Origin of the sequence: Priestia megaterium, from assembly GCF_046599315.1 — a bacterium.
In the GTDB taxonomy this organism is placed as follows: Bacteria; Bacillota; Bacilli; order Bacillales; family Bacillaceae_H; genus Priestia; species Priestia megaterium_F.
Map to the genome: position 1 here is coordinate 20,001 of NZ_JBKIKC010000016.1, position 50,000 is coordinate 70,000.

Consider the following 50,000-nt stretch of genomic DNA (forward strand, 5'->3'; position numbering starts at 1 on the left):
GGTGAAATTATAGTACCTGTGAAGATGCAGGTTACCCGCGACAGGACGGAAAGACCCCGTGGAGCTTTACTGTAGCCTGATATTGAATTTTGGTACAGCTTGTACAGGATAGGTAGGAGCCTGAGAAGCCGGAGCGCTAGCTTCGGTGGAGGCGTCGGTGGGATACTACCCTGGCTGTATTGAAATTCTAACCCGCGGCCCTAATCGGGCCGGGAGACAGTGTCAGGTGGGCAGTTTGACTGGGGCGGTCGCCTCCTAAAATGTAACGGAGGCGCCCAAAGGTTCCCTCAGAATGGTTGGAAATCATTCGTAGAGTGTAAAGGCACAAGGGAGCTTGACTGCGAGACCTACAAGTCGAGCAGGGACGAAAGTCGGGCTTAGTGATCCGGTGGTTCCGCATGGAAGGGCCATCGCTCAACGGATAAAAGCTACCCCGGGGATAACAGGCTTATCTCCCCCAAGAGTCCACATCGACGGGGAGGTTTGGCACCTCGATGTCGGCTCATCGCATCCTGGGGCTGTAGTCGGTCCCAAGGGTTGGGCTGTTCGCCCATTAAAGCGGTACGCGAGCTGGGTTCAGAACGTCGTGAGACAGTTCGGTCCCTATCCGTCGTGGGCGTAGGAAATTTGAGAGGAGCTGTCCTTAGTACGAGAGGACCGGGATGGACACACCGCTGGTGTACCAGTTGTCTTGCCAAAGGCATCGCTGGGTAGCTATGTGTGGACGGGATAAGTGCTGAAAGCATCTAAGCATGAAGCCCCCCTCAAGATGAGATTTCCCATAGCGTAAGCTAGTAAGATTCCTGAAAGATGATCAGGTTGATAGGTCAGAGGTGGAAGCGTGGCGACACGTGTAGCTGACTGATACTAATCGATCGAGGACTTAACCAAACTTTAAAAGCGTAAGCTTTACTCAGCAACTGTTACCTAGTTTTGAGAGAACAAAACTTTTTTTAAAAAAAGTCTTGCTTTCTTTTGGGAATCATGTATAATATAATATGTCTGGTGGCGATAGCGAAGAGGTCACACCCGTTCCCATACCGAACACGGAAGTTAAGCTCTTTAGCGCCAATGGTAGTTGGGACTTTGTCTAGGACGTTGCCAGGCTGTTATTATTCCACAGTAGCTCAGTGGTAGAGCTATCGGCTGTTAACCGATCGGTCGTAGGTTGTCCTACCTGTGGAGCCAACTGGCCCGTTGGTCAAGCGGTTAAGACACCGCCCTTTCACGGCGGTAACACGGGTTCGAATCCCGTACGGGTCACCATTTATTTTTTATCTACATAATAGTGGAGGATTAGCTCAGCTGGGAGAGCACCTGCCTTACAAGCAGGGGGTCGGCGGTTCGATCCCGTCATCCTCCACCACCGTGCCGGTGTAGCTCAACTGGTAGAGCAACTGACTTGTAATCAGTAGGTTGGGGGTTCAAGTCCTCTTGCCGGCACCATTTATATCGGAGGGGTAGCGAAGTGGCTAAACGCGGCGGACTGTAAATCCGCTCCTTCGGGTTCGGCAGTTCGAATCTGCCCCCCTCCACCATGTTTATTGGGCTATCGCCAAGCGGTAAGGCAACGGATTTTGATTCCGTCATGCGTTGGTTCGAATCCAGCTAGCCCAGCCATAGAGAGCCATTAGCTCAGTTGGTAGAGCATCTGACTTTTAATCAGAGGGTCGAAGGTTCGAGTCCTTCATGGCTCATTTTAATAAGCGGAAGTAGTTCAGTGGTAGAACACCACCTTGCCAAGGTGGGGGTCGCGAGTTCGAACCTCGTCTTCCGCTCCATTTTTATATAAAAGAACATTTTGGGGCCTTAGCTCAGCTGGGAGAGCGCCTGCCTTGCACGCAGGAGGTCAGCGGTTCGATCCCGCTAGGCTCCACCATACATATAAACGTAAAACCTTTAAGCAATTTGCTTAAAGGTTTTTTTGTGCTTTTTCCACAAAATTAGAATTGTATATATATTCAAAAAAGTGTCGAGTTGAGCCATCGCTCAGTTAGCCGTTAAAATAAGAGAGTAGCAACATTTGTGATGGGGGGACATATTATGAATAAGCTTTCAATTATTGGAGTACCAATGGATTTAGGTCAAACTCGCCGAGGGGTCGATATGGGGCCAAGTGCGATCCGATATGCAGGTGTTATTGAACGCATCGAGAAGATTGGATATAGTGTAGAAGATGAAGGGAATATTGAAATTGCCTTAGCTGAACGTGTACATAGTGATGAAAATACAAATTTAAAGAATCTAAAAGCTGTATCGGATGCTAGCGAGAGGCTCGCTCAAAAAGTAAGTGATGTTATTACAAATAAAAGATTTCCTTTGGTGCTAGGAGGAGACCACAGTATCGCTATAGGAACACTAGCAGGAGTAAGTCGTCATTATAAAAATTTGGGCGTAATTTGGTATGATGCACACGGAGATTTAAATACAGCAGATACGTCTCCTTCAGGAAATATTCACGGTATGCCATTGGCAGCAAGCATAGGTATAGGAGACGAAGCGTTGACTCGAATTGGTGGTTATAGCCCTAAAGTCAAGCCTGAAAATATTGTGATTATCGGGGCCCGTTCTTTAGATGAAGGAGAAAAAGAGCTAATAAAGGAGAAAGGGATTAAAGTATATACGATGCATGAGATAGATCGAATGGGTATGGCAAAAGTAATGGAAGAAACAGTTGTATATTTGCGTGATAAAACAGACGGCGTTCATCTGTCACTCGATTTAGATGGGCTTGATCCACATGATGCCCCTGGGGTAGGAACGCCAGTTATAGGTGGAATAAGTTACAGAGAAAGCCATTTGGCTATGGAGATGTTAGAAGAATCTCAGCTAATCACTTCTGCTGAGTTTGTGGAAGTGAATCCTATTTTGGATGAACGGAACAAAACGGCTACCGTAGCTGTTGCATTAATGGGCTCACTTTTAGGAGAAAAATTAGTATAAAACATTAGTAGTTACAAAAAGATATATGCAACATATGTAAAGAAAAAAAGAAGCTCTTAGTTTGAATTCGAGAGCTTCTTTATAAAGAGAAAAACTTTTCATATTCATTTAATAAACCATCTAGTTCTGAGCTCACTCTCACCACTGGTAGTGACGATAAAGGATTTTCTGCTGCAAGAGTGACCATGTTATTTCTACATTCTTCAATTTGATTCAAAAGGTTTTCTTTTGTATGAGTCAAGCTTTCCACTCCTCTTCTTTTCATCTATACTAATTACATAACCTACGTACAATCTTTTTAAACGTATTTGACAAATTTTTGTTAAAATAATTAAGCATAAATGAAACTTTATGATAAAGTACACGTATATATACTATCCCGCAATGGGCGGAGGTAACCGTTACATGGATTTATTATTAAAAAGGAAAATAAAAAAAGTAAAAAAAGGTGACCAAGATGCGTTTGCTGACATAGTAGAATATCACAAGGATAAACTTTTTCATCTATGTTATCGAATGCTGGGAAACCGGGAAGAAGCCCAAGACGCTTCACAAGAAGCGTTTATTCGAGCCTATGTAAATATTCATAGTTATGACACAAGCAAAAAGTTTTCTACCTGGTTATATCGAATTGCGACAAATCTTTGTATTGATCGAATTCGTAAAAAAAAGCCAGACTATTATTTAGATGCAGAAGTAGCCGGGACCGACGGGTTAAATATGTACTCTCAAATAGCTGCCGATCAGGCCTTACCTGAGGAAGAGCTAGAGCAAGTAGAATTGCAAGAATTCATTCAGTCGGAAATATTAAAGCTACCTGAGAAGTATCGAACTGTCATTGTCCTAAAATATATAGATGAGCTGTCGTTAAAAGAAATCAGCGATATTTTAGACCTGCCGCTTGGCACGGTAAAGACTAGAATTCACAGAGGACGTGAAGCTTTAAGAAATCGACTTCGCCACTTGTAAGGAGTGAACTAAGAATGAAATGTCCAAAAATGTATGTAAATCTCATTCATGAACATCTAGATGGAGATATTACAAAAGAAGATGAACAGTTATTAAAAGAGCATTTGCATCAATGCAAAGGTTGTCAACAGCATATGCATCAGTTAAAAAGAACCATTGCATTTGTGCAAAGCACTTCTCATATAGAATTACCTATGAACTTTACAGCAGGTGTTATGGCCGGATTACCGCGTGAAAAGAATCGAATTCGAATGAATAGATGGTTTACGAACCATCCGATCCTTAGTGCAGCTGCTGTATTTGTATTGTTAATGTCCGGCACAGTGTTTTCAGCTTGGGAAACGGATGAAGACTTTTCTGTTTCAAAGCAGTCGAACCTAGTCATTCACGATAAAACAGTGGTTGTACCAAAAGGGGAGACCGTCAAAGGTGATATTACGGTGAGAAATGGCGATATTAAAATTGAAGGAAAAGTAGATGGAAACGTTACTGTTATACATGGTGATAAATACCTAGCTTCTGCAGGAGAAGTGACAGGCAATATTGAAGAGTTAGACAAGATTTTTGATTGGGTATGGTATAATGTCAAAACTCATGCCAAACAAGCTGTTGACTTTTAATAGTTGAAACATAAATCCGTCCGCTTATCTTGTCAGAGAGGAACAGTGGACGGTTTTATTTATATAAAAAGAAGGCTACATTGTATGTAGGAACAAGGATTTAAAAATAAGATGTAATTTACAGTGTAATTTTGTTTTATGGTATAATAAAACGGTTATGTTATCTTTATTACATATATAGAGGAAGTGAGAAGATGCCTATTGGAGACCTGCCAATCCTCTCATATTTAGGAAAAATTGTTGATGTTCTCCTGGTGTGGTTCGTCATATATAAATTAATTATGGTCATAAGAGGTACGAAAGCGGTACAGCTTTTAAAAGGAATCACGGTGATTTTAGTTGTTCGCTTTATAAGTAACTTCCTTGGACTAAATACGTTGCAATGGTTAATGGATCAGGCGTTAACGTATGGATTTTTAGCTATCATTATTATCTTTCAGCCAGAGCTGCGCCGAGCGCTTGAACAGCTTGGAAGAGGACGTTTGTTTTCACGCAGTAATTTGCCTGAAGAAGATGAGCGTACCGTTACGATTGAAGCTATTATAAAAGCAACGCATTATATGGCTAAAAGACGCATAGGTGCATTGATTTCAATCGAAAGAGAGACGGGTATGAGTGATTATATTGAAACAGGTATACCGCTCAACTCTAATATTTCTTCTGAATTATTAATCAACTTATTTATACCAAATACACCCCTTCATGATGGAGCGGTTATTTTACAGCGGGATCAAGTAGCCGCTGCAGCATGTTACTTACCTTTATCTGAAAGTCCTTTTATTTCAAAAGAATTAGGTACTCGCCATCGTGCTGCTGTAGGAATAAGTGAAGTAACAGATAGTGTGACTGTCATTGTATCTGAAGAAACTGGAGGCATTTCTGTTACCAAAAACGGTGAATTGTATCGTGAATTGACAATTGATACATTGAGAGAAATGCTAGAAAAAGAATTAGTCACCACTTCTAAAGCAACTTCTTCCACTCGTTGGCAATGGAGGTTGAAGAAGAATGGATAAACTGATGAATCGATCGTGGGTTATGAAAATTATCGCGTTGTTGTTAGCCTTCATGTTATATTTATCTGTTAATTTAGATGATGGCGCCAGTTCATCAAATAAGATTCTGAACCGAAGCAGTTCTGCTAATACTGGAGTAGAAACACTAACGGATGTTCCGGTCCAAGTATCCTACAACGAGAAGAACAGAATTGTAAGAGGTGTTCCGGATACGGTCATTATGACACTAGAGGGTCCTAAAAATATTTTGGCTCAAACAAAGCTCCAAAAGAATTATCAAGCTTACATTGATCTTGATAATTTAAGTTTAGGCCAGCACAGAGTCAAGGTTCAGTATCGAAATATCTCTGATAATTTAAATGTAGTGGTGAAGCCTGACATTGTAAACATAACAATTGAAGAACGCGATTCAAAACAGTTTTCAGTAGAGGCAAGTTATGATAAAAACAAAGTTAAGAATGGATATGAAGCAGGGGAAGCAACCGTTAGTCCAAGAGCTGTTACGGTAACGGGCTCATCAAGTCAATTAGATCAAGTTGCTTATGTGAAAGCCATTATTGATCTAGATAACGCTTCAAAAACAGTGACCAAACAAGCAACTGTTGTTGCACTAGATAAGAATTTAAATAAATTAAATGTGACGGTTCAACCAGAAACGGTCAATGTAACTATCCCTGTGGAAAATATCAGTAAAAAAGTGCCGATCGATGTGATTCAAGAAGGCACACCAGGCGATGGTGTCAACATTACGAAGCTAGAGCCTAAAACAGATAAAGTGGAAATTATCGGTCCATCTGACTCATTAGAGAAAATCGATAAAATTGATAACATTCCAGTCGATGTCACTGGTATTACGAAATCTAAAGATATTAAAGTCAATGTTCCTGTCCCAGACGGAATAGACAGTGTAAGTCCTAAACAAATTACCGTTCATGTGGAAGTAGATAAACAAGGTGATGAGGAAGACGCGGAAGAAACGGAAGAAACGGATGCAAGTGTAGTTGAGACTAAGTTATTTAAGAATTTACCGGTTTCTTTAACTGGCCAATCCTCTAAGTACACGTATGAACTGCTTTCTCCTACTTCAGTAGATGCGGATGTGAAAGGACCGAAATCTGATTTAGATAAGTTGACGAAAAGCGGCATTAGCTTATCAGCAAATGTAGGAAATTTATCTGCCGGGGAGCATACGGTGCCTATTATAATAAATAGCCCCGACTCTGTTACATCAACACTATCGATTAAACAGGCTAAAGTCCGTGTAACAGCGAAAAAACAATCAGGAACAAATGATAAGCAACCGGATAAAGAAACAAGTGGAAGTACGAGTGATAAAGAAACAAAGCCAAATACGGGAACTGGATCAGGAACAAATCCTGGGACGGAAAATTCAGGTGATTCAACTGATAAACCAAGCGAAGAGACTGACACACCTGAAAACAATACAGATACACCAACAGATAGCACAGAAACTGGTGATGACGGTAGTAATCAAAGTGATGAAAATTCTACACCCGTAGATGGACAGACAGATAATACATCAGGAAACTAAATGTTTTGACATGAAGGAGAGAAAATTAATGGGTAAGTATTTTGGAACAGATGGAGTACGAGGAGTTGCTAATAGTGAATTAACTCCTGAGCTTGCTTTTAAAATTGGACGCTTAGGTGGTTACGTTCTAACAAAAGATGCAGAGCGACCAAAAGTATTAATCGGACGCGATACACGCGTTTCTGGTCATATGTTAGAAGGAGCGCTTGTTGCTGGTTTACTTTCAATTGGTGCAGAAGTTATGCGATTAGGCGTTATTTCAACTCCAGGGGTAGCGTATTTAACAAAAGCACTTGGCGCACAAGCAGGAGTCATGATCTCTGCTTCACATAACCCAGTTCAGGATAATGGAATTAAATTCTTTGGTCCAGATGGATTTAAACTGTCAGATGCACAAGAGAATGAAATTGAAGCGTTAATGGATAGTGAAACAGATCAATTACCAAGACCTGTTGGAGGAGATTTAGGTCAGGTAAATGACTACTTCGAAGGTGGACAAAAATATCTTCAATACCTAAAACAAACGGTTGATGAAGATTTCTCCGGTATTCATGTTGCATTAGACTGTGCGCACGGGGCAACGTCATCTTTAGCAGCACATTTATTTGCAGATTTAGATGCGGATATCTCTACGATGGGGGCATCACCAAATGGGTTAAACATCAATGATGGTGTAGGATCTACACATCCGGAAGCCTTAAGTGCTTTCTTAAAAGAAAAAGGAGCGGATGTCGGTTTAGCATTTGATGGAGACGGAGACCGTTTAATCGCAATCGATGAAAAAGGTGAGATCGTAGATGGTGATCAAATCATGTTCATTTGTGCAAAATACTTGTATGAACAAGGACGTTTAAAGAAAAATACGCTTGTTTCTACTGTTATGAGTAACTTAGGCTTCTATAAAGCACTAGAAGCTAGCGGAATTGAAAGTGCACAAACTGGTGTAGGTGACCGCTATGTAGTAGAAGAAATGAAAGCTAATCAATATAACCTAGGTGGAGAACAGTCAGGTCATATTATTTTCTTAGATTACAACACAACAGGTGACGGTATGCTTTCAGCTATTCAGCTTGTAAACATTATGCAAGCAACGAAAAAGCCTTTATCTGAATTAGCAGGTGAAATGAAGAAATATCCTCAGCTTCTTGTAAATGTAAAAGTAACAGATAAGCATCATGTTACGGATAACGAGAAGGTAAAAGTGGTTATTGAAGAAGTTGAAAAAGAAATGAACGGTAATGGCCGAGTACTTGTACGTCCTTCAGGAACAGAGCCGTTAGTACGTGTGATGGTTGAAGCACAAACACAAGAAGAATGCGAGACTTATGTAACGCGTATCGTAGAAGTAGTAAAAGAAGAAATGGGCTTAGAGTAATTCATTAATTATATGCATAAGCGGTGACGTTTCAAGCTGCTTATGCATATTTTTATATTGTTGAGAAAAATTTTTGGAAATTATCTGATGCCAAAGGCTGTTTTTACAGATAGTAAAGAAGATAATTGACGTTTTCTCACTTCTTATTGTAATATTAAATCTGTTCGTCTCTTAATTTATGTAAAGGAGTGAACAATCTATTTTAAAAGTGAATACAAAGCGCCTGAACTAAGTAAAGGGACGGAAACGACTTAGTTGACGAGGAGGAGGTTTATCGAAGTATCGGCGGATGCCTCCCGGTTGTTGATTATCACGGCCGAAAACTTGATGTGAAAAACAATGAGGTGACTTGTTGGACAAAAGCATTGAGATGATAATCATTGATGATGAAAAGAGAATCTCTTTTCATACATGAAGGAGGATTTTATCTATGTGCGGAATTGTAGGATATATTGGAACAGAAGATTCAAAAGAAATTTTATTACGTGGTCTTGAAAAATTAGAATATCGTGGCTATGACTCAGCAGGTATTGCAGTTGTTAATAATGAAGGCGTACACGTATTTAAAGAAAAAGGTCGTATTGCAGAATTACGTCAGGCAGTAGATAACAGTGTTGTAGCACCAGCAGGTATCGGGCATACGCGTTGGGCAACTCATGGTGTACCAAGCCAAGAAAATGCTCACCCGCATCAAAGTACATCTGGGCGCTTCACACTTGTGCATAACGGTGTAATTGAAAACTACGCTATTTTAAAACGTGAATACTTACAAGATGTAACGTTCAAAAGCGAAACGGATACAGAAGTAATCGTTCAGTTAATTGAGAAAATCGCAGCAGAAGGCTTAGATGTAGAAGAAGCGTTCCGTAAGACAGTAAGCTTGCTTCACGGTTCTTATGCACTAGCTCTTGTTGATAACGAAGATAAAAATACAATCTACGTAGCTAAAAATAAAAGCCCGCTTCTTGTAGGTGTTGGCGAAGGGTTTAACGTTGTAGCAAGTGATGCTATGGCAATGCTTCAAGTAACAGATCAATACGTAGAATTAATGGATAAAGAAACAGTAATTGTTACAAAAGAAGGCGTAACAATTAAAACGCTTGATGGTGAAGTGGTAGAAAGAGCACCTTATACAGCAGAGCTTGATGCAAGTGATATTGAAAAAGGGACGTACCCTCACTATATGTTAAAAGAAATTGATGAACAGCCTTTAGTTGTTCGTAAAATCATTCAAGAATATCAAAATGGGAACAATGAACTGCACATTGATGCAGACATTTTAGAAGCAATGGATGAAGCAGACCGCATCTATATCGTAGCATGTGGAACAAGCTATCATGCAGGCTTAGTAGGTAAACAATTCATTGAAACGTGGGCGAAGGTTCCAGTAGAAGTGCACGTAGCAAGTGAATTTTCTTATAACATGCCGCTTTTATCTGAAAAGCCATTGTTTATCTTTATCTCTCAAAGTGGAGAAACAGCTGACAGCCGTGCAGTGTTAGTTCAAGTCAAAGAACTAGGTTACAAAGCGTTAACAATCACAAACGTTCCGGGATCAACATTATCTCGTGAATCTGATTATACGTTATTACTTCATGCAGGTCCGGAAATTGCTGTAGCATCAACAAAAGCTTATACAGCTCAATTAGCAGTATTATCAATTCTAGCGGCTGTAACAGCAAAGGCACGCGGAATTGAATTAGAATTTGATTTAGTTCAAGAGTTAGCAATCGTAGCAAACACAATGGAAGTACTTTGCGACGATAAAGAAGAAATGGAAAGCATTGCTCTTCAATTCTTAGCAACAACTCGTAACGCATTCTTTATTGGACGTTCTGTAGATTATTATGTAGGTTTAGAAGGTGCGTTAAAACTAAAAGAAATCTCTTATATCCAAGCAGAAGGATTTGCTGGAGGAGAGCTTAAGCACGGAACAATTGCTTTAATTGAAAACAATACGCCAATTATTGCATTAGCAACACAAGAGCATGTAAACTTAAGCATCCGTGGTAACGTAAAAGAAGTAGTAGCACGTGGAGCTAATCCTTGTATCATCTCAATGAAAGGATTAGAAACAGAAGAAGATCGTTACGTGATTCCGAAAGTTCACGAAACACTTTCGCCACTAGCAGCGGTTATTCCTTTACAATTAATCTCTTACTACGCTGCATTGCACCGCGATTGCGATGTAGATAAACCACGTAACTTAGCAAAATCAGTTACTGTAGAATAATAAGGTTCTAGACACCCTTCTCTTACAGAAGGGTGTTTTTGTATTACGGAGAAAGAGAACAAACACTGTTTTTGTACATACGTTTAATTGGACTAAAAATGTGTTTGCTTGCTCGATTTATTTTATATAATAGAAGAATAAATGAACGAACTTCAGCTATTAAAAAGGATGTGAAAAGCATTAATGTAGTGGCTCAAAGTATAAAGTACGTGTTGCGAGGCATCTTTTTTGTCTTGTATTTTCCCTTTTATTTTGTATTTCAAGTTTTGTGTAAAATATGGATATATTTAATCGCTAAGCCTCTCATATGGATAGGGAAAAGAATCATTCAACCTGTCATTTATTTCATTTGGATATACATTATACGTTTTCTGTTCGTTTATCCTATTTCTTGGCTATGGACTGCCATAATATATCCATTTATTCTCTTCGTTTGGAAGCGATGTTTTTTGCCTATAACTAGATTTATATGGAGATATGGTGCGCCCGTAATGGGTGATAAGAGAACATGGTGATTGCAAACCATTAGGTCTTCCCTAGATGACCTAGCATCACTTGACTAACCTTGGATGGAAACTGAAAGGGGACAATAGCATGTCAAGAAAGCCGAGAGTTGACTAAGCATCAAGTCAAGACTGAACGGCAAGATGTAAAGTATGGATAAGGATGAAAGCTAAACTGCTTTAACGATAGCACAAGGAAGGCTACCGTAACTCATTTCGGAAAGATGCTTATAAACGAAATGTGGTAAATGATATAGCGATAGTGGTGTCGTCGTTATATATAGGGACATTTATCATCCTCCATTATAGATGGAAACGTGTGAAAGTCGCATCCGAAACCATACGAGCAAGTCTCTTATTTCCTAAACGGGGATTACCTAAGTTAGGGTGCCGAAAGGCTATTGAGGATGACTTCAAGGCTTTGCCAAGAAGTGTGGCTCATGAATACCTAATAGGGTAACGGAGCCTTCGTAGTAGTCTGAGCTAGGGAAAGCCTAGTACATGGCGAAGGAAGGCAGTCTGTCAGCTTAAAAATGAACTTGGGGAGGTGCGAAAGGCATCATGCAAAGTCCAATAGTAGTATTAAGCAACCTGCAAAAACAGAGCCAAAAGCCAAATTACAAATTTAGAAGACTTTACAGAAATCTATACAATCCAGAATTTTATCTCACAGCGTATGACAATCTAAGCAAAAATGATGGTGCTCTTACAATGGGCGTTGATAAACGTTCTATTGATGGTTTTTCAATAGAAAAGATCGAAAAACTTATACCCACTCTTAAGGATAGAAGCTATCAACCATTTCCTTCAAAAAGAGTGTATATCCCTAAGAAAAACGGCAAAAAGAGACCTTTAGGTCTACCAAGCTTCACAGATAAATTAGTGCAGGAAGTAGTAAGAATGATATTGGAATCCATATATGAACCAACATTTTCAAAATCATCTCATGCTTATCAAAAGAACAAGAGCTGTCACACTGCACTTCAGGAAGTCAAACGAACATTTACTGGAAGTAAGTGGTTTGTCGAGGGAGACATTAAGGGTTTTTTCGATAATATCAACCATCATACACTCATTGGGATCTTAAGAAAACGCATTGATGATGAGGCATTTATTGAGCTAATATGGAAATTTCTTCGAGCTGGATATATGGAGGAGTGGAAGTTTCACAATACATTCAGTGGGGCACCACAAGGAGGTATTATTAGTCCACTACTTTCAAACATTTACCTGAATGAGTTAGACCAACATATGAAAGGGTTCATGGAACAATTCAGGCAAGGTAAAAGAAGAAAAGATAATCCAGAATATTTACGTAAGCATACTCGAATGAGAACCGCATTTCGGAACTATAAAGCAGCATTAGAAAATGAACAACTTGATAAAGCGCAACAGTACTTGAAGAAGGCAAAAGAAATAAAGAAAGAATTGCGGACTATTTCTTACAATAATCCAATGGATTCCACTTATAAACGTCTTACTTATGTACGATATGCCGACGATTTTCTTATCGGTGTAATTGGTTCAAAAGAAGATGCTAGAAGTGTTAAAGAAGCACTAACAAATTACTTAATGAAGACACTTCAACTGGAACTCTCTCAAGAGAAGACATTAATTACACATGCGTCCGAAAAACATGCGAGTTTTCTTGGTTACAAGATTCGTATTTTTTCAGATAGTCAGCCTCGAAGAGATGCCATTGGAAGAGTATGCCGATACCTAAATGGAAAAGTTCAATTAAAAATGCCTCATGAAGCTTGGGTTAACAAATTAAAGCAATACCAAGCAATTAGTATGAGTACCGATGGTACTTGGATGCCAAGAGAAAGAGTATACTTCATACACAATGAAGACTTAGAGATTGTTTCGCAATACAATAGCGAGATAAGAGGGTTGTACAATTACTATCGGCTAGCAGAAAACGTGAGTAATCATATGCATCGTTTTGCTTACTTTATGTACTATTCTCTGTTAAGAACCTTTGCGTGTAAATACAGAGTAGCAACAAAGAAGATTCGTAAACGTTATGAGAGAAATAAGCGATTTACCATTACTTATAAGACACCCAAAGGGGAAAGAAAATTATCCTTTATAGAAAGAAGTTTTCCCCGACAAAAGAGTCTTAAAGAAGCAGGCTCAGATCTTCTTCCAAATAACAGGTATGTGCAAAGTACAACTAAACTCTCTGATCGAATCAAAGCAGAACAATGTGAATTATGTGGAGAAACGAACACAACCATTCACATGCATCATATTAAAAAATTAAAGGATATAAAGAATAAGCCGAATAAGTCTTCTTTAGAAAAACGGATGGTCGCGAGAAATCGCAAGACTATTGCGTTATGTAAAGCTTGCCATATTAAAAGGCATAAAGGAGAAGTTTAGCAGGTGACAGATGGAGAGCCGGATACATTGAGAGATGTAAGTCCGGTTCGGGGAGGAGCATTCGAAAACCTACTACAGAAATGTAGAAAGGCGTTGGGTGCTTACTCTACTCGTATACCCTATATTGTATCTAATTTGTTACCCTTGTTATCTTTTTTGGAAATACCTTGTGCTGCCTTTTTACAATGAAATTATTTTTCCCGTGGTTTCATTCTGTCAGCGTATCTTTCTCTGTTTCTGGAAAGGAGTTAAGTGGGTCGGAATTCATATGATCTATTATCCTTTACGCTGGTTTTGGATGACATGTATATATAAACCGCTTAAAAAAGTGTATACAAAAATAATTCAGCCTGTTATCAAATGGTTTTCTCATTTATTTAGTTAATGAAATATACCAAAAGATTGCTTTTCTTTTTTAGGTATTAAACTCGAAAGATAAGAGGGAATTGATGTATAATAAAAACGGATATATCATTGCCTATTTATTTTATTAGATTCAACTTTGAAAGAGAGTGAAACAATATGGGCCGTAAGTGGAACAATATTAAGGAAAAGAAAGCGTCAAAAGATGCTAATACAAGTCGTATATATGCCAAGTTTGGCCGTGAGATTTATGTGGCTGCGAAACAAGGCGAGCCAGACCCAGAATCAAACCAAGCGTTAAAAGTTGTATTAGAACGCGCGAAAACATACAATGTGCCAAAAGCAATTATTGATCGTGCGATTGAAAAAGCCAAAGGCGGATCAGAAGAAAATTACGATAATCTTCGTTATGAAGGTTTTGGACCAAACGGATCAATGGTTATTGTAGATGCTCTTACGAATAACGTAAACAGAACGGCTTCAGACGTGCGTGCTGCATTTGGTAAAAACGGTGGTAACATGGGAGTAAGTGGATCAGTAGCGTACATGTTTGATCCAACAGCTGTTATTGGTGTAGAAGGTAAAAATGAAGAAGAAGCACTTGAATTGTTAATGGAAGCAGATGTAGATGTGCGTGACATTATAGAAGAAGAAGATTCTGTTATTGTTTATGCTGATCCGGATCAATTCCATGCGGTACAAAAAGCGTTCAACGATGCTGGTATCAAGGAATTTACAGTAGCTGAGCAAACGATGCTTGCTCAAAACGATGTAACTCTTCCTGAAGGTGCACAAGCTCAGTTTGAAAAAATGATTGATGCATTAGAGGACTTAGAAGACGTGCAGCAAGTATATCATAACGTTGATTTAGGATAATAGTGAATGAGGCAGACCTATCAAAGAGGTCTGTCTTTTTTTATAGGACCTGTGAAAAGCATCTATTGACCCTTTCCCTTCGATTGAAATATGGTAAGATAATGAATTAAGTATAGAAAATAGTAGAATTTTATAAGAAATAAATGGAGGGAAAGTAGTTGAAAAAATTAATGGTGGGAATGACGTTAACAGCTACGCTTGCAATGACTATAACGCCTGGCTTTAGCTCAATTGGGGGAAATCAAGGAAAGGCATATGCAGCCACAGTTACATATAAAGTAACGGCAACTAAGCTCAATGTGAGAAGCGGAGCGGGAACAACTTACGGGATTATCGGCAGCGTAGTGAAAGATCAAATGCTGTCTGTGGTGAGCAAAAGCGGGAGCTGGTACAAAATTAACTACAACGGCCGCACAGGCTATGTGAGCAGCGATTATGTACAAGTATCAGGAACAACAACCCCACCAGCAGAAAGCACAACGTACACAGTAACGGCAAGCACGCTGAATGTAAGAAGCGGAGCGGGCACTAGTTATGCAGCCATAGGAAGTGTGACAAAAGGCCAGAAGCTGTCTGTGGTGAGCAAAAGCGGGAGTTGGTACAAAATTAACTACAACGGCCGCACAGGCTATGTGAGCAGCGATTATGTACAAGTATCAGGAACAACAACCCCACCAGCAGAAAGCACAACGTACACAGTAACGGCAAGCACGCTGAATGTAAGAAGCGGAGCGGGCACTAGTTATGCAGCCATAGGAAGTGTGACAAAAGGCCAGAAGCTGTCTGTGGTAAGCAAAAGCGGAAGCTGGTACAAAATTAACTACAACGGTCGCACAGGCTATGTAAGCAGTGACTACGTACAGGCTTCAGCTACAGCATCGCCAAAGCTCGTAGTTGATTCTTTTAAAACGTTAGGTAACGCTCAGCAAGTCATTTTGGTTACAGCAGATAACTACGATACGAAGTCTGCTAGAATTCAAACGTTTGAAAAAGCTGATGGTAAGTGGAAGCAAGTTTTAACAGCGAACGGTGTACTTGGGCAAAAAGGATTCGCTTTATCGAAAAAAGAAGGAGATATGGAGTCTCCGACAGGTAAATACACAATTGGCACAGCATTTGGACGCTATGAAAATCCTGGAACTAAGCTTTTATATCGAAAGATTACAGCAAATGATGTGTGGGTAGATGATTCAAAAAGTCCTCTATATAATACGTGGCAGCAAAAGCCAGCGAATGGACGCTGGACAAGCGCTGAGAACATGGACATCCCTGCTTACGATTATGGGTTTGTCATTAATTATAATGAATCTAGGACGCCAGGGAAGGGAAGTGCAATCTTCTTCCATGTAGGAACAAATTACACAGCAGGATGTACGGCTACTTCCAAAGAACAAGTCGTCTCTATTTTAAAATGGTTAAATCCAGAGAAAAATCCGGTTATTATTCAATCTCCTGTAAGTGAACTTGATAAATATTAAGTTAGAAGCAGCTGAATTCATACAATTCAGCTGCTTTTCTATGTAATTAAAAGCTTTGTCTGTCTACGGTACGACAAAGTTAGTTTTCCTATTCATTGAATGAAAGCGTTTAATCTCTTACGATTAAAGTATCATCACGTAGAGAAAGGAAGAGAGCAAATGGCTCAATCTAATATAAAAGTAGCTGTACAAAAGTTTGGGAACTTTCTAAGTTCAATGGTTATGCCAAATATCGGTGCATTTATTGCATGGGGACTTATTACTGCTTTATTTATTCCAACAGGCTTTTTCCCAAATGAAAGCCTTGCCAAATTAGTGGATCCAATGGTCAAGTATTTGCTGCCGCTGCTAATCGGCTATACAGGAGGAAAGCTTGTACATGATCAACGGGGGGGCGTTGTAGGTGCTATCGCAACCATGGGAGTCATCGTTGGATCTGATATTCCAATGTTTCTTGGCGCCATGATTATGGGACCGCTTGGCGGTTACATCATCAAGAAGTTTGATCAGTTTATTGAAGGTAAAGTCAAAACAGGATTTGAGATGTTAATTAATAATTTCTCAGCAGGTATTCTTGGAGGAACTTTAGCAATTCTAGCCTTTTTAGGGGTTAGTCCAGCTGTGGATGGTTTTACAGGCGCACTTGTAGTGGGTGTAGATTGGATGGTTGCACATGGTCTTTTGCCTCTTACAAGTATTCTAATTGAACCGGCTAAAATTTTATTTTTAAACAATGCTATTAATCACGGTATCTTATCTCCGATTGGAGCAGAACAAATTCGAACAAACGGACAATCCATTCTATTGTTATTAGAAACAAATCCTGGTCCAGGATTAGGAATTCTGTTAGCTTATTGTTTCTTTGGGAAAGGAACAGCAAAACAGTCAGCGCCGGGAGCGGCCATCATTCACTTTATCGGTGGAATTCACGAAATTTACTTCCCTTATGTTTTAATGCGTCCGCTGCTAATCGTTGCGGCTATTCTAGGAGGAATGAGCGGCGTATTTACATTTGTTCTTTTAGGTGGAGGCTTACAAGCGGTTGCTTCACCAGGAAGTATTTTAGCTATTTTAGCTGCTACACCGGGCAATGCAGGCAGCTATGTTGCAAATATCTCAGGTGTTCTCGTTGCAGCCGTTGTCTCGTTTATTGTAGGGACACTAATTTTAAAAACAGGCAAGCAGTCGGAAGATTTAGATGAAGCCGCTCGCAAAATGCAAGAGATGAAAGGCAAGAAGAGTTCTGTAGCAGGAAGCTTTGCAAAACAGCAAGGTGAAGTGCCAGTAAACGTTCAAAAAATTGTTTTTGCCTGTGACGCAGGTATGGGATCGAGTGCAATGGGCGCTTCTCTTCTTCGTAAGAAAGTTAAGCAAGCGGATTTAAATATTTCGGTCACAAATACAGCGATCAGTAATATTCCAGATGACGCTCAAATCGTCATTACACAGGAAGAGCTAACGCCAAGAGCCCAAAATAAAGTTCCAGGTGCTTATCATATCTCTGTTGATAATTTTCTATCTAGTCCGGAATATGACAAATTAATCAATCAGCTGAAAAATGATCATACTACTTCTAACGTGGAAGAAGAAAAGGAAGTATCTGCAGAAAGCAATACAGATAGTAATGATGGTTTGCTGCTAGAAGAAAATGTTTTCTTGAATCAGCATTTTTCTTCTAAGGAAGAAGCAATTCGATTTGCAGGGAGTGTGTTAGTAAAAGGCGGCTATGTAGAAGAAAACTACGTTGAAGCGATGATTGAGCGCGACAATATGACTTCTACTTATATGGGCAACGACGTAGCAATTCCGCACGGTACGGAAGAAGCGAAAAAGAACGTTTTAAAATCAGGTTTTACAGTGATTCAAGTTCCCGAAGGCGTTGACTTTGATGGTGAGAAAGTTCGTTTGATCTTTGGAATTGCTGGAAAAGACGGCACCCATTTAGAAATTTTATCTGGTATCGCGATTACGTGTTCCGATATGGACAATATTGAACAGATGGTTCATGCTAAATCAGCTAAAGAATTAATGGCTATTATTCAAAGTAACTAACGGGATAAAAAGGCATGAAGATGCCTTTTTATCCTTTGTTTATAAATAAGAAAAGAGTTGATGTTCTTGTTTATTACTTCAAGAGAAAAATCAATCATTGAATTAATTATTAAAACAGCAGGAAAGCATACAGCACTTTCGATTGCTACCTTTTTGAACGTAAGTGTAAGAACTGTTCATCGAGATTTGAAGGCAATTGAATCAATACTTGAAAAGTTTAATTTGAGGCTGATTCGTACACAAGATGAAGGACTAATGATTGAAGGCAAGAATGAACAAATTTTTCGTCTTATCCAAGAGCTGATGAAGATCAAAACGACGGATCAGTCTCCACAGGAAAGAAAATTAATTCTTTTAATTCTTCTTCTAGAAGAAGGAGATTCCTTCAAATTGCAAACACTGGCTAAAGATTTAGGAGTAAGTATTACTACGCTAACTGCTTACTTAGATGAGTTCACCGAGTGGTTAAAAACATTTGATGTTTTCCTTCATCGAAAGAGAGGGGTAGGAGTAGAGGTTCAAGCCACTGAAGCCAATAAACGAAAAGCACTAGCTAATTATTTTCTTGTTCACTTTAACGAAGAGTTAATTGAATGCTTATTTTTAGTAGAAAATCAGCAGCATACAGATGAAAAGATTCTGCATTATTTTTATCCAGATTATTTAACAGAAGTAGATCGAATTGTACATCAAGCGATCAATCAGCGTCACTCCAAACTGGCTGATAGCGATTATATAGGACTCATTGTCCATATTTGCATTATGATACAGCGAACGAAAAAACAAATGTATCTAGAAGATGAAGACAGTCAAACGGAAGAACTGGCGAGTGAAATATTGCTAATGAAGGATATTTGCCGCGAAATTGAACGGGTATTTTCTCTTTCTTTTACAGAAAAAGATATTCATTTCTTAGCAGTACGGCTGCGCGCAGCAAAGTTCCAAACTACAAGAGACGTATATTACGACAGCGTAGTAGTTGGCCAGATTGTCAAGAATATGATTGCTCATGTTTCTATTCAGCTTAACATCGACTTAACCGGTGATTTTTCTCTTTACCAAGGGCTGCTTGCTCATATGGAACCGGCAATTTTTCGTCTCAAGCAGAAAATGGAGCTTTTTAATCCATTAACAGAAGAGATTAAGAAAAAGTATCCTGTTTTATTTATGGCTGTAAGAAATAGTATCGATCAAGAGTTGCCAGATTTAGTTTTTCCAGATGATGAAGTGGCATATCTTGTCTTGCATTTTGGTTCAACGCTAGTGCTAAAAGAAGAAGTCATGGAAATTCAGGCACTGATTGTCTGTCCAACTGGAATCGGCACCTCAAAAATGTTAGCCAGCCGTATTCGTAAAGAGATTCCTGAAATTAATTCAGTTGTCATTAAATCGGTAAAAGAAATCAAAGAAGCCGCGCTTGAAGAGTATGACGTAGTGATTTCAACAGTAAGACTGCCTTTTTTTAATGTAGATTACATTTTAGTTAATGCACTCTTAACAGAAGAGGACATTCACTCCGTTCAGAATTTTTTACAGAAAAATATTCAAAAGTTAACCAAAGATAAAGACTATCGTTCTTTTCAATATACAAATAAGACCAATTATAAAGAAAAACCGTCTTTTAAAGAAACGATGAAGCAAATTAAAGATGTGCATGGAAGTATCGAAGCAATTCTTCAAAACCTTAGAATGTATCGATTTTCAGATGCTGTGAGTCATGATCAGGTGATTTCACACGTAGTAAAAGCTGCTGAAGAAGAACATTTGATTATCAATGCTAGCTGCGTTATTCGTCAGCTTAAGGAAAGAGAAAACAAAGGTGGTTTAGGAATTCCGCAGACGAGTATGGCGCTGTTCCATTGCCGTGACTATCACGTAAAAGAGCTGATTTTCCAGGTTTCACATTTGGAACAGCCTTGCACAGTTAAAGGGATGGACGGAACAGACATGCAGGCGCGTAACCTTCTATTAATGCTTGCACCTGAGGAGTTAAGTGAAACACAACAAGAAATTTTAAGTTTAATTAGTACCAGTTTAATTGAAGACCATGAAGCGATGTTAATTTTTTCTTCTTCGAATGAAGAGATGATTCGCAAAAAGTTAGAGGATACGTTTCATGATTACCTTCGAAATAATTTGATAAAGGAATGATTTTTGTGAAACAAGTAGTTCATTTTGGAGCAGGTAATATTGGTCGAGGATTTATTGGGGCATTGTTTTCTCAAAGTAACTATCACGTCACATTCGTAGATATTGCTGAAAAGATTATCAATCAGTTAAATACGGATGAAGGGTATAACGTAGTGACAGCTGCGGAGCACCCGAAGACATTAGCTATTCAAAACGTATCTGGTTTAAATAATCTTACACAAGAGCAAGCAGTCATTAAAGCGATTAAAGAAGCAACGTACATTACGACGGCCATCGGACCCAACGTTCTGCCTCGCATTGCTTCTTTAATTGCTAAAGGTTTAGCTGAACGCGTGAAAACAAGCGACGAAAACGTATATGTAATTGCATGTGAAAATCAAATCTCTGCGACAGATTTATTAAAAGGCTATATTTTTGATGCGCTGGACGAAGAGACAAAAGATCATATGATAAATAAGGTCTTTTTCTTCAATTCAGCTGTAGATCGTATCGTGCCTATTCAACATAACCAAGGCTCGCTTGATATTTTAGTAGAATCCTATTATGAATGGGTAGTAGAAGCACCTGAAGATATTCCTTTTGTAGAAGGAATGACGATTGTGCCTGACCTTGCTCCTTTTATTGAAAGAAAGTTATTTACAGTGAATACGGGACACGCCGTGATTGCATATTTTGGTTATTTGAAAGGAAAAGAAACGATTGATCAAACGTTAAGAGATTTAGATATTTATGAACAAGTACAGCAAACGCTACAAGAAACAGGAAATTATCTAATTAAGAGATATGCCTTGAACAGAGAAGAGCACGAAGCCTATATTGTTAAAATTATTGAGCGCTTTAAGAATCCACATTTAAATGATTCAGTTAAAAGGGTAGGAAGAGCGCCAATTCGGAAGCTTGGACCTCAGGATCGTTTGATTCGTCCAGCGCTGGAAGCAAAAAAAGCGGGCCTTTCTTATACCCACTTAGCGAAGGCCATCGCCGCTGCGCTTCTATTTGACCCACAAGAAGATAAAGAAGCTATGAAGCTTCAAGCGAATATTAATGAGTATGGTATTGAGTATGTATTAAAAGAAATTAGTGGATTAGAGGCAAGTGATGACTTAACAAAAGAAATCATTGCTCAATACAATGCTTTAAAATCGTGAATGAATTTGATGCATACAAACAGTCCATTTTAAGTGGGCTGTTTTTCTTTTAGTAGAAAGGGAATGTTTGTGTATAGGAGGGTGATAAAATGGTAGCTATTACGCACGTTGGATTAGCTGTACCTGATGTAGAAGAAGCCGTGCAGTGGTATGAACAAGTTTTAGACTTTAAGCTGATTGCTGGTCCCTATACGTTTAATGCTGAGGAAGAACAAGATGAAAATATGACTCAAGATTTACTAGGTTCTGATATTAAAAAAATGAAAAATGCTCACATGACAGCTGACAACCAGGCAGGCATTGAACTGTTTGAATTTAACAAGCCGCAGATGCCACTAGTATTAAAAGGCAATGATGAGCAGTATCAGAGTTATTTTCACATATGTGTAATAGCCGATGATGTGGAAAAGTTAGCGGATAAAATTGAACAATCAGGTGGTAAAAAGCGCAGCCAATTATGGAATACAAGACCAGGAAAACCTTATTATTTAATTTATTGTGAAGATCCGTTTGGAAATATTATTGAGCTGTATTCACACAGTACAGAGCTCATGTATGGGAATAGAGCAGAATAAAAGCTTATCCAATTTTTTTGGATAAGCTTTATTTTTTACAGCTGTCCGTAACCGTATACCTTTGCCAGCTCTTCGAAGTTCTTTGATGAATAAGTAATATTTACAGATGTTCCTACTGCCACTTTATCGAATAATTCTTCAACATCCGCATTGTGCATTCGTACGCAGCCGTGGCTCACATATTTACCAATGCTAGCTTCTGAGTTATTGCCGTGAATACCGTATGTGTCACCTGTTGTGCCGTTTGCATCGAGCCCTAGCCAGCGGGAGCCAAGAGGGTTATTAGGAGCGCCTCCTGCAATATACCCTGTATAGTAAGGACGATTTTTAATTTTGTTAACAATCTTAAAAAAACCTACCGGCGTAGCGCTCCATGTTTTCCCTGTAGCTACTAAATACACTTTCTCTAACTTTCCACTATGAAAATAAGCAAGCTGATTTATTTTTTTATTAATAATAATTAAATCTTCATTTGCTGCGTTTCCACTTGCATTGGCCGTGCTCGCTGTATAAGAAATGCTGATAATAGCTGCGAGGCATAAAGCAGCTGCTTGCAGTAGAATTTTTCTCACGTTCTAGCCATCTCCTCTATTGTTAGTTTGCATATTTGCTGAATGACATACTGCTAGTGTATAAAAGAAAAATGGACTGAATATGAACCTTTCCTGAAGGAAAACTGAAAGTGCATTTTATTTACACGCGAATATAAAGTAAAAATCTGGGCAGAAATACAACTAAAGGTCTGGTACATATCTCATGAAAAAGAGAAAAATGAAAATGCACCTTGTATGTTTAATTTAGGATGTATTATCATAAAAGTTTGAAATGAAGGGCAGGAGGTGGAAGAAACAGATGCTTAAAGAATTTAAAGAGTTTGCTTTACGTGGAAATGTATTAGATTTAGCTGTCGGTGTTATTATTGGGGCGGCATTTGGAAAAATTGTGACGTCTCTTGTAAATGATATTATTATGCCGCTGATTGGTTTGTTGCTAGCAGGTATAGACTTTAAAGGTTTATCGTTTAAAGTTGGAGATGCTACGGTATTATATGGATCTTTTATTCAAACGATTGTTGATTTCTTAATTGTCGCATTCTCGATTTTCTTATTTATTCGTTTCTTTAATCGTTTTAAGAGAAAAGAAGAAGAGAAAGTAGAGGAAGAAGTGGCTGTTCTGACAAAAGAGGAAGAGATTTTAACAGAAATTCGCGATTTACTAAAAGCAGAAGCAGTAAAAGAGCGTTCATAACAGCGCCCTTTACATACGTACAAAATGGCTAAAAGGCCCGTCTTTTCATAAGAAAAGCGGGCTTTTTTTGTACGGAATTTCTCAGGAAATATTATCGATATGAGCATGGGAAAATTAGACGCGAAAGTGAGAGAGGTAGGAATGTTAAAATCATATTAAAAGTGTTAAGATATTGTAAATAGGAGGCTTAAGGTTATGTTTAAACATTTGTCTCGTTCTTTGCCAATGCTGGTAGCGTATGGGCTGCTTAGCGTTTTTTTATACAGTGTTGTTATGGTTAATGTATCAAATGACACAAAGATGTTGTTTGACTGGGCCCAAATCCATACAGGTGGGTTTGTAGTGTTAATAGGGGGAGGCTCACTTGTTTTATGGGCGCTCACTTTCTATTTGCTACTTCGATTTAATAAGAGAGAGAGAATACAAGGTTCGCAGTGGTATGCAATTTTTACGGCAATTGTGTTTTCAATTGCGGTAGCAGCCATTTCTGCTATGGTTTTTGTTATATATCATATTGATATACATAATCCAGGCAAAACAATAGAGTGGATGCAAGCATATCCTGAACGCTATCTTTTTACGGTATTTTTACTTTCGCTGTTAACACTAGCGATCATTATGCTAGTGGGGGAAGCTTATTTAGGAGCTGGGATTACCTTTGTTCTGTATTTTATTTTGGCTCTCGTAAATTATTATAAAAAAATCTTTCGAAATGAACCATTGTTCCCGAACGATTTTATTCAGGCGAGTCAGTTAAAAGAAGTTATTCCGATGATTAAAGATTCTATTTCGATTCCTATTGTAATAGGAGTTATTGGATCTATTGTCGTATTGATCGCTTTTTGGTTTTTCTTGCCGAAAATTAAAATTCGATGGTTTCTTCGAATTATTATGATTCTGCCGCTTATCTTTTTAATGAAATCATTTTTATTTTTTGAACATTCATTTGCTCAAAAATATTATGATCAATATGCTGCGCTGATGCCTTGGAATCAGCAAAATAATTATTACTATAATGGACCTGTTATTGGCATGATTTCAAATGTTAAAACAGATGTGCTGCAAGAGCCAGATGACTACTCACAAGAAGCAATGGCCAAAGTGGCAAAGCGCATTCAGTCAAAGGAAGAGAAAACCCCAGAAAGCAAGACTGAGGTCAAACCAAACGTTGTGTTTGTGATGAACGAAACATTCTGGGACCCAACAAAGCTTAACGTGACGTTCTCTGAAGATCCAATGAAAAATACAAGAGAACTTCAAAAGAAATATCCTTCTGGATGGTCTTTAAGTCCTTCATTTGGCGGGGAAACAGCTAATGTGGAGTTCGAAGCGCTGACGAGCTACTCTTTATCTTTCTTTAACCCTGGAGGCCTTCCTTATCAGCATGTATTGAGTAAAAAAGAATATCCATCTTTTGTTTCTTATTTAGAAAAACAAGGCTATGCTACAACAGCCATGCATCCAAATAGCGGCATGCTTTATATGAGACAAAATGTATATCCAAATTTGGGATTTGATCAAGTGAAGTTTATTGATGAAATGAAGCATAGGCAAAAAGATAACAAAGAATTTGTTTCTGATGAAGCGGTAGTGGATGAAGTACTCGATACGCTTCGTCAATCGTTACAGCCTGCATTTGTGCATGCTGTAACGATTGCAAATCATCTTCCTTACTCAGCAGATAAGTATAATGGTCAAGAAACAATTAAAGTAACTGGTAAAGGATTATCACCGGAAATGCAAAAGGAAATTGAAATTTATGCTGAAGGCATTAAACGTTCAGATGCTGCTTTAAAACGATTGAACGATGAAATTCAAAAGCTGGACGAGCCGACAATTGTAGTGTTTTGGGGAGATCATTTGCCAGCGCTTGGACAAAATCTTCAAGCTTACAAAGAAACAGGCTTTGGGGACGAGAAAACGCAGCAAACATCTCAGAAATTTTATGAGACGCCGCTCTTGTTTTTATCTAATTACGATACAAAAATAGATAAAAATCTTGGTACGATGAGTCCAATTTATATTGCTCCAACGCTTGTTCAATCTCTTGGTTACAAAAGTAATCTGTTCTATAATCAGTTGAATCAAATGAAAATAGAAGTCCCGGCTTTTCGTTCGAATATGTATATAGATTCAAAAGGAAAGCTAGTGGATGATCCGGCAGCGCTGTCTAAAAAGGCTGCACAAGATCTTCAAGATTACCATGAAGTTGAGTTTGATACATTATCTGGGAAGCAGTACGAAACCAATAAGTTGTATAAATAAAAATAAAAACTCCTTTTAGATAAAAGGAGTTTTTGTTTTTTTAGTTTTTAAGGTTGTACTAAAAAATAATTCATGTATAATATTTTAAGGTTAAAAGTAAACTTTAAGTTAAGTAAAACAAAACTTGAGTTTGAAACAGCATGAACATTCATTCATGCTGTTTACTAATTTTAAATACAGTTGAGGATCGAGAGTATGGAAATAGGAAAGAAAATTAAAAATTTACGATTAAAAAAAGGTTTAACACAAGAAGAGCTAGGAGAACGTACGGATTTAAGCAAAGGCTATATTTCGCAGCTAGAGCGCGATTTAAGTTCGCCTTCCTTAGAAACATTTTTTAGTATTTTGGAAGTGCTAGGGTGCGAACCGAAAGAATTCTTCGAAATTGATACACATGTTCAAAAGGTTGTGTACAAAGAGGAAGACTACACGAGTTATTGCGAAGATGAAAAAGGTTACCATATTCAGTGGCTTGTACATGAATCAAACGAAAAAGAAATGGAGCCAATTCGTCTTATTCTTCATGAAAAAGGTGCATTTAAGAGATTTGAGCCTTCTCTTTCAGAAACATTTGGCTACGTTTTGCGCGGATGTGTGAAGGTGAAGCTTGGAGGCAGAATATATGAAGCCAAGCAAGGAGAAACCATCTATTTTCAAGCTTCTGAAGAACATCAGATTTTAAATGCTCATGACGGGATTACAGAATTAATTATTGTGGCGACAGAGTCTTATTTATAGAACAAAAGAGGTGAAGTGAAATGACATCTATGAATACAATTATTCAATTTGATAGTGTGACCAAGCAATATGATAATGATTCAGTTGTATTGGATCATGTAAGCTTTGAAATTGAAAAAGGGAAGTTTTATACCCTCTTAGGTCCATCGGGATGTGGAAAGACAACAATTTTACGATTAATTGCAGGCTTTACGGAAGCCTCGAGCGGAACGATTTATTTTAATGGGAAAAGAATTAATGATGTTCCCGCTAACAAACGTCAGGTTAATACGGTTTTTCAAGACTACGCGCTTTTCCCGCATTTGAATGTATTTGAAAATGTAGCATTTGGTCTTCGAATCAAGAAGATGAAAAATGCTGATATTACAATAAAAGTTAAAGAAGCCCTTCGTTTTGTTAACTTAGAAGGATATGAAAACAGAGAAATAAAAGAAATGTCAGGCGGCCAAAGACAGCGTGTAGCAATTGCACGAGCAATTGTAAACCAGCCTGAAGTCATTTTGCTGGACGAGCCGCTTTCAGCTCTTGATCTAAAATTGCGTACGGAGATGCAGTACGAGTTAAGAGAGTTACAGCGCCGTTTAGGTATTACGTTCATTTTTGTTACGCACGATCAAGAAGAAGCGCTTGCGATGTCCGATGAAATCTTTGTTTTGAATAAAGGAAGAATTCAGCAGAGCGGGGAACCTACAGATATTTATGACGAGCCAATTAATCGTTTTGTTGCGGATTTTATTGGTGAATCTAATATTGTACCAGGTAAAATGATTGCTGACTTCTTAGTAGAGTTTGGCGGCCAGCAATTTGAATGTGTGGATCAAGGATTAAACCAAGATGAGCAGGTTGAAATTGTGATTAGACCTGAAGATTTAGCCATTACAAGCTCCGATCAAGGAAAGCTGCAGGTTCGTGTAGATTCACAGCTGTTTAGAGGAGTCCATTATGAAATTTTAGGCTATGACCATGCGGGGAATGAGTGGCTCGTTCACTCTACGAAAAAAGCAACGGTTGGCGAAGAAATTGGTTTATATTTTGAACCTGAAGCTATCCATGTTATGCGGTTTAATGAAACGGAAGAAGAATTTGATAAGCGACTTGAAGGTTATGAAGAGGACTACCATGCAAACTAAATCAAGAAATATCTACTTAGTACCGTATGTGTTATGGATTTTGCTTTTTGTAGTTGCTCCCATTGTATTAGTTGTCTATTATTCTTTCTTCAGCATCGATAATGAGCTGACGCTTGAAAATTATAAGAAATTTTTCAACCCTGTTTATTTACAGATGACGCTGAGTTCATTTTGGTATGCTTTTTTAATTACGTTATTTTCCTTGGTTTTTTCATATCCCACAGCTTATTTATTAACGAAGCTTAAGCACAAGCGACTTTGGCTCCTACTAATTATTTTACCTACGTGGATTAATCTATTGTTAAAAGCCTATGCTTTTTTAGGAATATTTGGCACGTACGGTACGGTTAATAAGTTTAATGAATTTCTAGGACTTGGCACTCATCAAATTTTATTTACTGACTTTAGTTTTGTATTTGTATCGGTGTATATCTTTATTCCATTTATGATTTTGCCCATCTTTAACTCTTTAGAGGAACTGAACCCTTCGCTTATTTATGCTTCGCGAGATTTGGGAGCATCTTCATGGGTAACATTTAAGCGTGTAGTATTTCCACTGACGCTAGAAGGGGTAAAATCAGGTTGTCAGGCTGTTTTTATTCCAGCACTTTCACTCTTTATGATTACGCGTTTAATTGCTGGAAACCGCGTCATTACACTAGGAACAGCGATTGAACAACATTTTTTAGTGACGCAGGATTGGGGTATGGGAGCCACAATAGCCGTCTTTTTAATTATTGCCATGGCCGTTATGATGCTCATAACAGGCACCGGAAAGAGAGGTGTGTAAAATGAAGAGAAAGTGGAAGTTCAGCCACCTTTATTTATTTTTTGTGTTTTTCATTTTATACGCGCCTATTTTTTATTTAATGTATTACTCTTTTAATAGCGGAGGAAACATGCGTGGATTTGAAGGATTCACGTTAGATTGGTACAAAGAAGTGTTTCAAGACACACGTTTGCTCATTATTGTATTGAATACTTTAATTATCGCACTATTGTCTTCGGTTATTTCAACTATTATTGGTGTGATAGGAGCACTTGCTATCGTATACGTGAAGCGCAGACGTATTCAAAATACGCTTTTAACATTTAATAATGTGTTAATTGTTAGTCCAGATGTTATTATCGGCGCATCTTTTTTAATTCTATTTACCATTATTGGCGTAAAGCTCGGGTTTGTATCGGTATTATTAGCGCACATTGCATTCAGTGTACCGATTGTGGTTATCATGGTTCTGCCTAAGCTGCAGGAAATGAGCCCGACACTGCTTGATGCAGCCCGTGATTTGGGCGCAAGCCGCTTCGAAGTACTGTCGAAAGTGGTATTGCCGTTCATTCGTCCAGGTATCTTTGCAGGCTTTTTTATGGCTTTAACTTACTCTTTGGATGACTTTGCGGTTACGTTCTTTGTGACGGGGAACGGTTTTTCTACGCTTTCAGTAGAAATATATTCGTTAGCAAGAAGAGGGGTATCGCTGAAAATCAATGCTCTTTCTACTCTTATTTTCATGTTTACCGTGCTGATTGTGATTGGTTATTACTTTATCAGTCAACGAAATAGCAATAAAGTGAAAGGGGTGGCGACTGGAAAATGAAGCAATTAGCAAAACCGTTTATCTTCATCGTCATCCTTTCTTTAGTTCTTATGTATGTGGTTCATCATTTGAACAATGCCGAAGGATACTCTGGAGGAGATACGCTGACTGTCTATAATTGGGGAGATTATATTGATCCTGATTTAGTGAATCAGTTTGAAAAAGAAACCGGGATTAAAGTTATCTATCAGACCTTTGATTCGAATGAAGCAATGATGACCAAAATTGAACAAGGAGGTACGACATTTGATATTGCTGTGCCTTCTGAGTACGCGATTAGCAAGATGCGTGAAGAAAATTTACTATTGCCAATCGATCATTCGAAGCTGCCTAATTTAAAATACATTAATCCGCGTTTTTTAGACTTATCTTTTGATCCTGGCAATAAGTACTCTATCCCTTATTTTTGGGGAACTGTAGGCATTGTTTATAACTCTGATATGATTCATGGTAAGAAGATGAAGAGTTGGAATGATTTATGGGATCCTGAGCTAAAAAATCAAATTTTACTTGCAGATGGCGCTAGAGAAGTGATGGGTATGGGGCTAAATAGCTTAAACTATTCATTAAATGATATGAACAAAGCTCATCTTCAAGAAGCAAAAAGAAAGCTTGATACATTAACACCAAACGTAAAAGCCATTGTAGGAGACGAGATTAAGATGCTCCTAGCAAATGAAGAAGCGGCAATTGGCGTTGTTTGGTCAGGTGACGCTTCTGAAATCATGAGTGAAAATGATAAGCTGAATTATGTTGTTCCAGAGGAAGGTTCGAATTTATGGTTTGATAACATGGTTATTCCAAAAACGGCTAAAAACATAGAAGGTGCACATAAATTCATGAATTTTATGCTAGATCCTAAACACGCTGCTCAAAATGCAGACTATGTGGGCTATTCTACGCCTAATAAAAAAGCATTAGACTATTTGCCGAAAGAAGTAGCGGAAGATGAACGTTTTTATCCTAATGAGGAACTAACAAAAAAGCTTGAAGTATATAATAACTTAGGTAAACGAATGCTTGCTTATTACAATGAATTATTTTTAGAATTTAAAATGCACCGTAAATAAAAGGAACTTAATTAGGTCTTTATACGTGAGTTCTTTATTGTTTTTGTAAATTCAGTTGCGTGATAGCAAGAGGAAAGATAAAATACAAACGAGTAAAGCTAATAACATTTATTTTATGTTATTAGCTTTTTTATTTGTAAAAACGGGAAAGATAAGAAAAAATTGAATGTTCTATTATTCATCTAGAATTTATATTTCACATTATATAGGAGAGAAAAAGTGAAGCAAAAACAAAAGCAGCATATTCAATCCATTTATTTTTTACGATTATTTGCTATGATGATGGTTGTGCTCGTACACGTAACAGCAGCATATGCAACGATACTGCCATTTGCAAGCGAAGCTTATCAAAAATATCATTTTCTTAACCGAATTGTTCGTATTGAAGCAGGGATCTTTATTGTTATCACAGGTTTAGTTTTCTTTTATAGTTATATTAAAAAGCCGTTAACAAAGGCTTTATGGAAAACGTACTATGCTCGAAGAGTGACGTATATTTTGGTCCCTTATGTTATTTGGGCACTTATTTATGAATTTTATTCATACTATGTGGGAGCAACAGAATTAAATGCAGCTGACATTGTGAAACGTATTTTGCGCGGAGAGTCTTACTATCAACTTCATTTTATCTTTTTAATTGTACAAGTATATCTCGTGCTGCCGATTTTTGTATGGTTAGCACAGAAAGTAACCATTTTTAAAAAATATATGTGGCTGTTTGGCATTATCATTCAGCTTGGTTATTTAATGCTTAACAATACGTATCATATCACCTCATTTAATTTATTTTTAAATACGATGGCTACGTTTTTACTTGGTGGTTGGATTGGCATTTATTATCGCGAACAAGTGGATAAAAAGTACAGTCGTTCGAATATTGTATTATTCCTGGTGACGCTTGGATCGGGAATAGCTATTTCATTGTTAAATTATCACCTATACACAATGAAGACAATTCAAATTTCAGGCTTTACGTATGAGGCTGTTAATACGCTTTATCTGGTCGCAGGAAGTTATTTCTTCTTCCGAATTGCAGAGATATTAGCTGAGAAGCTTTCTGTGAAGTCCGTGACGATTGTTAAAAATATTGCCATGTACTCTTTTGGATTTTACTTGATTCATCCAATGGTTTTAAATTTTGTGGCAAAAGCAGTACCAATACAGGGCAACTATATGTTTCACTTTGAAATCTTGGCACGCTATATTTTAACGTTAGCGGGCTGTTACCTTATCATTTGGGGATGTCATCGTCTTCTACCATTTGCTAGCTTCTTGTTTGGTAAACTGCCAAAAGAAGCGGTATTCATTTACCGACGTCCTAATCATTAATAGAATTTAGTTAAAAGTTATGCCTGCTTGCAGGCATAACTTTTTTGTAAAGTATAAGAGATGATAACACAGTAGTTTTAAACTATTTTTAAAAGTGACATGCTAAGATAATGATTATTTAGGTAATCACAAAAGGGGGAATCTGATATGCGTGTACTTGTGCATCAGATAGAGTAGTTATATAACCAGTTGCATAAATACTTCCAATGGCTACGCTGGATGCAGCAATCATCTTCTTTCTCATTTTACTCATGTTTGTTGAACCTCCTGATTTATACCAGAGCTATAATTTCGATTATTGATGGTTATCTTTAGCATAAATAAACTTTACAAATAAACTTTTAAAAAAGATTTAAAATCAAAAAACTTTTTTAAAACAAATGAGCCAAAGGAAAAGGTAATTCTAAATAATAAAGGTAGGCGATGGAATTTCTTTCACAAGCCTAGCTATTTTGACATACGTAATAATAGTTAATATTTCTGTTTACTATCTAAACGTGCATGATAAAATAGAAAAGATGAATATGTGTTAGGAGGAACATCAGTGAAAATTAAGCTTGGCCTTTTATACGGAGGAAAATCCGCTGAACATAAAGTATCTTTACAAACAGCTCTAGCAGTTTCAAAAGCAATTAATCACGATAAATATGAAGTGCATCCAATTTACATTACAGAAACAGGAAAGTGGATTCGCGGCACACAGTTGACTGGTCCGCTTGAAACAGTTGCTCAATTAGAAATTCAAGATAACGGAACTGCTATTTCACCAGTTTCGTTGAATACGGAAATGTTTGCATTAACAGATTCAAAAACGGATGATCAACTAGATGTTATTTTCCCACTTCTTCACGGTCCAAATGGAGAAGATGGTACGGTACAAGGATTATTAGAATTATTGAATATTCCTTATGTTGGAAACGGTGTGTTAGCTTCAGCAGCTGGTATGGATAAAGTTGTAATGAAGCAGCTGTTTGCGCAGGCAGGTCTGCCTCAAGTAGAGTACGTATCATTTATCCGCCGCGAATGGGAAGCAGATCGAACGGCTGCTTATGAAAAAGTAGAAACGCTTGGATACCCTTGCTTTGTTAAACCAGCAAACTTAGGTTCAAGCGTTGGGATTAGCAAATGTGATAACCGTGAAGAGTTAGAAGCGGCATTTGTTGAAGCCTTTTTATTCGACCGAAAAATTATTGTAGAAGCAGCAGCAATTGGTCGTGAAGTTGAAATTGGTGTATTAGGAAATGATGAAGCAGCTTGTTCGGTAGTTGGAGAAATCTTACCTAAAAAAGCGTTTTACGATTACAAAGCAAAATATGAAGATGGCGATACAGGTCTTATTATTCCAGCTGAAATTACAGAAGAACAGCATCAAGAAATGTCAGAACTAGCAATCAAAGCATTTAAAGCGATTGATGGATCTGGTCTTGTACGTGCAGATTTCTTCTTAACATCAGAAGGTAAATTTATCATTAATGAAGTTAATACGATGCCTGGTTTTACACCCTTCAGTATGTTCCCGTTATTGTGGAAACACGCAGGTGTTGAATATCCAGATTTAATCGAAAAACTTGTGTCATTAGCAATTGAACGTCATACCGAAAAGCAGCAAATTAAACACACAATGTAACTAACACAACACTATTCATCATGGATAGTGTTGTGTTTAGTTTCGAGTAACGTTATCTATAGTTTACTTTATGTCGAGAGGAGAAAACCAACAATGATTAAACGTACGCTTACACAGCTAGCTACAATGATTCCAGGAAGTGTATTTCATAGCGGGAACGAAGCAGCTGTAATTGAGGGAGTCTCAATTGATACGAGAACAATTCAGCAAGGTAATTTATATATCCCAATCAAAGGGGAACGTTTTAACGGGCATGCATTTGTCGATAAAGCAATTGAAAACGGAGCGGTCGCTACACTGTGGAACAAAGATGAAGAAAATCTACCTACAGACATTAGTGTTATTTTAGTCGATGATACGCTAGAAGCCCTTCAACAATTAGCGAAGTCCTATCGTCATGAATTAGATATTAAAGTAGTGGGCATTACAGGTAGTAACGGAAAAACAACGGCAAAAGATATGGTGAAAGCTGTGCTCGATACGACCTATCGTGTGCTGAAAACAGAAGGAAACTTCAATAACCATATCGGCATGCCGCTTACTATTTTGCGTTTAGATGAAACTCATGACATTGCCGTTTTAGAAATGGGCATGAGCAGCCGAGGAGAAATTGAGTTTCTTTCTACTTTAGCGGAGCCTGATGTAGCCATTATTACAAATATCGGAGAATCGCACCTTCAAGACTTAGGAAGTCGTGATGGAATTGCGGAGGCAAAATTAGAAATTACAAGCGGGTTAGCGCCAACAGGTCAGCTTGTCTATAATGGTGATGAGCCCCTTTTAACGTCACGCGTAGTTGATCCAGTATTTGAAACGGTGACATTTGGTAGCTCAGAACAAAACGATCTGTATCCAAGTGCCATTTCGGCTGAAGAGTTAGGAACAACATTCACTGTTTCACGTGAAACAACACATTCATTCTTTATCCCGGTATTAGGTAAACATAACGTTCACAATGCGCTTTCTGCTATTGCAGTAGGTCATTACTTTGGACTAGATAATGAAACGATTGCTAAGGGATTAAAAGAATTAAAGCTAACAAATATGCGTATGGAGCTTGTGAAACGAACTGATGGCCTGACGTTCATTAATGACGCATACAACGCAAGTCCAACGTCGGTTAAGGCTGCTATCACATTGATGCATGATTTAGAAGGATATAAGCAAAAAATTCTTGTCCTTGGGGATATGCTTGAATTAGGTGATCAGGAAAAAGAGTTCCACAAAGAAGTGGGAGAGTTTATTCAAGCAGAAAAAATTGATTATGTTCTAACCTACGGCCCCTTATCTGTTGAAATTGAGCAAGGAGCAAAAAATAATTTTGCAGAAGATAAGGTAATGCACTTTGAGGAGAAAGATGAGCTTGTTAAAAAATTAACAGCGATTACAACAAGAGAAGATGTGGTTTTAGTAAAAGCATCTCGAGGAATGAAGCTTGAAGAAGTTATCATAAAAATGATGCATAAATCAGAGTGATATTAAAAAGAGTATAAGTAAGCTCTATTGCAAACGGAAAGCCATAGTGTTATGATGTAGTCTGAGTGTCTTGAGGCGCTTATACTCTAAACGTTGAATTTATTGAAGTAGTCGTTTAGAGCATTTTCCGTTTCCTCGGAGAATGCTTTTTTTTGTAAAATATAGATAGTCTAAATATAAAAGGAGTTTGAAAAACTTGGCATTATTTCAAGATTTAGGATTAAGTCAACAGCTTAATAAAGCTGTGAGTAAAATGGGTTTTGAAGAAGCAACACCAATTCAATCAGAAACTATCCCATTAGCACTAGAAGGTCACGATTTGATCGGACAAGCACAAACAGGAACAGGGAAAACAGCAGCATTTGGTATTCCTCTTATTGAAAAAGTTGATGTAAACGTAGATGCAATTCAAGGGTTAATTATTGCTCCTACTCGTGAACTTGCTGTACAGGTATCTGAAGAACTTTACAAAATTGGTCAAACAAAGCGTGTACGCGTGCTATCAATTTACGGTGGTCAAGATATCAGTCGTCAAATTCGCGCATTGAAAAAGCATCCTCATATCATCGTAGGGACACCAGGACGTATGTTAGATCATATTAATCGTCGTACACTTCGTCTACAAGATGTTCATACAGTTATATTAGATGAAGCAGATGAAATGTTAAACATGGGATTCATCGAAGACATTGAAAAAATCTTATCAAACGTACCTGAGAACCACCAAACACTTTTATTCTCAGCAACAATGCCTACTCCAATCCGTCGCATTGCTGAAAAATTCATGAACGAACCAAAAGTGGTAAAAGTAAAAGCAAAAGAAGTAACGATGCCAAACATTACGCAGTATTATTTAGAAGTACAAGAAAAGCGTAAATTTGATATCCTTACTCGTCTTTTAGATATGCAATCACCTGAATTAGCTATCATCTTTGGTCGTACAAAACGCCGTGTTGATGAGTTATCAGAAGCATTAAATATGCGTGGTTATTCTGCACAAGGTATCCACGGTGACTTGACGCAATCAAAGCGTCTATCTGTATTACGTCAATTCAAAGAAGGTTCTATTGATGTATTAGTTGCAACGGACGTAGCTGCACGCGGACTTGATATTTCTGGTGTTACTCATGTATACAACTTTGATATCCCTCAAGATCCAGAGAGCTATGTACACCGTATCGGACGTACAGGACGTGCTGGTAAAATGGGTGCTGCCATGACATTTGTAACGCCAAGAGAAACTGGACAGTTACACAACATTGAGCGTACAACAAAACGTAAAATGGAGCGTATGACTCCTCCAACGCTTGATGAAGCAATGGAAGGCCAACAGCGTATTGCAGCTGACAAATTAACAGAATCTGTGACACAAGGCAACTTATCTTACTACAAACAGTTGGCAGAAGAGTTACTTGAAGAGCACGATTCAGTTTCATTAGTGGCAGCGGCAATCAAATTATTTACAAAAGAACCAAATGAATCACCAATTCAATTAACTGCTGAACCACCGGTAATTGCAAAAGGTGATAAAAACAAACGTGGAAATGGCGGAGGTCGTTCACGTTCTAACTCTAAAAACTACTCACAGCAAAACCGTCGTGGAAACTCAAAGCGTTTTGGTGACAAACGTCGCGGTGGAAACAACGGTAGTGATAATAGAAATCGTAATAGCAGCAGCAATCGTAAAGATTCTCGCAGCAAAGCGTAAGACAAAACGAGCCTTAACAGGCTCGTTTTTTTTGTGTTAATTGCTATTTTATTGGTGCACACTATGAGTAAAATAAAATGGGGTGTTCACCGATGTCAACCATTGTTCGGTTAGGTTATGTGGCGATGAGCGTTCATTTGGAAAATAGTTCTCCTTCCCAAACAATGACCTTTGCGCAATTTCAGCGTGTGAAAGATCATGAAGCGGCTATTCGTAAGCTTGAACGTATCGCAGTATCCAACTTAGAAAACTGCTTGCGATTATTAAAACATAACGTGTGGAGTGAAATTGAGTTTTTTCGATTCAGTTCTAAGTTAATTCCATTAGCAAACCATGAAGCGTTAAAGGAATGGAATTACATAGCTCCTTTAAAAGATGCGCTTGAGCGTATTTCTGTATTTTTAAAAGAGCATCCAATGCGAGTAGATTTTCATCCGGATCATTTCGTTGTTTTAAATTCAACGGATAAAGAGGTTTTTAAGCATTCTATACAAACTCTTCGCATGCATCAAAAGTTGCTAAAAGGAATGGATATTCAGCTTCGCAACCGCTGTGTTTTACATGTTGGAGGAGCCTATAACGATAAAGAAAAAGCACTGGAGCAGTTTATTCATAACTGGGGGCTTGTACCTCAATCCATTCAGCAAATGATTATGCTAGAAAACGACGATACAACCTTTCATATAAAAGATGTCTTGTATTTATGCGAAAAACTAAATGTCCCAATCATTTTCGATCTTCATCACCATCAGGCAAACAACGATGACACCCCCTGGCAAGAGCATTGGGATCGTATCATTAGAACGTGGGAATATGAAACGCTTCCCCTCAAAATGCATATATCTAGTCCGAAAAGTGATAAAGAATTTAGAGCTCATGCAGATTGCATCGATGTGAAGGGATTTTACAGCTTTTTAAAAGAAGTAAATGGAACGATACCGCAAATTGATTGTATGATTGAAGCTAAGAAAAAAGATGAAGCACTCTTTCAGCTAGTAAGAGATTTAAAGTCTTATGAAGATGTGGAGTTTATTAATTCCTCCACTTTCTATATTAAATCCTAAGGCAGGCATCATATCTGTGGCTTGGTTTTCTGTTTGAACACAAGAAAAGCAAGAAGAAATCCAGCAATACCTCCGCCAAAATGAGCTGTATTGTTTGTTCCAGGTGTTAGCAGACCTGAAAGTAATCCAATAATTAAAAAGATTACAATGATTTGCTGGTTGCTTTTAGAAAGCATATGCTTTTGTTTTATTACAAGATAGAGGTAAAACCCAAGCAGCCCAAAAATGGCACCGGATGCACCCACATGGCTATAAAAAGAAGATTGGGTTAGAAATGTAACGATATTTCCAAGCAATCCACACGTAAGATAGAATAGAAGAAACTTATAAGAAGAAAGAATACGCTCAGCACCAGGTCCTAACAAAAACAATGAAAATGAGTTAAAAATAAGGTGTGAAAAGCCTAGATGCAAAAAAATAGGTGTAAGAAGTCGCCAGTAGTCTCCTTGAGAAATTAAGCTATTCACACCAATAAGCTGATGTATAAAAGATTGTGCAAGGTGTAAGGGAAGAGCGGCAAGTAACCATAGCGCAATGTGGATGCAGATAAGCGTGAATGTCATAGGATAAAAACGTTTAAATTCAGCTGCATTTTCTGTGCGTACGAACATATTTGTCACTCCTTTTTATAAAGGCATTTTTATATACTATTCTATAAGAGAGGATTAAATGAAAATGATTATAGGAACTGGAATTGATATTACAGAATTAGAGCGAATTGAAAAAATGGTGCAACGTCAAAGCGCTTTTATTACTCGGATTTTAACAAAAAATGAAAGAGAACGCTATGAAAAGCTATCAAGTCGACGCAAGATCGAATTCTTAGCGGGAAGATTTGCTGTGAAAGAAGCATATTCGAAAGCTCTTGGAACAGGAATAGGAAAAGATTTCAGCTTCCAAGATATCGAAATTGTAAATGATGAAAGAGGAAAACCAGGCATTGTTACAAAAGAACCACTTGATGCGTCTATACATGTATCTATTTCACACAGTGCGCACTATGCGATTGCTCAAGTAATTATTGAACGCTTGTCAAGCTAGTCTGCATATTCACTATTTCTTGTTCATATATTCATAGTGTGGATAGGGGAGACAAGATATGTTCTTGCTTCTCCGTTTAGCTGTGAATATACGAAATAAAGGAGTTGGGGAAATGCATAAAAAATGGATTGGCTTATTTGTTTGCGCCTTTTTTCTCTTAGCCTTATCAGCATGCGGTGAAAAAAGTCAGCAGGATGTAACAGATGCATTGGATGCCAAGGTACAAGAAATGACGGGGTATAAATCAGATGCTAAGATGACATTGAATACAGGCAAAGATGCTCAAGTATACGATGTAGAGATTTGGCATAGTAAGCCTATGTATTATCGAGTAAATTTGAAGAATACAAAGAAAGATCAAAGCCAAATGATCTTACGTAATGATGAAGGGGTTTTTGTCTTAACGCCTGCCTTAAATAAAAGCTTTCGTTTTCAAAGCGACTGGCCGCAAAATAGCAGTCAAGCTTACTTATATGAATCCCTTGTCCAAGACATTGTGAAAGATGAAAAAGCAAGTTTTAAGTCAACGGATAAGCATTATATTTTTGAGACAAAAACCAACTACCAAAATAGTACAATGCTTCCTAAACAAGAAATTACGCTGAACAAAAGTGACTTAGCGCCTGTTTCAGTTAAAATTATGGATACGGATAATAAAGTGTTAATAAAAGTTGATTTCTCTAAGGTGAAATTCGATTCTAAGTTTGATAAAGGGGCTTTTGATACAAAAAGAAATATGACAAGCGCGAAGATTGACGTTCCGACACTAGCTCAGCAAAAATCATTTAGCGTCCTTTACCCTGAAGATATTCCAAAAGGCACAAAGCTGTCCAAAGAAAAGAAAATCGAGACGGAAAATGGAGAGAGAGTCGTTTTAATGTATAAAGGAGAAAAACCGTTTACTCTTGTACAAGAAAAATCGCAAATAGCTAAAACAGCAACATCTACAGTTGCTGCCGGAGAGCCATTTGATTTAGGATTTACTGTGGGAGCTCTAACGGATAAAAGTCTATCTTGGACATATAATGGAGTAGACTTTATGCTGGCTTCTAATCAGCTAACACCAGATGAATTGAGTACAGTTGCTAGGTCTGTGCAAAGTCAGATGGGAAAATAAGAGAAGCTTACAAGCCTGCATATATGTAGGCTTGTTCTTGCTTAATTTGAATAAAGATCGAGATGAAGTTTGGCTATAGATGTATTATACTAACAGAGGAAAGTACGTTTAGAATGGTTCTGAAAAAAGGAAGTGTCGTAGTAATGGATGCATTTTATAGAGAAACATGGGCAGAAATTGATGTAGAAGCCATTTTTCAAAATGTGAATCATGTAAGAGGACTTATACCAAGGCATAAAACGTTAATAGCCGTAGTAAAGGCGAATGCTTACGGACATGGAGATAAAGAAGTAGCAGAGATTGCGCTTAAAGCTGGCGCTGATATGCTAGCTGTAGCTTTTTTAGATGAGGCTATTGCTCTTCGAAAAAAAGGGATAAAGGAATCTATTTTAGTATTAGGGGCCGTGCCTATCCCATACATTCAAACAGCATTGGAGTGGGATGTAACTGTCACTGCTTATAGCAAAGCTTGGATTGAAGAAGCATCGTCCATTTTAGGTGCAGACAGTCAGTTGAATATGCATTTAAAAATAGATACAGGCATGGGGCGCCTGGGAATTAGAACAAAAGAAGAATTACACGAAGCGATGAGTATCATCACTTCTCATTCAGGATTTGTGCTGGATGGAGTGTTTACACACTTTGCAACAGCAGACGAGCTAAACTCGGCTTATTTTGAAGAACAATACACACTTTTTGAAGAAATGGTTCGAATTGTGAAAGAACATAGTCTTACACCTCTGATGATTCACTGTGCAAACAGCGCAGCTTTGCTTCGTCGTCCGAAAGATATCTTTAATGGCGTACGCTTAGGTATCTCAATGTATGGCTTGAGTCCATCTGAAGAATTAAAAGAAGTCTTGCCAATTCCGCTAAAACAAGCTTTTTCGCTGCACAGTCGCATTGTGCATGTTAAAAAAGTCAAAAAAGGGAGTCATATTAGTTACGGAGCTACTTATGAAGCCGGAGAAGATGAGTGGATCGCCACTGTCCCAGTAGGATACGCAGACGGGTGGATTCGTAAATTAAGTAATTTTGAAGTGCTAGTAGATGGAGTTAAAGTGCCAATTGTTGGAAGGATCTGCATGGATCAATTGATGATTAGATTACCTAAAATGTATAAATTGGGTACAAAAGTAACATTTATTGGGAAACAAAAAGACGTTGAAATTACCATCGATGAAGTAGCAAAGCATCTTGAAACAATTAATTATGAAATCCCTTGCATGATTGCAGCAAGGGTTCCGAGGGTTTATACAAAAGATTCGCAGCACATTCATATTAATAATTATATCTTACGCTGAATATACATCTTCCTGAGTCAACATAAAAAGCCTGCGAACAAAAGACAATAAAATAATAACTTCTATGCATAAAAGAGGGTATCAATTGACGATAATAGTGTAGAAATTGACAGAATTAACTTTCCATTAAAGCTAATCAATGTTATGATAAGGAAAGATGAGACTATTGGTGTGTGTATTGATGTTGGAGGTGTATGTTTGTGTCTGAAGCGAGCGCAACTACAGAAATCCTAGTAAGATTACCGAAAAATTTAGTATCGGAGCTCGATCTTATGGTTAAACAAGAAAATGGCAACCGAAGTGATTTTATTCACCAAGCAACAAAATTGTACCTTCGTGAGCGCAAAAAACGCCATATTCGCGAATCAATGAGACGTGGATATATGGAGATGGCAAAGATAAACTTAAATATTGCTTCCGAGGCTTTTCTAGCAGAGTATGAAGCTGATCATACTGTGGATCGTTTAGTAAGCGGGGGGTAATGACTTGGTAGTCAAACGTGGCGACGTTTATTTTGCTGACCTATCTCCTGTTGTTGGCTCAGAACAAGGAGGCGTTCGCCCTGTACTTGTCATTCAAAATGATATAGGCAATCGTTTTAGCCCAACTGTTATTGTAGCTGCGATCACTGCTCAAATTCAAAAGGCAAAGTTACCTACGCACGTTGAAATTGATGCAAAGCGCTATGGATTTGAGCGAGATTCAGTTATTTTACTAGAACAAATTCGTACTATTGATAAACAGAGGCTAACAGACAAGATTACCCATTTAGATGATGAAATGATGGACAGAGTGGATGAAGCCTTGCAAATCAGTGTAGGACTTATCGACTTTTAGAATTATACTTCCATTTATGCTAAGTTGCTCCTTTATGAGCAACTTTTTTAATTTGACTAGGAATAATCAGTAAACGTATATTGTAATAAGAAACGTTTTAAAAATGATAACATATATAGATGTAAATGAGTGTATTGACTCACAAGGAGGGCCTCATGAATCAAGATTTATTCAATTATATACAAAATCATAAATCAGAAATTTTTGATCGATGGCTAGTGTTAATGAATGACGTGGAAACAGAGCGGATTAAAAACATTGTGTCCGAGCAAGTGTACGTAAATGTGAGCTCTGATTTTGTAAATTTACTTTTGGCAAAAGCATTCCGCGATCAAGAAAATTTTGCAGAGGAACTAGAGGAAGTAGTAGGACGAGTTGTGAGTTTAGGATGGCCTCTTGCTTATTTGACGCAGGGTGTACGTAACTTGGGTCATGTGGTTGTTGAAGGGTATGTAAACAGTGAGCATGCAAAGGCTGACCAAACTCATTCTGAATTATTCTATCGGTTTGACAAGTGGTTAAGTCCTATTTATAACAAAATAGTAGAACAATACTCCAACTCGTGGGAAAATACAGTTATGTTGCAAAAAGTGGCACTTCAAGAATTGTCCGCTCCATTAATACCGGTATTTGATAAAATTACAGTAATGCCGCTTGTGGGAACAATTGATACTGATCGAGCAAAGAAAATTATGGAAAACTTACTACAAGGTGTCGTAAAGCACCGATCAGAGGTTGTATTAATAGATATTACCGGAGTACCAGTAGTGGACACGATGGTTGCCCATCATATCATTCAAGCTGCTGAAGCCGTACGCTTGGTTGGAGCTAAGTGTTTGTTAGTAGGAATTCGTCCGGAAATTGCTCAGACTATTGTGAACTTAGGTATTAACTTAAACGAAATTATTACGAAAAACTCATTGAAAAAAGGTATAGAGTTTGCGTTAGAAATGACTGAGCGGAAAATAGTTGATATAGAATCGGAGGAATAAACGTGAGAATACCCATTTTGAAATTGTACGACTATTTATTGGTATCTATTCAATGGGAGCTGGATGATCAAACGGCTATTCAATTCCAAGAAGATTTGCTAAGTAAAATTCATCAAACTGGAGCAAAAGGAGTAGTAATTGATCTAACTTCCATTGATATGATCGATTCATTCATCGCAAAAGTGTTAGGTGACGTGGTTAGCATGTCTAATTTGATGGGGGCCAGAGTAGTATTAACAGGTATCCAGCCTGCAGTAGCTATTACACTTGTTGAGTTAGGGATTGGCCTAAACGATGTTCTTACTGCACTCGATTTAGAAAAAGGTCTTGAGAAACTCCAATCGGAATTGGGGGATTAGTATATGGAATTCCAATCCAGCGTAAAAATCGTAACAGAATGGGACATCGTAGCGGCACGGCAATTAGGTAGAAATGTGTCGAAAGAGCTAGGGTTTGGAACAGTTGACCAAGCTCGTATTACAACCGCCATTTCTGAATTAGCTCGTAATATTTACCTATATGCGGGTAAGGGTCAAATCTATATTGAAAAATTAAATCGTGGAGGAAAAAACGGTCTTCTTGTCGTAGCAACAGATGAAGGGCCAGGTATCCCCGACGTTCGCAAAGTAATGGAAGATGGATATTCAACATCGGGTGGACTAGGAGCTGGGCTTCCTGGGGTAAAACGGTTGATGGATGAGTTTGACATCGAAACAAATGTCGGAGAAGGTACTGAGATTAAAGCAGTTAAGTGGCTCCGGTAGGAGGAAATAGATAATGTCTTTTGATAAAGAGATGAGAGATTTATACAAAGATATTTTGGGGAACTATATCCAAACACAAAATGAACAAATTTTGTATCAAGGACAAAAACTAAGTAGAAAATCTTTAGAAAATGAAATATCCCCAGAAGATATTGTAAGCATTCATAAAGAAGTGATTGAAGAAATTTATTCTGATATTCCAGACAAAGTGCTGCATTCTTTAGATTTTTTACTTGAGGTAATGATTAGCTACGGTCTTGCTCTTCGTGAGCATCAAACGTTAAAAAATAAACAGCGGGAGCTTCGTTCTGAAATCGAAGTTGCCGCTAACGTTCAGCAGACGCTGTTAGGGACAAAGGTTCCAGCTAGTTCAACTTTAGAAATTGGTGCGATTAGCGTACCGGCTAAACAGATGAACGGAGATTATTTTCACTTTGTAGAAGAAGAGCACGGTGGGTTAAGTATTGCCATTGCCGATGTGATTGGAAAAGGAATTCCAGCTGCAATGTGTATGTCTATGATTAAGTATGCAATGGACAGCTTACCGGACTCAAGAAAAAATCCAAGTTACGTATTAGAGAACTTGAATAATATTGTAGAGCGAAACGTAGATCCAAGTATGTTTATTACAATGTTCTACGGAAGCTATAATCCTGAGACAAACTTATTTGCTTATGCATCTGCAGGGCATGAGCCAGGTTTTTATTATGATGCCAAAGCTGATTCATTTGAAGACTTGGAAGCAAAAGGGCTCGTATTAGGAGTCGATCGCCATGTGAAATATCTTCAGTACGAGCAGCAGCTTTCAAAAGGCGATATGATTGTTTTGTTAACAGATGGTGTAACAGAATGCAGAACTGAAGAAGGATTTATTGAAAGATTGGACATCATAAAATTAATTCGAAAATACATGCATTTGTCTCCTCAAGAAATTGTAGAATCTGTATACAAAGAGCTGGAAAAATTACAGCATTTTCAATTGAGGGATGATTTTACATTGATTATTTTGAAGAGTTTAGTTTAAGTATTCTAAATAAGGGTACAGAAAAGATAGTACAAAACTAGAGGGGAGTCTACTAATACGATGAATTTAAAAATAGATATACAGAAGGACGGTCAAGCATATCGTATTAAGCTGGCTGGAGAGATTGACGCATATACAGCACCTAAGTTAAAAGAAAAGTTCATGGAAATTACTGAACATACTGAACCGGAAATTATAGTTGATTTAACTGATGTATCATATATGGATAGTACAGGACTGGGTGTATTTATTGCATTGTTAAAAGCCAATAAGAAAAATAACGGCTCTTTAAAATTTGTTGGTGTATCAGAGCGCATCAAGCGCTTATTTGATATTACGGGCCTTACAGACATTTTAAATGTGAATTCACAAGTAGAAGGTGGCGTAAAATGAAACAGCCTTATGACTTTGTTGAGATGAAGATTCCTGCTAAGCCAGACTATGTAGCAATTATTCGGCTAACGCTATCTGGCGTAGCGAACCGGATGGGTTTTTCTTATGATGAAATTGAAGATATGAAAATTGCTGTCAGTGAGGCGTGTACAAATGCTGTACAGCATGCTTATAAAAGTGAAGAAAATGGTGAAGTTAAAGTAGGTTTTGGTTTATTTGATGACCGTTTAGAAATCATGGTGGTCGATAAAGGTGAAAGTTTTAATTTTGAAGAGCTTAAGGAACATATAGGACCTTATGAAACGTCAAAAGAAGTTGAATTTCTTCCTGAAGGTGGACTCGGTTTATATTTAATTGAAACACTAATGGACGAAGTGAAAATGGTGAATTCAAAAGGCGTAACGCTAATGATGACTAAGTATGTGCAAAGAGAGCAGGTGGAGAGTGATGAAAACACAGTCTCAACCTATGAAATTAACTAAAGAACAGGTTCAGGAACGAATTGAGCGCTTTCAAAAAACACAGGATGAAGAAGCACAAAGTGATCTAGTAGTACATTACAAGAACCTTGTTGAATCTATTGCACGTCGTTATTCAAAAGGCAGAAGCTTACATGAAGATATTGTGCAGGTAGGGATGCTAGGACTGTTAGGAGCTATTAGAAGGTATGATGCTTCATTTGGAAGAAGCTTTGAATCGTTTGCTGTTCCTACAATCATTGGAGAGATTAAGCGATTTTTACGTGATAAAACGTGGAGTGTTCACGTACCGCGTCGCATCAAAGAATTAGGTCCTAAAATTAAAGCAGCTGTTGAAGAGCTAACAACCCGTTTGCAGCGATCTCCTCAAGTGAAAGAAATTGCTGATCATATCGGAGTAACAGAAGAAGAAGTTTTAGAAACGATGGAGATGGGACAAAGTTATCAAGCGTTGTCTGTTGACCATTCTATTGAAGCAGACTCTGATGGCAGCACTGTGACAATTCTTGAATTAGTAGGTGAACAAGAGTCGGGTTATGAGAAAACTGATCAGCGCTTAGTGTTAGAAAAAATTCTTCATGTATTAAGCGATAGAGAAAAAGAAGTTATTCGCTATACATTTATTGAAAATCTGAGTCAAAAAGATGCCGGTGAGAAGTTAGGAATTTCTCAAATGCACGTATCTAGACTGCAAAGAAGAGCCCTTGATAAGCTAAGGACTGCAGCTCGCTCAGATTCTAACGATTCGGAGTACATGTCGTGATGACAGTAGATCCCAATACAAAGTCGATTCAAACTCATATATACCAAGAGCCAAAGCAAGGGAATGTTTGTTGTGGAGATAGTTACTATGTCAAAGAAACGGATGATTATTTTCTATGTGCAGTGGCAGATGGATTAGGAAGTGGTGAACAAGCCAAAGCTGCTTCTGTAGCTGTTACTGATGTAGCAAAAGCTCATCACCATCTAGATGTAGATGAAATAATTTCTAAGTGCAACAAAGCTACTCGACATACCAGAGGTGCGGCAGTGGCTATTTTGAAAATTGATAAAAAAAATAATGAATTTCATTATACAAATGTAGGTAATATCCGCTTTTATCTGTATTCTCCAGAGGGGAAATTAACGTACCCTCTGCCAATTCAAGGTTTTTTATCAGGGAAAATTCAAAAGTTCCGCACACAAACCTTCCCATATGACTCTGGTTCTAAATTTTTGATTCATACAGATGGCTTAGAATTAAAAGAGATTAAATCTGTTTTTGCCAACTCAATGAATGTCGATCAATTGTCGACTCGGCTACAGGCAGCAATTCGATCTCATAATGATGATATTACGTATATCGCTGGCCATCTTCCAACTGCATAGCCTTTCTTTTTAGCTCACATGTGTTATTGCATGTGAGTTTTGTTACAATAGAGACAAAGTTTCTTTTAGGTAGGAGGATAAGTTGTGTCTGTTGCAATGAAATCAGATAATCAAATTGTTCAACGCGTAAGTAAAGAGGTAGAGATTTCACAAAAACAAGTACAAAATGTAATTGCCTTAGTAGAAGATGGTAATACAGTTCCCTTTATTGCTCGGTATAGAAAAGAACAAACTGGTGCTTTGGATGAAGTTCAAATCCGTAATATTTTAGATTCCTGGAACTACTTAGTGAATTTAGAGGAGCGCAAAGAGGAAGTTCTTCGATTAATTGAAGAGCAAGGGAAATTAACTGAGGAACTAGCTGCTCAAATTCATGAAGCGAAGAAATTGCAGCAAGTAGAAGATTTATACCGCCCTTTTAAGCAAAAAAGACGTACAAAAGCAACCGTAGCAAAAGAAAAAGGTCTTGAAGCATTAGCACAGTGGCTACTAAGTTTTCCACGTTCTGACGTGAAGAATGAAGCGCAAACATACATAAATGAAGAAGCGGGAGTTCAATCTTCTGACGAAGCTATTCAAGGAGCCTTAGACATTGTAGCGGAGCAAATCTCTGACGAGGCATCTTACCGTCAATGGATTCGTACGACCACTGTAAAAGATGGCATAATTGTTACTTCAGTCAAGGATCCCGAAAAAGATGAAAAGAACATCTATGAAATGTACTATGAATATACAGAAGCGGTAAAGCGCATTGTTCCTCATCGTATTTTAGCTATGAATAGAGGAGAAAAAGACGGTATTTTAAAAGTGAGTATTGACGCGCCTACAGATCGTATTCTTTCATATTTACATAAACAAGTAATCAAGAAAAGAGACTCTTCAGCTGAAGAGTATATCATCTCAGCTATAGAAGATGCCTATAAACGCTTAATAGAACCATCTATTGAGCGCGAAATTCGTAAAGAGCTGTCAGAAAAAGCAGAAGAAAGAGCCATTCACATCTTTTCGGAGAACTTACGAAAACTGCTTCTTCAACCTCCATTGAAAGGAAAAGTGGTATTAGGAGTGGATCCGGCTTTTCGAACGGGCTGCAAATTAGCTGTAGTAGATGAAACAGGCAAGGTATTGAAAATTGATGTTATTTATCCACACCCTCCTGTAAGAAAAACAGCTGAAGCACAAAGTAAACTAAAGAAAATATTTGCTGAATACCCCATTGAAGTAGTGGCAATTGGAAATGGAACGGCATCTCGCGAAACGGAACAATTTGTAGCGGATATTCTTAAAGAAATTGAAAATCCAGTTTATTATCTGATTGTGAATGAAGCGGGTGCAAGCGTATATTCGGCTTCTGATGTTGCTAGAGAAGAGTTTCCAGATTTTCAAGTAGAAGAGCGAAGCGCTGTATCGATTGCCAGAAGACTGCAAGATCCGCTGGCTGAACTTGTGAAAATTGATCCCAAATCGGTAGGGGTAGGGCAGTATCAGCATGATGTGTCTCAAAAACAATTAAATGATTCACTGACTTTTATCGTAGAGACAGTAGTAAACCAGGTAGGAGTAAATGCAAACACAGCTTCTGCTTCGCTTCTACAATATGTTGCAGGTCTAAATAAGGCAGTTGCTCAAAATATTGTAAAGTATCGGGATGAAAATGGAAAATTCTCTAACCGAAAACAGTTAAAGAAAATCCCGCGTCTAGGTGCTAAAACGTATGAGCAGTGTATTGGATTTTTACGTATTGTAGAAGGTGAGGAACCTTTAGACAGAACGGGTATCCATCCTGAAACATATGGAGACGTTAAAAAGCTTTTAAAGAAAGCGGAAGTGAAAGAGACTGAGCTGGGAACCGAGAAAGTAAAGGAAGCATTAAAACATATTTCTTTACCCGAAATATCGGAAGAATTAAGTATAGGAGAGCTTACTTTAAAAGATATTATAGAAGCGCTCGTAAGACCGGAAAGAGATCCTCGTGATGAACTGCCAAAACCTTTGCTCCGTCAGGATATTTTAAAGTTAGAAGACCTAGCGAAAGGTATTCAGCTCGAAGGTACCGTACGAAATGTCGTAGACTTCGGAGCGTTTATCGATATAGGAGTTAAACAAGATGGTCTAGTCCATATTTCCAAGTTAACCAATCAGTATGTTAAGCATCCTCTTGATGTCGTTTCAGTAGGGGATCTGGTTAATGTGTGGGTAGAAGACGTAGACATGAAAAAAGGAAGAGTCGCACTTACGATGATTCCCCCTCATCAATAATAAAAATGCCTTTTCAGATTTCTTGAAAAGGCATTTTTATTTGTAAAAAGAAGTGATTTAAGAAGCGGAATTATTTTTTTGATAAAAAAACCAACATTGATTGAGCAATTTAATTTGTGCACGGTCTTTTTCAGAATAAGCGCGCCTCATTTGTTTTTGTAGCCAGATTGGCATAGGGACAATCACTCCTTTTCATTTATGATAAAGTGATTAGTGAGTATGTAATGAAGTGTATGCCCAAAGAGCTAGTCAGGTGATTTTTATACAGTAGAGGAGTATAGAAAATGAATGATAAAGATTTGCAAATACTTGTAAAAGAAATTTCGTTAAAGTTGTTTCATAAACCATTTCGTCATGAAGCAACGTTTAACTCTCGTTTACGTACGACAGGTGGAAGGTATTTATTACGTACATCTAATATAGAGGTAAACTATAAATACTTTGAACAATATGGCAGACAAGAAATAGTAGAAATTATTAAACATGAGCTCTGTCACTATCATTTGCATATTGAGGGGAAGGGGTATAAGCATGGAGATCAAGAATTTAAAAGACTAATGAAAGAAGTAGGAGCCCCCCGGTTTTGTCAGGCATTGAAAAAAGAAAGTGATGGAAAGAAAAAAGAGCACATATATGTATGTATGCAGTGTAATCAAAAATATGTTCGGAAAAGAAAAGTGGACACGGTTAAATATGTTTGTGGAAAGTGTAGAGGTAAATTAAAAAAAATGTAGAAGATGCTTGACTAAAATAGATTAATTATGATAAATTTATAAAGCCGTCTCAAATAAACGGTAAAGAAATTACAAAAACGTATTGACATTATATATAATGTCGATTACAATGTAAGAAGTCTGATAAACATTATTCCACAGTAGCTCAGTGGTAGAGCTATCGGCTGTTAACCGATCGGTCGTAGGTTCGAGTCCT

Annotated in this window: 46 protein-coding genes, 10 tRNA genes and 2 rRNA genes (2 of these 58 cut by a window edge); 53 read left to right on the forward strand and 5 right to left on the reverse strand. The window is 37.9% G+C overall.

Annotated elements, in window-relative coordinates:
- The 12 genes from ACLHDF_RS26670 to rocF form a co-directional block, all read left to right on the forward strand.
- Positions 1-891 (forward strand): 23S ribosomal RNA (locus tag ACLHDF_RS26670) (it extends 2,045 nt beyond the left edge of the window).
- Positions 892-1,001: 110 nt separating this feature from the next.
- A 5S ribosomal RNA gene (rrf, locus tag ACLHDF_RS26675) occupies positions 1,002-1,107 on the forward strand.
- 9 nt (positions 1,108-1,116) lie between these two features.
- Positions 1,117-1,188, forward strand: a tRNA-Asn gene (locus tag ACLHDF_RS26680).
- A gap of 3 nt (positions 1,189-1,191) precedes the next feature.
- Positions 1,192-1,266 (forward strand) — tRNA-Glu (locus tag ACLHDF_RS26685).
- A gap of 24 nt (positions 1,267-1,290) precedes the next feature.
- Positions 1,291-1,366, forward strand: a tRNA-Val gene (locus ACLHDF_RS26690).
- A 4-nt stretch (positions 1,367-1,370) separates the two neighbouring features.
- Positions 1,371-1,446: transfer RNA gene (locus tag ACLHDF_RS26695), tRNA-Thr, on the forward strand.
- An 8-nt stretch (positions 1,447-1,454) separates the two neighbouring features.
- Positions 1,455-1,538 (forward strand) — tRNA-Tyr (locus tag ACLHDF_RS26700).
- Positions 1,539-1,545: 7 nt separating this feature from the next.
- A tRNA-Gln gene (locus tag ACLHDF_RS26705) sits at positions 1,546-1,620 on the forward strand.
- A 4-nt stretch (positions 1,621-1,624) separates the two neighbouring features.
- Positions 1,625-1,697, forward strand: a tRNA-Lys gene (locus tag ACLHDF_RS26710).
- A gap of 9 nt (positions 1,698-1,706) precedes the next feature.
- Positions 1,707-1,781, forward strand: a tRNA-Gly gene (locus ACLHDF_RS26715).
- Positions 1,782-1,803: 22 nt separating this feature from the next.
- Positions 1,804-1,879: transfer RNA gene (locus tag ACLHDF_RS26720), tRNA-Ala, on the forward strand.
- A 164-nt stretch (positions 1,880-2,043) separates the two neighbouring features.
- On the forward strand, positions 2,044-2,943 hold the full coding sequence (rocF, locus tag ACLHDF_RS26725) for an arginase (RefSeq protein ID WP_413921549.1): 900 nt from the start codon (positions 2,044-2,046) through the stop codon (positions 2,941-2,943).
- A 79-nt stretch (positions 2,944-3,022) separates the two neighbouring features.
- Here the strand turns inward: rocF and ACLHDF_RS26730 are convergent, their stop codons facing one another.
- Positions 3,023-3,184, reverse strand: a complete 162-nt coding sequence (locus ACLHDF_RS26730) for a Spo0E family sporulation regulatory protein-aspartic acid phosphatase (protein WP_413921550.1) — start codon at positions 3,182-3,184, stop codon at positions 3,023-3,025.
- Between the two features lie 164 nt (positions 3,185-3,348).
- On the opposite strand from ACLHDF_RS26730, the gene sigW reads away from it, so the two are divergent.
- The 13 genes from sigW to ACLHDF_RS26795 all read left to right on the forward strand — a co-directional run bounded on the left by sigW (position 3,349) and on the right by ACLHDF_RS26795 (position 22,239).
- Positions 3,349-3,912 (forward strand): RNA polymerase sigma factor SigW, encoded by a 564-nt coding sequence (gene sigW, locus ACLHDF_RS26735; RefSeq protein WP_098548439.1) that lies wholly within the window; start codon positions 3,349-3,351, stop codon positions 3,910-3,912.
- A 14-nt stretch (positions 3,913-3,926) separates the two neighbouring features.
- On the forward strand, positions 3,927-4,532 hold the full coding sequence (locus tag ACLHDF_RS26740) for a zf-HC2 domain-containing protein (RefSeq protein WP_413921551.1): 606 nt from the start codon (positions 3,927-3,929) through the stop codon (positions 4,530-4,532).
- Positions 4,533-4,726: 194 nt separating this feature from the next.
- Positions 4,727-5,548 (forward strand): diadenylate cyclase CdaA, encoded by an 822-nt coding sequence (gene cdaA / locus ACLHDF_RS26745; protein ID WP_336439413.1) that lies wholly within the window; start codon positions 4,727-4,729, stop codon positions 5,546-5,548.
- Positions 5,541-7,100 carry a YbbR-like domain-containing protein gene (locus ACLHDF_RS26750; protein WP_413921552.1) on the forward strand — a complete coding sequence of 520 codons (1,560 nt, stop codon included), beginning with the start codon at positions 5,541-5,543 and terminating at the stop codon, positions 7,098-7,100. Before cdaA ends, ACLHDF_RS26750 begins: the two co-directional genes overlap by 8 nt.
- 28 nt (positions 7,101-7,128) lie before the next feature.
- Positions 7,129-8,475 (forward strand): phosphoglucosamine mutase, encoded by a 1,347-nt coding sequence (gene glmM / locus ACLHDF_RS26755; protein ID WP_413921553.1) that lies wholly within the window; start codon positions 7,129-7,131, stop codon positions 8,473-8,475.
- A 430-nt stretch (positions 8,476-8,905) separates the two neighbouring features.
- The gene (gene glmS / locus ACLHDF_RS26760) at positions 8,906-10,708 is read left to right on the forward strand and encodes a glutamine--fructose-6-phosphate transaminase (isomerizing) (protein ID WP_413921554.1); all 1,803 of its coding nucleotides are present in this window, start codon (positions 8,906-8,908) and stop codon (positions 10,706-10,708) included.
- A gap of 1,064 nt (positions 10,709-11,772) precedes the next feature.
- On the forward strand, positions 11,773-13,596 hold the full coding sequence (locus ACLHDF_RS26765) for a reverse transcriptase domain-containing protein (RefSeq protein ID WP_413921555.1): 1,824 nt from the start codon (positions 11,773-11,775) through the stop codon (positions 13,594-13,596).
- A gap of 522 nt (positions 13,597-14,118) precedes the next feature.
- Complete coding sequence (locus ACLHDF_RS26770) at positions 14,119-14,835, forward strand: YebC/PmpR family DNA-binding transcriptional regulator (protein ID WP_413921556.1); 717 nt, start codon at positions 14,119-14,121, stop codon at positions 14,833-14,835.
- Positions 14,836-14,993: 158 nt separating this feature from the next.
- Complete coding sequence (locus ACLHDF_RS26775; RefSeq protein WP_413921557.1) at positions 14,994-16,313, forward strand: SH3 domain-containing protein; 1,320 nt, start codon at positions 14,994-14,996, stop codon at positions 16,311-16,313.
- A 159-nt stretch (positions 16,314-16,472) separates the two neighbouring features.
- Positions 16,473-18,365 carry a PTS mannitol transporter subunit IICBA gene (locus tag ACLHDF_RS26780; protein WP_413921558.1) on the forward strand — a complete coding sequence of 631 codons (1,893 nt, stop codon included), beginning with the start codon at positions 16,473-16,475 and terminating at the stop codon, positions 18,363-18,365.
- A gap of 60 nt (positions 18,366-18,425) precedes the next feature.
- Positions 18,426-20,516 (forward strand): BglG family transcription antiterminator, encoded by a 2,091-nt coding sequence (locus ACLHDF_RS26785; RefSeq protein ID WP_413921559.1) that lies wholly within the window; start codon positions 18,426-18,428, stop codon positions 20,514-20,516.
- A 5-nt stretch (positions 20,517-20,521) separates the two neighbouring features.
- Complete coding sequence (locus tag ACLHDF_RS26790; RefSeq protein ID WP_413921560.1) at positions 20,522-21,664, forward strand: mannitol-1-phosphate 5-dehydrogenase; 1,143 nt, start codon at positions 20,522-20,524, stop codon at positions 21,662-21,664.
- An 89-nt stretch (positions 21,665-21,753) separates the two neighbouring features.
- Positions 21,754-22,239, forward strand: a complete 486-nt coding sequence (locus ACLHDF_RS26795; RefSeq protein WP_413921561.1) for a VOC family protein — start codon at positions 21,754-21,756, stop codon at positions 22,237-22,239.
- A gap of 35 nt (positions 22,240-22,274) precedes the next feature.
- Here the strand turns inward: ACLHDF_RS26795 and ACLHDF_RS26800 are convergent, their stop codons facing one another.
- Positions 22,275-22,811, reverse strand: coding sequence for a L,D-transpeptidase (locus tag ACLHDF_RS26800; protein WP_413921562.1), 537 nt, complete (start codon positions 22,809-22,811; stop codon positions 22,275-22,277).
- 280 nt (positions 22,812-23,091) lie between these two features.
- Here ACLHDF_RS26800 and mscL point away from each other — a divergent pair, with 280 nt between their 5' ends.
- The 8 genes from mscL to ACLHDF_RS26840 all read left to right on the forward strand — a co-directional run bounded on the left by mscL (position 23,092) and on the right by ACLHDF_RS26840 (position 31,617).
- Positions 23,092-23,487, forward strand: coding sequence for a large conductance mechanosensitive channel protein MscL (mscL, locus tag ACLHDF_RS26805; protein ID WP_413921563.1), 396 nt, complete (start codon positions 23,092-23,094; stop codon positions 23,485-23,487).
- Positions 23,488-23,682: 195 nt separating this feature from the next.
- Entirely contained in the window at positions 23,683-25,752 is a 2,070-nt protein-coding gene (locus tag ACLHDF_RS26810; RefSeq protein ID WP_413921564.1) for an LTA synthase family protein, read from the forward strand.
- A 195-nt stretch (positions 25,753-25,947) separates the two neighbouring features.
- Positions 25,948-26,490, forward strand: a complete 543-nt coding sequence (locus ACLHDF_RS26815) for a helix-turn-helix domain-containing protein (protein WP_413921565.1) — start codon at positions 25,948-25,950, stop codon at positions 26,488-26,490.
- A gap of 20 nt (positions 26,491-26,510) precedes the next feature.
- Complete coding sequence (locus ACLHDF_RS26820; RefSeq protein WP_413921566.1) at positions 26,511-27,620, forward strand: ABC transporter ATP-binding protein; 1,110 nt, start codon at positions 26,511-26,513, stop codon at positions 27,618-27,620.
- Positions 27,610-28,410: an ABC transporter permease gene (locus ACLHDF_RS26825; RefSeq protein ID WP_413921567.1), complete on the forward strand. Its 801-nt coding sequence runs from the start codon at positions 27,610-27,612 to the stop codon at positions 28,408-28,410. Before ACLHDF_RS26820 ends, ACLHDF_RS26825 begins: the two co-directional genes overlap by 11 nt.
- Position 28,411: 1 nt before the next feature.
- Positions 28,412-29,218 carry an ABC transporter permease gene (locus ACLHDF_RS26830; protein ID WP_413921568.1) on the forward strand — a complete coding sequence of 269 codons (807 nt, stop codon included), beginning with the start codon at positions 28,412-28,414 and terminating at the stop codon, positions 29,216-29,218.
- Complete coding sequence (locus ACLHDF_RS26835; RefSeq protein ID WP_413921569.1) at positions 29,215-30,288, forward strand: ABC transporter substrate-binding protein; 1,074 nt, start codon at positions 29,215-29,217, stop codon at positions 30,286-30,288. The genes ACLHDF_RS26830 and ACLHDF_RS26835 overlap by 4 nt, the downstream gene beginning before the upstream one ends.
- 219 nt (positions 30,289-30,507) lie before the next feature.
- Positions 30,508-31,617 (forward strand): acyltransferase, encoded by a 1,110-nt coding sequence (locus ACLHDF_RS26840; RefSeq protein ID WP_413921570.1) that lies wholly within the window; start codon positions 30,508-30,510, stop codon positions 31,615-31,617.
- A gap of 118 nt (positions 31,618-31,735) precedes the next feature.
- Here ACLHDF_RS26840 and ACLHDF_RS26845 read toward each other — a convergent pair whose 3' ends face one another.
- Positions 31,736-31,870, reverse strand: coding sequence for a hypothetical protein (locus ACLHDF_RS26845; protein ID WP_413921571.1), 135 nt, complete (start codon positions 31,868-31,870; stop codon positions 31,736-31,738).
- A gap of 291 nt (positions 31,871-32,161) precedes the next feature.
- On the opposite strand from ACLHDF_RS26845, the gene ACLHDF_RS26850 reads away from it, so the two are divergent.
- The 4 genes from ACLHDF_RS26850 (at position 32,162) to uvsE (ending at position 37,492) form a co-directional block, all read left to right on the forward strand.
- Positions 32,162-33,244, forward strand: coding sequence for a D-alanine--D-alanine ligase (locus ACLHDF_RS26850; RefSeq protein ID WP_413921572.1), 1,083 nt, complete (start codon positions 32,162-32,164; stop codon positions 33,242-33,244).
- Positions 33,245-33,337: 93 nt separating this feature from the next.
- A complete protein-coding gene (locus ACLHDF_RS26855) occupies positions 33,338-34,720 on the forward strand; it encodes a UDP-N-acetylmuramoyl-tripeptide--D-alanyl-D-alanine ligase (RefSeq protein WP_413921573.1) in 1,383 nt (460 codons plus the stop codon).
- Positions 34,721-34,916: 196 nt separating this feature from the next.
- On the forward strand, positions 34,917-36,428 hold the full coding sequence (locus tag ACLHDF_RS26860; protein WP_413921574.1) for a DEAD/DEAH box helicase: 1,512 nt from the start codon (positions 34,917-34,919) through the stop codon (positions 36,426-36,428).
- Between the two features lie 92 nt (positions 36,429-36,520).
- Positions 36,521-37,492, forward strand: coding sequence for a UV DNA damage repair endonuclease UvsE (gene uvsE / locus ACLHDF_RS26865; RefSeq protein ID WP_413921575.1), 972 nt, complete (start codon positions 36,521-36,523; stop codon positions 37,490-37,492).
- Positions 37,493-37,500: 8 nt separating this feature from the next.
- On the opposite strand, the gene ACLHDF_RS26870 is transcribed toward uvsE, so the two are convergent.
- Positions 37,501-38,103 carry a rhomboid family intramembrane serine protease gene (locus ACLHDF_RS26870; protein ID WP_413921576.1) on the reverse strand — a complete coding sequence of 201 codons (603 nt, stop codon included), beginning with the start codon at positions 38,101-38,103 and terminating at the stop codon, positions 37,501-37,503.
- Between the two features lie 64 nt (positions 38,104-38,167).
- Here ACLHDF_RS26870 and acpS point away from each other — a divergent pair, with 64 nt between their 5' ends.
- From acpS to ACLHDF_RS26940, 14 genes are all read left to right on the forward strand, one after another.
- The gene (acpS, locus tag ACLHDF_RS26875) at positions 38,168-38,533 is read left to right on the forward strand and encodes a holo-ACP synthase (RefSeq protein WP_413921595.1); all 366 of its coding nucleotides are present in this window, start codon (positions 38,168-38,170) and stop codon (positions 38,531-38,533) included.
- A gap of 58 nt (positions 38,534-38,591) precedes the next feature.
- A complete protein-coding gene (locus ACLHDF_RS26880) occupies positions 38,592-39,650 on the forward strand; it encodes a LolA family protein (protein ID WP_413921577.1) in 1,059 nt (352 codons plus the stop codon).
- 113 nt (positions 39,651-39,763) lie between these two features.
- Positions 39,764-40,954 (forward strand): alanine racemase, encoded by a 1,191-nt coding sequence (gene alr, locus ACLHDF_RS26885; RefSeq protein WP_413921578.1) that lies wholly within the window; start codon positions 39,764-39,766, stop codon positions 40,952-40,954.
- A gap of 200 nt (positions 40,955-41,154) precedes the next feature.
- Positions 41,155-41,436, forward strand: a complete 282-nt coding sequence (locus ACLHDF_RS26890; RefSeq protein ID WP_013055003.1) for a CopG family ribbon-helix-helix protein — start codon at positions 41,155-41,157, stop codon at positions 41,434-41,436.
- 4 nt (positions 41,437-41,440) lie between these two features.
- Positions 41,441-41,791: a type II toxin-antitoxin system endoribonuclease NdoA gene (ndoA, locus tag ACLHDF_RS26895; protein ID WP_013055004.1), complete on the forward strand. Its 351-nt coding sequence runs from the start codon at positions 41,441-41,443 to the stop codon at positions 41,789-41,791.
- A 155-nt stretch (positions 41,792-41,946) separates the two neighbouring features.
- The gene (locus ACLHDF_RS26900; RefSeq protein ID WP_413921579.1) at positions 41,947-42,783 is read left to right on the forward strand and encodes an RsbT co-antagonist protein RsbRA; all 837 of its coding nucleotides are present in this window, start codon (positions 41,947-41,949) and stop codon (positions 42,781-42,783) included.
- A 2-nt stretch (positions 42,784-42,785) separates the two neighbouring features.
- Positions 42,786-43,142, forward strand: coding sequence for an STAS domain-containing protein (locus ACLHDF_RS26905; RefSeq protein ID WP_013055006.1), 357 nt, complete (start codon positions 42,786-42,788; stop codon positions 43,140-43,142).
- Positions 43,143-43,145: 3 nt separating this feature from the next.
- Positions 43,146-43,547 carry an anti-sigma regulatory factor gene (locus tag ACLHDF_RS26910; protein WP_013055007.1) on the forward strand — a complete coding sequence of 134 codons (402 nt, stop codon included), beginning with the start codon at positions 43,146-43,148 and terminating at the stop codon, positions 43,545-43,547.
- A 13-nt stretch (positions 43,548-43,560) separates the two neighbouring features.
- Positions 43,561-44,571: a PP2C family protein-serine/threonine phosphatase gene (locus ACLHDF_RS26915; protein WP_413921580.1), complete on the forward strand. Its 1,011-nt coding sequence runs from the start codon at positions 43,561-43,563 to the stop codon at positions 44,569-44,571.
- Positions 44,572-44,631: 60 nt separating this feature from the next.
- On the forward strand, positions 44,632-44,964 hold the full coding sequence (locus ACLHDF_RS26920) for an anti-sigma factor antagonist (protein ID WP_013055009.1): 333 nt from the start codon (positions 44,632-44,634) through the stop codon (positions 44,962-44,964).
- Positions 44,961-45,446, forward strand: coding sequence for an anti-sigma B factor RsbW (rsbW, locus tag ACLHDF_RS26925; RefSeq protein ID WP_413921581.1), 486 nt, complete (start codon positions 44,961-44,963; stop codon positions 45,444-45,446). Before ACLHDF_RS26920 ends, rsbW begins: the two co-directional genes overlap by 4 nt.
- Positions 45,412-46,206, forward strand: coding sequence for an RNA polymerase sigma factor SigB (gene sigB / locus ACLHDF_RS26930; protein ID WP_413921582.1), 795 nt, complete (start codon positions 45,412-45,414; stop codon positions 46,204-46,206). The genes rsbW and sigB overlap by 35 nt, the downstream gene beginning before the upstream one ends.
- Positions 46,206-46,811, forward strand: coding sequence for a PP2C family serine/threonine-protein phosphatase (locus tag ACLHDF_RS26935; protein WP_413921596.1), 606 nt, complete (start codon positions 46,206-46,208; stop codon positions 46,809-46,811). The genes sigB and ACLHDF_RS26935 overlap by 1 nt, the downstream gene beginning before the upstream one ends.
- Before the next feature lie 96 nt (positions 46,812-46,907).
- Positions 46,908-49,070, forward strand: a complete 2,163-nt coding sequence (locus ACLHDF_RS26940; protein ID WP_413921597.1) for a Tex family protein — start codon at positions 46,908-46,910, stop codon at positions 49,068-49,070.
- Between the two features lie 57 nt (positions 49,071-49,127).
- Here ACLHDF_RS26940 and cmpA read toward each other — a convergent pair whose 3' ends face one another.
- Positions 49,128-49,244 (reverse strand): cortex morphogenetic protein CmpA, encoded by a 117-nt coding sequence (gene cmpA / locus ACLHDF_RS26945; protein WP_413921583.1) that lies wholly within the window; start codon positions 49,242-49,244, stop codon positions 49,128-49,130.
- 110 nt (positions 49,245-49,354) lie between these two features.
- Between cmpA and ACLHDF_RS26950 the strand changes: the two genes are divergently transcribed.
- Both ACLHDF_RS26950 and ACLHDF_RS26955 read left to right on the forward strand, forming a co-directional pair.
- Positions 49,355-49,804 carry a SprT family protein gene (locus ACLHDF_RS26950; protein ID WP_413921584.1) on the forward strand — a complete coding sequence of 150 codons (450 nt, stop codon included), beginning with the start codon at positions 49,355-49,357 and terminating at the stop codon, positions 49,802-49,804.
- A 134-nt stretch (positions 49,805-49,938) separates the two neighbouring features.
- A tRNA-Asn gene (locus tag ACLHDF_RS26955) sits at positions 49,939-50,000 on the forward strand (it continues 13 nt past the right edge of the window).

Coding starts and splice junctions, on each gene's coding strand:
- rocF (WP_413921549.1), top strand. CDS start 2,044: ATGAATAAGCTTTCAATTATTGGAGTACCAATGGATTTAGGTCAAACT.
- sigW (WP_098548439.1), top strand. CDS start 3,349: ATGGATTTATTATTAAAAAGGAAAATAAAAAAAGTAAAAAAAGGTGAC.
- ACLHDF_RS26740 (WP_413921551.1), top strand. CDS start 3,927: ATGAAATGTCCAAAAATGTATGTAAATCTCATTCATGAACATCTAGAT.
- cdaA (WP_336439413.1), top strand. CDS start 4,727: ATGCCTATTGGAGACCTGCCAATCCTCTCATATTTAGGAAAAATTGTT.
- ACLHDF_RS26750 (WP_413921552.1), top strand. CDS start 5,541: ATGGATAAACTGATGAATCGATCGTGGGTTATGAAAATTATCGCGTTG.
- glmM (WP_413921553.1), top strand. CDS start 7,129: ATGGGTAAGTATTTTGGAACAGATGGAGTACGAGGAGTTGCTAATAGT.
- glmS (WP_413921554.1), top strand. CDS start 8,906: ATGTGCGGAATTGTAGGATATATTGGAACAGAAGATTCAAAAGAAATT.
- ACLHDF_RS26765 (WP_413921555.1), top strand. CDS start 11,773: ATGCAAAGTCCAATAGTAGTATTAAGCAACCTGCAAAAACAGAGCCAA.
- ACLHDF_RS26770 (WP_413921556.1), top strand. CDS start 14,119: ATGGGCCGTAAGTGGAACAATATTAAGGAAAAGAAAGCGTCAAAAGAT.
- ACLHDF_RS26780 (WP_413921558.1), top strand. CDS start 16,473: ATGGCTCAATCTAATATAAAAGTAGCTGTACAAAAGTTTGGGAACTTT.
- ACLHDF_RS26785 (WP_413921559.1), top strand. CDS start 18,426: ATGTTCTTGTTTATTACTTCAAGAGAAAAATCAATCATTGAATTAATT.
- ACLHDF_RS26795 (WP_413921561.1), top strand. CDS start 21,754: ATGGTAGCTATTACGCACGTTGGATTAGCTGTACCTGATGTAGAAGAA.
- mscL (WP_413921563.1), top strand. CDS start 23,092: ATGCTTAAAGAATTTAAAGAGTTTGCTTTACGTGGAAATGTATTAGAT.
- ACLHDF_RS26810 (WP_413921564.1), top strand. CDS start 23,683: ATGTTTAAACATTTGTCTCGTTCTTTGCCAATGCTGGTAGCGTATGGG.
- ACLHDF_RS26815 (WP_413921565.1), top strand. CDS start 25,948: ATGGAAATAGGAAAGAAAATTAAAAATTTACGATTAAAAAAAGGTTTA.
- ACLHDF_RS26820 (WP_413921566.1), top strand. CDS start 26,511: ATGACATCTATGAATACAATTATTCAATTTGATAGTGTGACCAAGCAA.
- ACLHDF_RS26825 (WP_413921567.1), top strand. CDS start 27,610: ATGCAAACTAAATCAAGAAATATCTACTTAGTACCGTATGTGTTATGG.
- ACLHDF_RS26830 (WP_413921568.1), top strand. CDS start 28,412: ATGAAGAGAAAGTGGAAGTTCAGCCACCTTTATTTATTTTTTGTGTTT.
- ACLHDF_RS26835 (WP_413921569.1), top strand. CDS start 29,215: ATGAAGCAATTAGCAAAACCGTTTATCTTCATCGTCATCCTTTCTTTA.
- ACLHDF_RS26845 (WP_413921571.1), bottom strand. CDS start 31,870: ATGAGTAAAATGAGAAAGAAGATGATTGCTGCATCCAGCGTAGCCATT.
- ACLHDF_RS26855 (WP_413921573.1), top strand. CDS start 33,338: ATGATTAAACGTACGCTTACACAGCTAGCTACAATGATTCCAGGAAGT.
- uvsE (WP_413921575.1), top strand. CDS start 36,521: ATGTCAACCATTGTTCGGTTAGGTTATGTGGCGATGAGCGTTCATTTG.
- ACLHDF_RS26870 (WP_413921576.1), bottom strand. CDS start 38,103: ATGTTCGTACGCACAGAAAATGCAGCTGAATTTAAACGTTTTTATCCT.
- acpS (WP_413921595.1), top strand. CDS start 38,168: ATGATTATAGGAACTGGAATTGATATTACAGAATTAGAGCGAATTGAA.
- ACLHDF_RS26880 (WP_413921577.1), top strand. CDS start 38,592: ATGTTCTTGCTTCTCCGTTTAGCTGTGAATATACGAAATAAAGGAGTT.
- alr (WP_413921578.1), top strand. CDS start 39,764: ATGGTTCTGAAAAAAGGAAGTGTCGTAGTAATGGATGCATTTTATAGA.
- ACLHDF_RS26900 (WP_413921579.1), top strand. CDS start 41,947: ATGAATCAAGATTTATTCAATTATATACAAAATCATAAATCAGAAATT.
- ACLHDF_RS26910 (WP_013055007.1), top strand. CDS start 43,146: ATGGAATTCCAATCCAGCGTAAAAATCGTAACAGAATGGGACATCGTA.
- ACLHDF_RS26915 (WP_413921580.1), top strand. CDS start 43,561: ATGTCTTTTGATAAAGAGATGAGAGATTTATACAAAGATATTTTGGGG.
- ACLHDF_RS26920 (WP_013055009.1), top strand. CDS start 44,632: ATGAATTTAAAAATAGATATACAGAAGGACGGTCAAGCATATCGTATT.
- rsbW (WP_413921581.1), top strand. CDS start 44,961: ATGAAACAGCCTTATGACTTTGTTGAGATGAAGATTCCTGCTAAGCCA.
- sigB (WP_413921582.1), top strand. CDS start 45,412: ATGAAAACACAGTCTCAACCTATGAAATTAACTAAAGAACAGGTTCAG.
- ACLHDF_RS26935 (WP_413921596.1), top strand. CDS start 46,206: ATGACAGTAGATCCCAATACAAAGTCGATTCAAACTCATATATACCAA.
- ACLHDF_RS26940 (WP_413921597.1), top strand. CDS start 46,908: ATGAAATCAGATAATCAAATTGTTCAACGCGTAAGTAAAGAGGTAGAG.
- cmpA (WP_413921583.1), bottom strand. CDS start 49,244: ATGCCAATCTGGCTACAAAAACAAATGAGGCGCGCTTATTCTGAAAAA.
- ACLHDF_RS26950 (WP_413921584.1), top strand. CDS start 49,355: ATGAATGATAAAGATTTGCAAATACTTGTAAAAGAAATTTCGTTAAAG.